54 protein-coding genes and 1 pseudogene (2 of these 55 running past the window's edge) are annotated in these 57188 nt (G+C 65.8%); 33 read left to right on the forward strand and 22 right to left on the reverse strand.

Translation table 11 applies throughout. The features are described from left to right. The 3 genes from AB0J47_RS10875 to AB0J47_RS10885 all read left to right on the forward strand — a co-directional run. A protein-coding gene (locus AB0J47_RS10875) for a tyrosine-protein phosphatase (protein ID WP_364343428.1) crosses the window boundary here: on the forward strand, positions 1-433 show its 3' portion. It extends 332 nt beyond the left edge of the window; only the last 433 of its 765 coding nucleotides appear in the window; its start codon lies beyond the left edge, outside the window; its stop codon occupies positions 431-433. Between the two features lie 60 nt (positions 434-493). Beyond that, positions 494-1297: a hypothetical protein gene (locus AB0J47_RS10880; RefSeq protein ID WP_364343431.1), complete on the forward strand. Its 804-nt coding sequence runs from the start codon at positions 494-496 to the stop codon at positions 1295-1297. A 500-nt stretch (positions 1298-1797) separates the two neighbouring features. Then, entirely contained in the window at positions 1798-2679 is an 882-nt protein-coding gene (locus tag AB0J47_RS10885; protein WP_364343434.1) for a glycosyl hydrolase family 32, read from the forward strand. On the opposite strand, the gene AB0J47_RS10890 is transcribed toward AB0J47_RS10885, so the two are convergent. Next, positions 2657-3247 carry a TetR family transcriptional regulator gene (locus tag AB0J47_RS10890; protein WP_364343437.1) on the reverse strand — a complete coding sequence of 197 codons (591 nt, stop codon included), beginning with the start codon at positions 3245-3247 and terminating at the stop codon, positions 2657-2659. The two genes, AB0J47_RS10885 and AB0J47_RS10890, sit on opposite strands and share 23 nt — an antisense overlap. 107 nt (positions 3248-3354) lie before the next feature. Here AB0J47_RS10890 and AB0J47_RS10895 point away from each other — a divergent pair, with 107 nt between their 5' ends. The 4 genes and pseudogenes from AB0J47_RS10895 (at position 3355) to AB0J47_RS10910 (ending at position 7270) form a co-directional block, all read left to right on the forward strand. Beyond that, complete coding sequence (locus AB0J47_RS10895) at positions 3355-4197, forward strand: SDR family NAD(P)-dependent oxidoreductase (protein WP_364343440.1); 843 nt, start codon at positions 3355-3357, stop codon at positions 4195-4197. Positions 4198-4290: 93 nt separating this feature from the next. Next, positions 4291-5703, forward strand: coding sequence for an L-fucose/L-arabinose isomerase family protein (locus AB0J47_RS10900; RefSeq protein ID WP_364343443.1), 1413 nt, complete (start codon positions 4291-4293; stop codon positions 5701-5703). A 206-nt stretch (positions 5704-5909) separates the two neighbouring features. Beyond that, positions 5910-6152: pseudogene (locus tag AB0J47_RS10905) on the forward strand (FGGY-family carbohydrate kinase); the annotation flags it as partial. An 86-nt stretch (positions 6153-6238) separates the two neighbouring features. Then, positions 6239-7270 carry a glycoside hydrolase family 172 protein gene (locus tag AB0J47_RS10910; RefSeq protein ID WP_364343446.1) on the forward strand — a complete coding sequence of 344 codons (1032 nt, stop codon included), beginning with the start codon at positions 6239-6241 and terminating at the stop codon, positions 7268-7270. Here the strand turns inward: AB0J47_RS10910 and AB0J47_RS10915 are convergent. Continuing rightward, complete coding sequence (locus AB0J47_RS10915; RefSeq protein ID WP_364343449.1) at positions 7256-7768, reverse strand: hypothetical protein; 513 nt, start codon at positions 7766-7768, stop codon at positions 7256-7258. The genes AB0J47_RS10910 and AB0J47_RS10915 overlap by 15 nt on opposite strands. Before the next feature lie 67 nt (positions 7769-7835). On the opposite strand from AB0J47_RS10915, the gene AB0J47_RS10920 reads away from it, so the two are divergent. Together AB0J47_RS10920 and xylB are read left to right on the forward strand one after the other, a co-directional pair. Beyond that, positions 7836-8834, forward strand: coding sequence for a zinc-dependent alcohol dehydrogenase family protein (locus AB0J47_RS10920; protein ID WP_364343452.1), 999 nt, complete (start codon positions 7836-7838; stop codon positions 8832-8834). After that, a complete protein-coding gene (gene xylB / locus AB0J47_RS10925) occupies positions 8834-10246 on the forward strand; it encodes a xylulokinase (RefSeq protein ID WP_364343455.1) in 1413 nt (470 codons plus the stop codon). The genes AB0J47_RS10920 and xylB overlap by 1 nt, the downstream gene beginning before the upstream one ends. 195 nt (positions 10247-10441) lie before the next feature. Here the strand turns inward: xylB and AB0J47_RS10930 are convergent, their stop codons facing one another. Both AB0J47_RS10930 and AB0J47_RS10935 read right to left on the reverse strand, forming a co-directional pair. Further along, positions 10442-11380, reverse strand: a complete 939-nt coding sequence (locus tag AB0J47_RS10930; protein WP_364343458.1) for a tyrosine-protein phosphatase — start codon at positions 11378-11380, stop codon at positions 10442-10444. Between the two features lie 59 nt (positions 11381-11439). After that, positions 11440-13854, reverse strand: a complete 2415-nt coding sequence (locus AB0J47_RS10935; RefSeq protein WP_364343461.1) for a PEP-utilizing enzyme — start codon at positions 13852-13854, stop codon at positions 11440-11442. A 170-nt stretch (positions 13855-14024) separates the two neighbouring features. Between AB0J47_RS10935 and AB0J47_RS10940 the strand changes: the two genes are divergently transcribed. The 5 genes from AB0J47_RS10940 to AB0J47_RS10960 all read left to right on the forward strand — a co-directional run bounded on the left by AB0J47_RS10940 (position 14025) and on the right by AB0J47_RS10960 (position 19211). Beyond that, positions 14025-15512: an FAD-dependent oxidoreductase gene (locus AB0J47_RS10940; protein ID WP_364343464.1), complete on the forward strand. Its 1488-nt coding sequence runs from the start codon at positions 14025-14027 to the stop codon at positions 15510-15512. A 242-nt stretch (positions 15513-15754) separates the two neighbouring features. Then, positions 15755-16459, forward strand: a complete 705-nt coding sequence (locus AB0J47_RS10945; RefSeq protein WP_364343467.1) for a response regulator transcription factor — start codon at positions 15755-15757, stop codon at positions 16457-16459. Between the two features lie 127 nt (positions 16460-16586). Then, a complete protein-coding gene (gene hsaA / locus AB0J47_RS10950; protein ID WP_364343470.1) occupies positions 16587-17753 on the forward strand; it encodes a 3-hydroxy-9,10-secoandrosta-1,3,5(10)-triene-9,17-dione monooxygenase oxygenase subunit in 1167 nt (388 codons plus the stop codon). Further along, positions 17753-18601: an alpha/beta fold hydrolase gene (locus AB0J47_RS10955; protein ID WP_364343473.1), complete on the forward strand. Its 849-nt coding sequence runs from the start codon at positions 17753-17755 to the stop codon at positions 18599-18601. The genes hsaA and AB0J47_RS10955 overlap by 1 nt, the downstream gene beginning before the upstream one ends. Before the next feature lie 94 nt (positions 18602-18695). Beyond that, complete coding sequence (locus AB0J47_RS10960) at positions 18696-19211, forward strand: DinB family protein (RefSeq protein WP_364343477.1); 516 nt, start codon at positions 18696-18698, stop codon at positions 19209-19211. Between the two features lie 4 nt (positions 19212-19215). Here the strand turns inward: AB0J47_RS10960 and AB0J47_RS10965 are convergent, their stop codons facing one another. Together AB0J47_RS10965 and AB0J47_RS10970 are read right to left on the reverse strand one after the other, a co-directional pair. Further along, positions 19216-21489: a LuxR C-terminal-related transcriptional regulator gene (locus AB0J47_RS10965; RefSeq protein ID WP_364343480.1), complete on the reverse strand. Its 2274-nt coding sequence runs from the start codon at positions 21487-21489 to the stop codon at positions 19216-19218. Positions 21490-21714: 225 nt separating this feature from the next. Then, entirely contained in the window at positions 21715-23319 is a 1605-nt protein-coding gene (locus AB0J47_RS10970; RefSeq protein ID WP_364343483.1) for a 2-isopropylmalate synthase, read from the reverse strand. Positions 23320-23488: 169 nt separating this feature from the next. Here AB0J47_RS10970 and AB0J47_RS10975 point away from each other — a divergent pair, with 169 nt between their 5' ends. The 4 genes from AB0J47_RS10975 to AB0J47_RS10990 all read left to right on the forward strand — a co-directional run bounded on the left by AB0J47_RS10975 (position 23489) and on the right by AB0J47_RS10990 (position 26706). Continuing rightward, entirely contained in the window at positions 23489-24160 is a 672-nt protein-coding gene (locus tag AB0J47_RS10975; RefSeq protein ID WP_364343486.1) for an FCD domain-containing protein, read from the forward strand. 20 nt (positions 24161-24180) lie between these two features. Continuing rightward, positions 24181-24984 (forward strand): ATP-binding cassette domain-containing protein, encoded by an 804-nt coding sequence (locus AB0J47_RS10980; RefSeq protein ID WP_364343489.1) that lies wholly within the window; start codon positions 24181-24183, stop codon positions 24982-24984. Positions 24985-25093: 109 nt separating this feature from the next. Then, on the forward strand, positions 25094-25441 hold the full coding sequence (locus AB0J47_RS10985) for a YciI family protein (RefSeq protein WP_364343498.1): 348 nt from the start codon (positions 25094-25096) through the stop codon (positions 25439-25441). Positions 25442-25449: 8 nt separating this feature from the next. Further along, the gene (locus tag AB0J47_RS10990; protein WP_364343501.1) at positions 25450-26706 is read left to right on the forward strand and encodes a sigma-70 family RNA polymerase sigma factor; all 1257 of its coding nucleotides are present in this window, start codon (positions 25450-25452) and stop codon (positions 26704-26706) included. 3 nt (positions 26707-26709) lie between these two features. On the opposite strand, the gene AB0J47_RS10995 is transcribed toward AB0J47_RS10990, so the two are convergent. Next, entirely contained in the window at positions 26710-27198 is a 489-nt protein-coding gene (locus tag AB0J47_RS10995) for a hypothetical protein (protein ID WP_364343504.1), read from the reverse strand. Next, positions 27195-27563 (reverse strand): hypothetical protein, encoded by a 369-nt coding sequence (locus AB0J47_RS11000; RefSeq protein ID WP_364343507.1) that lies wholly within the window; start codon positions 27561-27563, stop codon positions 27195-27197. Before AB0J47_RS11000 ends, AB0J47_RS10995 begins: the two co-directional genes overlap by 4 nt. A 21-nt stretch (positions 27564-27584) precedes the next feature. Here AB0J47_RS11000 and AB0J47_RS11005 point away from each other — a divergent pair, with 21 nt between their 5' ends. Beyond that, a complete protein-coding gene (locus AB0J47_RS11005) occupies positions 27585-28178 on the forward strand; it encodes a TetR/AcrR family transcriptional regulator (protein ID WP_364343510.1) in 594 nt (197 codons plus the stop codon). 237 nt (positions 28179-28415) lie between these two features. On the opposite strand, the gene AB0J47_RS11010 is transcribed toward AB0J47_RS11005, so the two are convergent. Then, positions 28416-29069 (reverse strand): HAD family phosphatase, encoded by a 654-nt coding sequence (locus AB0J47_RS11010; protein ID WP_364343513.1) that lies wholly within the window; start codon positions 29067-29069, stop codon positions 28416-28418. Between the two features lie 248 nt (positions 29070-29317). On the opposite strand from AB0J47_RS11010, the gene AB0J47_RS11015 reads away from it, so the two are divergent. After that, a complete protein-coding gene (locus AB0J47_RS11015) occupies positions 29318-29989 on the forward strand; it encodes a PaaI family thioesterase (RefSeq protein WP_364343516.1) in 672 nt (223 codons plus the stop codon). 47 nt (positions 29990-30036) lie between these two features. On the opposite strand, the gene AB0J47_RS11020 is transcribed toward AB0J47_RS11015, so the two are convergent. From AB0J47_RS11020 to AB0J47_RS11030, 3 genes are read right to left on the reverse strand one after another with little or no spacing between them, the layout of a single operon-like run. Continuing rightward, on the reverse strand, positions 30037-31200 hold the full coding sequence (locus tag AB0J47_RS11020) for a sulfotransferase (protein WP_364343519.1): 1164 nt from the start codon (positions 31198-31200) through the stop codon (positions 30037-30039). A 9-nt stretch (positions 31201-31209) separates the two neighbouring features. Beyond that, positions 31210-31986 carry an SDR family oxidoreductase gene (locus AB0J47_RS11025; protein WP_364343522.1) on the reverse strand — a complete coding sequence of 259 codons (777 nt, stop codon included), beginning with the start codon at positions 31984-31986 and terminating at the stop codon, positions 31210-31212. Further along, positions 31986-33149, reverse strand: coding sequence for a hypothetical protein (locus AB0J47_RS11030; RefSeq protein WP_364343525.1), 1164 nt, complete (start codon positions 33147-33149; stop codon positions 31986-31988). Before AB0J47_RS11030 ends, AB0J47_RS11025 begins: the two co-directional genes overlap by 1 nt. An 89-nt stretch (positions 33150-33238) precedes the next feature. Between AB0J47_RS11030 and AB0J47_RS11035 the strand changes: the two genes are divergently transcribed. The 3 genes from AB0J47_RS11035 to cysC are packed head-to-tail and all read left to right on the forward strand — an operon-like array spanning position 33239 to position 36929. Further along, positions 33239-34126, forward strand: coding sequence for a helix-turn-helix domain-containing protein (locus AB0J47_RS11035; protein ID WP_364343528.1), 888 nt, complete (start codon positions 33239-33241; stop codon positions 34124-34126). A gap of 32 nt (positions 34127-34158) precedes the next feature. Further along, positions 34159-35091, forward strand: a complete 933-nt coding sequence (gene cysD / locus AB0J47_RS11040; protein ID WP_364343531.1) for a sulfate adenylyltransferase subunit CysD — start codon at positions 34159-34161, stop codon at positions 35089-35091. Beyond that, positions 35091-36929 carry an adenylyl-sulfate kinase gene (gene cysC / locus AB0J47_RS11045; RefSeq protein WP_364343534.1) on the forward strand — a complete coding sequence of 613 codons (1839 nt, stop codon included), beginning with the start codon at positions 35091-35093 and terminating at the stop codon, positions 36927-36929. The genes cysD and cysC overlap by 1 nt, the downstream gene beginning before the upstream one ends. A 9-nt stretch (positions 36930-36938) precedes the next feature. Here cysC and AB0J47_RS11050 read toward each other — a convergent pair whose 3' ends face one another. Continuing rightward, positions 36939-37874, reverse strand: a complete 936-nt coding sequence (locus tag AB0J47_RS11050) for a MerR family transcriptional regulator (protein ID WP_364343537.1) — start codon at positions 37872-37874, stop codon at positions 36939-36941. Between the two features lie 55 nt (positions 37875-37929). Then, on the reverse strand, positions 37930-39087 hold the full coding sequence (locus AB0J47_RS11055) for an epoxide hydrolase family protein (protein ID WP_364343540.1): 1158 nt from the start codon (positions 39085-39087) through the stop codon (positions 37930-37932). 112 nt (positions 39088-39199) lie between these two features. Between AB0J47_RS11055 and AB0J47_RS11060 the strand changes: the two genes are divergently transcribed. Beyond that, positions 39200-42028 (forward strand): AAA family ATPase, encoded by a 2829-nt coding sequence (locus AB0J47_RS11060; protein ID WP_364343543.1) that lies wholly within the window; start codon positions 39200-39202, stop codon positions 42026-42028. A gap of 71 nt (positions 42029-42099) precedes the next feature. Here the strand turns inward: AB0J47_RS11060 and AB0J47_RS11065 are convergent, their stop codons facing one another. From AB0J47_RS11065 to AB0J47_RS11075, 3 genes are read right to left on the reverse strand one after another with little or no spacing between them, the layout of a single operon-like run. Further along, positions 42100-42498: a hypothetical protein gene (locus tag AB0J47_RS11065; protein WP_364343546.1), complete on the reverse strand. Its 399-nt coding sequence runs from the start codon at positions 42496-42498 to the stop codon at positions 42100-42102. Beyond that, the gene (locus AB0J47_RS11070) at positions 42495-42767 is read right to left on the reverse strand and encodes a hypothetical protein (RefSeq protein ID WP_364343549.1); all 273 of its coding nucleotides are present in this window, start codon (positions 42765-42767) and stop codon (positions 42495-42497) included. The genes AB0J47_RS11065 and AB0J47_RS11070 overlap by 4 nt, the downstream gene beginning before the upstream one ends. Continuing rightward, complete coding sequence (locus tag AB0J47_RS11075) at positions 42764-43090, reverse strand: hypothetical protein (RefSeq protein WP_364343552.1); 327 nt, start codon at positions 43088-43090, stop codon at positions 42764-42766. Before AB0J47_RS11075 ends, AB0J47_RS11070 begins: the two co-directional genes overlap by 4 nt. A gap of 244 nt (positions 43091-43334) precedes the next feature. On the opposite strand from AB0J47_RS11075, the gene AB0J47_RS11080 reads away from it, so the two are divergent. Together AB0J47_RS11080 and AB0J47_RS11085 are read left to right on the forward strand one after the other, a co-directional pair. Continuing rightward, entirely contained in the window at positions 43335-44507 is a 1173-nt protein-coding gene (locus AB0J47_RS11080; protein WP_364343555.1) for a helix-turn-helix transcriptional regulator, read from the forward strand. Positions 44508-44830: 323 nt separating this feature from the next. Further along, positions 44831-45823, forward strand: coding sequence for a pyridoxal-phosphate dependent enzyme (locus tag AB0J47_RS11085; protein WP_364343558.1), 993 nt, complete (start codon positions 44831-44833; stop codon positions 45821-45823). Here AB0J47_RS11085 and AB0J47_RS11090 read toward each other — a convergent pair. Beyond that, positions 45808-46416 (reverse strand): QsdR family transcriptional regulator, encoded by a 609-nt coding sequence (locus tag AB0J47_RS11090; RefSeq protein ID WP_364343561.1) that lies wholly within the window; start codon positions 46414-46416, stop codon positions 45808-45810. The genes AB0J47_RS11085 and AB0J47_RS11090 overlap by 16 nt on opposite strands. A gap of 110 nt (positions 46417-46526) precedes the next feature. Between AB0J47_RS11090 and AB0J47_RS11095 the strand changes: the two genes are divergently transcribed. After that, positions 46527-48323 (forward strand): acyl-CoA dehydrogenase, encoded by a 1797-nt coding sequence (locus AB0J47_RS11095; protein ID WP_364343564.1) that lies wholly within the window; start codon positions 46527-46529, stop codon positions 48321-48323. Between the two features lie 4 nt (positions 48324-48327). On the opposite strand, the gene AB0J47_RS11100 is transcribed toward AB0J47_RS11095, so the two are convergent. The 4 genes from AB0J47_RS11100 to AB0J47_RS11115 are packed head-to-tail and all read right to left on the reverse strand — an operon-like array spanning position 48328 to position 52166. Beyond that, positions 48328-48873 carry a hypothetical protein gene (locus AB0J47_RS11100; protein WP_364343567.1) on the reverse strand — a complete coding sequence of 182 codons (546 nt, stop codon included), beginning with the start codon at positions 48871-48873 and terminating at the stop codon, positions 48328-48330. Further along, a complete protein-coding gene (locus tag AB0J47_RS11105) occupies positions 48873-49991 on the reverse strand; it encodes a hypothetical protein (protein ID WP_364343570.1) in 1119 nt (372 codons plus the stop codon). The genes AB0J47_RS11100 and AB0J47_RS11105 overlap by 1 nt, the downstream gene beginning before the upstream one ends. 31 nt (positions 49992-50022) lie before the next feature. Continuing rightward, positions 50023-50460, reverse strand: a complete 438-nt coding sequence (locus AB0J47_RS11110; RefSeq protein WP_364343573.1) for a FixH family protein — start codon at positions 50458-50460, stop codon at positions 50023-50025. After that, complete coding sequence (locus tag AB0J47_RS11115; RefSeq protein WP_364343576.1) at positions 50457-52166, reverse strand: hypothetical protein; 1710 nt, start codon at positions 52164-52166, stop codon at positions 50457-50459. The genes AB0J47_RS11110 and AB0J47_RS11115 overlap by 4 nt, the downstream gene beginning before the upstream one ends. Before the next feature lie 469 nt (positions 52167-52635). Between AB0J47_RS11115 and AB0J47_RS11120 the strand changes: the two genes are divergently transcribed. The 6 genes in view from AB0J47_RS11120 to AB0J47_RS11145 are tightly spaced (at most 16 nt apart) and all read left to right on the forward strand, a layout consistent with a single transcriptional unit that may run on beyond the window. Continuing rightward, positions 52636-53421, forward strand: coding sequence for a GntR family transcriptional regulator (locus tag AB0J47_RS11120; protein ID WP_364343579.1), 786 nt, complete (start codon positions 52636-52638; stop codon positions 53419-53421). After that, positions 53421-53648 (forward strand): ferredoxin family protein, encoded by a 228-nt coding sequence (locus AB0J47_RS11125; RefSeq protein WP_040689749.1) that lies wholly within the window; start codon positions 53421-53423, stop codon positions 53646-53648. The genes AB0J47_RS11120 and AB0J47_RS11125 overlap by 1 nt, the downstream gene beginning before the upstream one ends. A gap of 16 nt (positions 53649-53664) precedes the next feature. Next, on the forward strand, positions 53665-55092 hold the full coding sequence (locus AB0J47_RS11130; protein WP_364343584.1) for an ABC transporter substrate-binding protein: 1428 nt from the start codon (positions 53665-53667) through the stop codon (positions 55090-55092). Continuing rightward, positions 55089-55982: an ABC transporter permease gene (locus AB0J47_RS11135; protein ID WP_364343587.1), complete on the forward strand. Its 894-nt coding sequence runs from the start codon at positions 55089-55091 to the stop codon at positions 55980-55982. Before AB0J47_RS11130 ends, AB0J47_RS11135 begins: the two co-directional genes overlap by 4 nt. After that, positions 55979-56725, forward strand: a complete 747-nt coding sequence (locus AB0J47_RS11140) for an ABC transporter ATP-binding protein (RefSeq protein ID WP_364343590.1) — start codon at positions 55979-55981, stop codon at positions 56723-56725. The genes AB0J47_RS11135 and AB0J47_RS11140 overlap by 4 nt, the downstream gene beginning before the upstream one ends. Beyond that, on the forward strand, positions 56722-57188 hold the 5' portion of the coding sequence (locus AB0J47_RS11145; RefSeq protein ID WP_364343593.1) for a fumarate reductase/succinate dehydrogenase flavoprotein subunit. Its footprint extends 2221 nt past the window's final position; 467 of the gene's 2688 nt are visible here — the first part of the coding sequence; the start codon lies at positions 56722-56724; its stop codon lies off the right edge, out of view. The genes AB0J47_RS11140 and AB0J47_RS11145 overlap by 4 nt, the downstream gene beginning before the upstream one ends.

Raw genomic sequence — 57188 nt, forward strand, 5'->3', positions numbered from 1 at the left:
CAGACAGTACGACCTTGTCGCGTTATATCGCGAACTCCTCACCGGCAGTAGCGAAGCCATTGTGACGGCGGCCCGCCTGATCGGCGATGCCTCGCGGCACTCGGTCGTCTTCCATTGCGCCGCTGGCAAAGACCGCACCGGCATCCTCGCGGCCATGGTGCTGGACGCGGTGGGTGTCCCCGCGGAGGCCATCGCCGCCGATTACGCGCTCACCGGCGAACGCTTGGAACGCATCCGCGAACGCCTGGACGCGCTGCCGTCGTATCACGGGCTGCCACCGGTCCGCACCGGCATCCTCGCGGTCGATCCGGATGTGATCATCCGGTTCCTCGACGAATTGCACACTACCCATGACGGAGCGGCAGAATGGCTGCGCACCAACGGACTATCCCGTGCGGAACTCGCGCAGCTGCGCGCGATGCTCGTCGACTAGTCCCCGCGGTGGCGACTGTTCACCCGGAATTACCGCCGAAAGTCCAGTAGGGTCACCAGCGTGCACGACGATGTCGACTACACGAAGCTGGCCACCCCCGCCGAGAAGAAGAAATACGCCAAGCAGAACAGCTTGATGTACGGCGGGCTGATCGCCATCGGCGTCGTCATCCTCCAGGGCTTCCTCACGGCCTCGCCGCTGGGCACATCCGGTCGGATCTCCATGATCGCCTTCGCGATCTCGCTGCCACTGCTCGCGGTGCTGCTGATGCTCGACGAATGGCAGTCGGGCGAACAAGCGCCCAGCCCGAGCATGACCGACGAGGCAGCCAAAGCCATCGCCCTGCTCAGCTCCCTCGTCGGCGTCGTCGCGGCCTTCTGGCATATCGACTGGAGCGCGGGCGTCGCGGTGATCGCGGCCGGAGTGGTCGCGCTCGGGGTCTACGGAACGCATTTCAGCAGTACGAGTTTCAGCCAGGCAGTGCTGCGCCGTAACCAGCAGCGGGCTGCCGCGGCCCAGGCGACAACACCCGCGACGGAAACGTCGCAGCCGACCGCACCCCAATCACCGGCGTCTCAGCCGCCAACGCCCCAACCATTGGCTCCGCAGCCGTCGGCTCCCCAGTCCCCAGCAGCTCAGACCACTACTCCTGGCCCGACTGCGGACCAGCTCGAGTCGCCCCGGACCGCAACACCCGAGCCGACGGCACCTGGACCAGCGAACCCCCACACAGCAGTTACCGAGCCAACAGCACCTGAGCCGACAGCCCCGGACGCGACGACAACCCCGTCCACAACGCACGAGGCGACAACGTCCGAGTCGACCACTCCCGAACCAACAACGGCCGAGCTAAAAAAGCCCTGACCAGCGCCGACTCAGTCGGCAGCACCGTACGAACGGCGCCCGACCCAACAACACCGGACGCGACGACAACCCGTCCACAACGCCCGAGGCGACGACACCCACGCCCACAACACACGAGTCGACGGCTCCCCAGCCAACGACGGCCGAGCCCACATCACCCGAGTCGCCGACCCGGACCAGAGCTGCCAAGCCGACAACGACACCCACGTCCAGGGCGGCCGAGCCGCCAGCGCTTCAGACCACAGCGCACGAGCAGACAACGACATCCGAGTCCGCAGCGCCTGCGGGCCACGACGCCCCAGACCACCGCTGCCGAACCGATTACCGCCGCGGCCACAAAACCCGCGTCCACGGCTCCCGAGCCAACTCGGAGCACCGACGACACCATCATCCGAATCCCCCGTAAAACACCCGGAAGCAGCCGCCAATCCCCTGACCCGCGACATCTCAATGTCTCAGACCTGACCTCAACGAGGTCAGCGCACGTCATGATGAGCCTTATGACGACGCGCGAGGTAGTGAGAGCAGGCGCGTTCACGAGGATCTACGACCCCGGCGACGAGGAAACACACCCCTGGTACATCAACGACCACACCGTCGTCCGCGATGAAGTCGGCCGCTGGCATCTGTTCGGCATCACCCATCCCGAACCGGCAGACCCGTTCCACGAAACGGAATTCGCGCACGCCACCGCACACCAACTCCAGGGACCGTGGACCAAGCGAGCTCCAGCCCTGACCGTCGATCCGGATTACGGCGAAACCCATCTCTGGGCACCGCATGTCATCGGCGTCGATGGTCGCTACTACATGTTCTACGCGGGCGGCGGCCCCGACCGCACCGCCGCCACCATCAACCTCGCCACCTCGACCGACCTGTTCGGCTGGACCCGCAGCCGAGCCGGACCGTTGTTCGGTGACGGCTACGACGCCAGGGATCCGATGGTCGTGCGCATCGGCGAGAAATGGGTCATGTACTACTGCGCTACCAGTACGCCGAGCGGTGGACACCACGTCGTCGCCTATCGCACCAGCGGCGATCTCCTGCACTGGGGCGACCGCCATATCGCATACACCGACCCCACCGTCGGCACCGAAGCGGGCAATACCGAATCACCGTTCGTGGCGCGCCACGGCGGCTGGTGGTACCTGTTCATCGGTCCGCGCCCGCGCTACGTCGGCACCGATGTATTCCGCAGCGACAACCCCTTCCGGTTCCGCATCGGCGACAAGGTCGGCCATATCGCTGCCCACGCCGCCGAACTCGTGCGGGACGACGACCGCTGGTGGATCACCAGCGCGGGCTGGGCCCAGGGCGGCGTCCACCTCGCACCACTCACCTTCCCCACCCCGCGTTCCGTCACCGCGGACGTTCCCCGCTGAGCGCTCGCACCATACCGGCCACCAGCACCCTGGTCTGCTCGAATGACGCTTCGGATACCGCCGGCGCGTTGACCACCGTGCGCATGACCCCCAGCCCGAGCAGCAGCGCACCGATCAGTTCCGCACGCAAGTCACCGTCCGCACCGCCCAGGCGCGTGGCCATCTCGCGCAGATAACCATCGCAGAGTTGCGCGCGCAACTGGTCGCGCACGACGTCATGACCGGCCGATCGCAGCCCCGCGACCAGTGGATGTTCACCGCCGAATTCGGGCCAGTCATCGAACACGACATCACGCAGAAGGGCATCCGCGATCGAGACAACGGGTCGATGCTGGTCGGCCGCAACGCCTTTCGGAATCTCGATATGCATCGCCTCGGCATAGAGCTTTTCTTTGGAACCGAAGTACCGGAACACCAGTGCAGGATCGACGCCCACATCACCGGCGATATCGCGGACTCCGGTGCGGTCGAATCCGGTCGTGGCGAACCGCATTCGGGCGGCATCCAAGAGTGCGGATCGGGTGGCGGCACGGTCGCGCCGACGGCCCGGCGCTGCGGTTTCGGTCATCTAGTCAGCATAAGTCACCAATTGTTGACTTGCGTCTCGCAGTCCTCTTAGCCTCGATGTCATCGGCCGATGACTCAACCGAAAGTGATTCGAGGAGAAGCGATTCGATGCGCACCTACGTGATAACCGGCGGTACCGACGGCATGGGCAAGGGGCTCGGCCTGCACTTCCTCAGCCGCGGCGACCGTGTGCTCGCGGTGGCCAGCGGCGCTGTGAAGGGCGCCCGATTCCTGCGCGAGGCCGCCGCCCTCGGCGCCGCCGACCAGGCCAGCTTCATCCAGGCCGACCTGAGCACGCTCGCGGGCATGCACAAGGTCATCGCGGAAGCCGCCGCGGTCACCGATACCGTCGATGGTGTCGTCTTCGGCGCGCAGAACTTCCGGTCCGAACGTCAGGAGACCGCCGATGGCTTCGAATACACCTTCGCCCTGACCTACCTGAGCCGCTATGTCATCGGACACGGACTCTTCGACGCACTGGAACGCGCCGAAGCCCCGGTCATCATGAATATCGCGGGTCCGGGCGGGCTGCCGGGCACCATCGAATGGGACGATCTGCAGCTACGAACCGGTTTTCGCGGCATGCGCGCGGCCATGCAGTCCTCGCGCTGCATCGACCTGCTCGGGGTGGCATTCGCGCAACGTCATCCGGGAGCCCGCACGCGATATGTCCTGTACAACCCGCTCATGGTGCGTACCGCCATGGCCGACCCGCTGCCGACGGCGCACCGCATCCTCACCAAGACGTGGCTCCTACTCGCCGGCCAACCGGTGCGCAAGGCCATCGTCCCCATCGCCGAACTGATCGACCATCCACCGACCGAACCGATCACCGCTTTCCGGCGCCGCACGCGACTCACCTTGGCGGGCAAGGACTTCGATCCCGAGCGTGCCCGGCGGCTCGACGCGATCACCGCCGAGTTGGTCGACAGCCGGGTCACCGGCGGATAACGACCTCGAACCCGCTCGCCCGAAGCCGACCACCGGCGGCCCCCTTCGGATAGATAATCCTGGAGGGGGCCTGCGCGTTGGGAGGCGGTCGGGATGGCGCGGATAGGGGTCATGAGCGTGTCCGATGGGCGTGATTATGTGCACGCCGGGATCACGGAGTTCATCGAGTCGGCCGAGGATCGGCTGGTCAGCGCGTTGCGGACGGCCGGCCACGAGGTTATCCGCGGCGCGACGCAGATCAGTACGAATGCGCTGGCTGGATCGGTGGCGCGCGAAGTGGCCGCCGCCGGTGTGGATCTCACGGTGCTGCACTACGCGGTCTGGGCGTTCCCGCACTTCACTATGTTGGCCGCGGGTGCGACGCCCGGTCCGCTGCTGTTGCTGTCCAACATTGATCCGGTGCAACCGGGCATGGTCGGCATGCTGGCCGCGGGTGGTGCGCTGGATCAGATCGGTCGCACGCACACCCGGTTGTGGGGCGATCCGGCCGATACCGAGCTCATCGAGGCGATCGGTACCCGGGCGACTGCGGCCGCCGCGGTATCGAGCTTGCGCGGCAGCACTTTCGGGCGCTTCGGCGGTCGGCCGATGGGGATGAATACGGCCGTCGCCAATACCGATCAGTGGCAGCGCCTGTTCGGCATCGACGTCGAGGAGATCGATCAGTGGGAGATCGTCCGCCGCGCCGAACAGGCCGATGCCGGTGAGGCGAAAGGTGCGCGAGAGTGGTTGGAACGCCATACCGCCGGTGTGCACTACGACGGCGTGAAACTCACTCCGGAATTGCTGGAACGCCAGCTTCGCTCGTATCTGGCCGTGCGTGAGTTGATCGAGGAATGGCGGCTGGACTTCTCGGGTATCAAGGGCCAGCCCGAGCTCACCCAGTACTTCGCCACCATGGATATCACCGAGGCGTTCCTCAATGATCCCTACGATTGGAACGGCCCCAAACAACCCCATGTGTGTGCGACCGAAGCGGATATGGACGGCGCACTCACCATGCGGCTGCTGCAGCAGATCGCCGACACTCCGGTGCTTTTCGCCGACGTCCGGCATTATCACGCGGACCGCGATATCTGGGATCTGTGCAATTCGGGCCAGCACGCCACCTGGTTCGCCGCACGCAGCGACGAGCCGACGGAGAATCTCGCCAACGTACATCTCTACCCCGAGGTGTTCTTCTTCCCGGCGGGCGGCGCGTCGGTGCACCATCTGGCCGCGCCCGGCCGCATGACGCTGGCGCGGCTCACCCGCAAGGACGGTAACTACCGAATGCAATTGATGCTGGGCGATTTCGAGACCTATGACCAGGCGACCAATGAATCGCTGATGAAACAGTCCACCTGGGAATGGCCGCATGCCTTCGCCCGGTTGGACGCACATGCCGACGATTTCCTGTCCCGCTTCGGCGCCAACCATATTCACGCCGTCCCCGGCGACCATCGAGCCACCGTCCGGGCCGCCTGTGAACTGCTCGATATCACCCTCGACGAGTTCACCCGATGACGAGCGCATTTCTCGGCGTCGATATCGGGACCTCCAGCTCCAAGGGCGTCCCGGTCCGGTCGCAAGGCACCGTTATCGCCAGATCCGAACGAACGCAAGGTGTTTCGACACCGCGATTGGGCGCACGACTGGGCCGCAGTTGTTGCTCCCGGTCTGAAGCTGCCCGAGTCGGCCTGGCCCACCGAAGTTGGCGGCAAGGTGAGTGCGACCTGATGGCCGAGGCTGCCGACGTCCCGGCGGGCAGTCGCGGCCTGCTCGCGCTGCCGTACTTCGCAGGCGAACGCACGCCGCTGTTCGACCTGGATGCCAGGGGCGTTATCGCGGGCCGCACCCTCGGCCACGGACGTGCGGAGCTGTACCGCGCGGTGCCGGAAGGCATCGCCTATGGGGTGCGGCACAACCTCGAAGCCATGGCAGGCGGTCAGACCCGGCGACTGGTCGCGGTCGGCGAACCCGAACAGCCGCCGACCACCACCTCCTACCAGAAACGCGCGGGCCACGCCGCCGTCACCGACCGATACGGCTGGCCCGGGCTGTGAACGTCGCGGGTTCGGCATCGGAACTCTGGCGGCTCGATGCCGCACGCACCCGCTCGATCAGCGCGGAGAATCCGACCGGCTCCCCCGGTGCCGGAGCTCGCGCCATCGAGGGCACCGGCGCGCATGCGGCGCGGCTGCTCGGACCCGGTTGGAAAATCTCCCCGTCCATTCACCTCGGTGCGGGCGAAACCGTGACGCTGGCAGATATTTCCGGCTCCGGTGTGCTGCGCCACTGCTGGCTCACTACCGACCGGACGGTGCTGCGGCAGCTCACGCTTCGCATGTACTGGGACGACGAACCCGAGCCGTCGATCGACCTGCCACTAGGCGATTTCTTCTGCAACGGCTGGGACGAACTGGCACTTGTACACTCCGAGATGGTCGTCGTCGCTCCCGCCGGTGGACTGAACAGCTTCTGGCCCATGCCTTTTCGCGCGCACGCCAGGATCACACTGCACAATGCCAGCGACCGTGCGGTGCCGGTCTACTACCAATTCACCTATACCGAGGAGGTCGTCCCCGACGCGGCCGGATATCTGCACGCACTGCGCCGCCACAGCACGCCCCTCAACGAGCCCGCTGTGCACACAATCCTCGACGCGGTACCGGGGCCCGGCCGATATGTCGGCACCTACCTGGCGATTCGGCCCGGCGCACCAGGCTGGTGGGGCGAGGGCGAGCTGAAGTTCTACCTCGATGGCGACACCACACATCCAACACTGTGTGGCACCGGCACCGAGGACTACTTCGGTGGCGCATGGAATTTCGATCTCGACGGTGCTTACCGGACATATTCGACGCCTTACCTCGGCCTGCACCAGGTACTGCCGCCCGATGAGATCTACCAGCCGCACCAGCGATTCGGGATGTACCGCTGGCATATTCGCGATCCGATCTGTTTCCAGCAGGAGTTGCGCGTAACGATCCAGGCGCTCGGCTGGCACGACGACGGCACCTATCTCCCGCTGACCGAAGCGGATATCGCGACAACGGCGCTGTGGTATCAGAGCCGCCTAATCGCGGCCTAGCTCGTCATCCGGAAGTTCCATGGCGAGTAGCTCGTCGGCGCGGTTCAGCGCGTCATCCATCGCCGACTCGATGCCGTCCATAACCGAAAGTCCGTCCAGCAGACCGGACAACTCGCGCCGGGCGGCTTCCAATTCCGCGACCGCCGGATCGACGCGATACCACCCGACACTCTCACGCCACCAAACATTTTCGTCGATCCACGCCCACATGACATCGCGCACCAGCTTGGCATCGGGAGTGTACATCTGGAAGCACTCGCCCGATCCGGCCGCGCGGTGCTCGAGTTCGTACACGCCGTCGGGAAGCAGGCGAGCCTGGATGTAGGCGTGCTCGCCGCGTTCGACCACAATCGCCGGAAATTCCGGGTCTGGTGGTTCGCGCAGCAGATCGTCCAGCAGCGGATCCGTCAGGGCGGGCAGTGTGGTTCCGTCGCCCGTGCGGACGTGCACGTCGGCATGCCGGTCCGGGTCGTCGTTCACCGCGACAGTCTGCCTCATCCAGAAATCCGCGATGCGGCGGGGCGAAATGCGACGGCGCGGCGGGGTTCGGGTGCAAGGTAGTGCTATGCGCGCGGTCGTGATCGAGACCCCTGGGAAATTCGCCGTACAGAACGAGCCGGATCCGACGCCCGGGCCCGGTGAGGTCGTGGTGCGGGTGGATGCGGTCGGGATATGCGGCACCGATGTGCATATTGCCGATGGCGAATTCCCACCTACGCCGTATCCGATCGCGCCCGGTCACGAGTTCGCCGGTTCGGTGGTGGCGCTGGGCACCGGGGTCGATGGTGTGCGGGTCGGCGATGCCGTCGCGGTAGACCCGTCGTTGTTCTGTGGGGCGTGTCATTACTGCGCGATCGGGCGTGGGAATCTGTGCGAACGGTGGGGCGCGATCGGCGATACCGTCGACGGCGCGATGGCCGAATACGTCGCGGTGCCTGCCGCGAATTGCTATCGGCTGCCCGAGACGCTGTCGACCACACACGGGGCGCTGGTCGAGCCATTGTCGTGTGCGGTACATGCGTTCGATGTATTGCCGCGTGCGCTCGGCGCGCACTATCTGCTGTACGGCGCGGGCACCATGGGTCTGCTGATATTGCAGCTGGCGCGAGTGGCCGGGGCCGCGTCGGTGTCGGTGGTCGATACCAATACCGCACGACTCGGGGTTGCCGTCGAGCTCGGCGCGGATGCCGCCGCGACCACTGCCGACGAATTCGACCGCCCGCAGGGTTGGGAGGTGGTCATCGACTGTACGGGCGCGGTCGCCGCCATCGAGGACGGACTCGGCCGGGTGCGCAAGGGCGGGGTGTTTCAGCAGTTCGGGGTGGCGCCGGGCGCGGCGACCGCGTCGATCTCACCGTTCCGTATCTACAACGACGAGATCACCATCGTGGGTTCGATGGCGGTACTGCACAGCTTCGGCCGGGCGGTCGAGCTCATGGGCAAGGGCGTGATAGATGCGAACACCATGATCACCCACAACTTCGGATTGGACGAATTCGCGGACGCGCTACAGACTTTCCGCGCTGGCACCGGCCGCAAGATCCAGCTCAGGCCGGAAGCCTGATGGCCACCGTCGCAGGAGTGGACAGCTCCACCCAGTCGTGCAAGGTCGTCCTGTGCGATGCGGACACCGGCGAGATTCTGGACGAAAGGCGCGCCCCGCATCCCGAGGGCACCGCGGTGCCCGCCGAATCCTGGTGGCAGGCACTGTGTTCGGCCGGCGACGGGTTGTTGGATCGCGCCGATGCGGTGGCGGTCGCAGGTCAGCAGCACGGGTTGGTAGCACTCGATGTCGATGGTCGGCCGGTCCGGGATGCGTTGCTGTGGAACGATATTCGATCCGCCCACGCGGCCGAGGAGTTGATCGCCGAACTAGGCGGCCCGCAGGTGTGGGCAGATGCCGTCGGCAGTGTGCCGCTGGCCGCATTCACCGTCGCCAAGCTGCGGTGGCTGGCCGATCACGAACCCGAGCATGCCGACCGCACACACCGGGTGCTGCTTCCGCACGACTATCTGACCTGGCGGTTACGCGGTGGGCCATCCGATCCCACCGTCGAACCGACCACTGATCGCGGCGACGCCTCTGGTACTGGCTATTGGTCGCCCGCGACCGGTATGTACCGCAGAGACATACTCACCCGTGCCTTCCGGGGGCGAACACCCGAACTTCCCCGCGTCGTCGGACCCGCCGAAGTGGTCGGACGCACTCCTGCGGGCGCAATCGTCGCGGCTGGTACCGGCGATAACGCCGGTGCCGCACTGGGTTTGGGGATCGCGGACGGTGACGTGGTCCTCTCACTCGGCACCAGCGGCACCGTCTACACCCGCGCCGCCGCACCCAGCGCAGATGCCACCGGAGCCATTGCGGGATTCGCAGACGCGACCGGCGCATTCCTGCCACTGGCCTGCACACTCAACGCCGCCCGCGTACTGGGCGCCACCGCCGAACTGATCGGAGTCGATATCGCCGGCTTGGAAACCATTGCGCGCCAGGCACCGCCGGGATCAGAAGGTGTCGTCATGCTTCCCTACCTCTGCGGTGAACGCACCCCGAACCTGCCGCATGCCACCGGCAGTCTGCATGGTCTGCGACCGGAAACCTTGCGCCCCAGCCATATTGCGCGCGCAGCCGTCGAGGGCATGCTCTGCAACTTGGCCGACGCGCTCGACCATCTGCGCACCGCTGGAATCCCGATGCAGCGTGTCCTGCTGATCGGCGGCGCGGCCCGCTCCGCCTTGGTCGCCGAAGTCGCCGCCCAGATCTTCGGGCTCACGGTCACGGTCCCGGAGCCGAACGAATACGTCGCGCTCGGCGCCGCCCGGCAGGCGGCCTGGGCTCTGAGTGGCACCGCACAGCCACCGAGTTGGCCCGCGCGCACCGTCGCCGAGGTCCGCGCTCCCAGCGACGGTGGGGCGATCGGCAAGCGGATCCGGGCCACGTACGCGAGCACCCGGCAAGCCCTCTACGCTCGATGAATACGTTGCTGCGGGAATGTTGGCGGGTGGGGCGCTGATCGGCCTCGGCCGGCTCTCGGTAGCTGCTCGCGGGCTCGGCCCAGGATCTGCTGCTGGTGTTGTGCGGCCGGACGCTGCCCGCGGGGAGTTTGCGGGGCGAGGCCGCAGAGAGATTCACCGACCCGGTGCCACCGTCACGGTGACACCGGCACAAGCTCAGTGCTTGGTCAGCAACTTCGCCCGCAGCGCGTCGAGTGTCGCGCCGTCGATCCCGAGCCCATCGCTGAGGAAGCGGTCGAACGAGCCGAACGATGCCTGGACCTGGTCGAATGCCGCGTCCAGGAATTCGCGCTGCACACCGAGGATCGGCTCCCACAGCGCACGATCGGTCACCAAACCCTGGGCAACGAGCCCGTCCAGCAGCGCCTTGTTTCCGGCCGCCAAGTTGTCGTTGGAATCCAGGAAGTCGTTGTAGATCTGCCCCTTCGGCACCTCCAGCGCGCTCATCAGCATCGCGGTCATCCAGCCGGTGCGGTCCTTACCCGCCGTGCAGTGGTACAGCACCGCACCCTGCGCGCTCGCGATGGCGGTGAAGGCCTGGGCGAACTGGGCGCGAGCGGTGGGATTCGAAACGAACCAGGCGTAGTAGTCGCGCATGATCTTGGCGGCCTTGCCGTCGCCGAGCGCCTCCTGCTGGGCGGCCGGTCCGGCCTGGATCAGGCGCGCCACCATGAGGTAGAAGTCATTGGCCGGATCGTAGACCGGCTGTTCGATGCGGCGAATCGATGCCGGAAGTCGATCGGGATCGCGTCCGGTTTCGGTGGGGCTGCGGAAGTCGATGACCTGAGTGATATTGAGCGACACCAGCTTCTGCTGTTCGCTCGCGTCGAGTTTGGCCAGCGCGTCGGCCCGGTACACAACACCGGTCGCGACCGACCTGGCGCCCTTGCCCGGATAGCCGCCGATATCGCGGGCATTCGGCGCATGCGTCAGACCCAGCGGCCGATCGGCCTGGCCCGGAGACCGCAGCGCCGGCACGGCCGGACCCGAGAGCGCCGGACCCGCCGACGCCGGTCCGGTCAGCGCCGGGAGAACGCCGACCAGCACTACGGCCGCGGCCGTGATCGTGCCGCGGAAAGCGCGCGAATTCTTCACGAGGGGTGTTCCTTTCATCAAGGGCCGCATATGGTCGGCGACCCAAGTTCGGGCCGCGCTCAGTCGGCCAGCAGCGTGACCGTCCCGGCCGCGCCGTCCACGCGCACGCGCTGGCCGTCGGCGAGACTGGTGGTCGCGGTCTTGGTATCGACGACACAGGGAATGCCGAATTCGCGGGCGACGATCGCGGCATGGGATGCGGAGCCGCCGATATCGGTGATCACAGCGGCGGCGTAGGCGAACATGGCGGTGTGGCCGGTGTCTGTCACCGCGGCGACCAGGATGTCGCCGGGCTCGATATCGTCATCCAGCGACAGCACCAGCTTGACCCGGCCCTCCACAACGCCGGCGCAGACGCCGATGCCGGTCAGGCTCTCGTCGGCGGTGAGGGCCGCCGCATCGGGGACCGGTTCCCATTGTCCGGCAATGACATCGGGCATTCTGATGGTCTGCAACCGAGTGCGTTCCGCGCGCCTGCGGGCCACCTTGGCGGCCACGTCCGCTGGAGGGCAAAAGATTTCGTCCAGCGTCAGATAGCAGGCGTCGTCGATCTCGCGCAATCGACCGGCGCGCACGAGCCGATCGGCCCGCTCGCGCACGGCAAGTCGCAGGCAGTGGGTGATCCGGACGACGCCGTCGCGTGCGCGTTCCCGGGCCACCGTGGCTCCTGCGGCCATTCGCGCGGTACGGCTCGGCGACGGATCCACGGATTCGCGCTTGGGCGCAGGCATTTGCGCGGCGCGGGCGGCGGCGCTCACCAACAGCGCGGGCCGATCACCGAATGTGGGGTTGATCAGCTCGCATTCGCCGGGACCTCGATGCCCGACCTTCGCCAGCTCCTCGTCGAGTGCGGCGGCGAATGCGGGGGATATCGTCCGGGCCGCATCTATGTCACCGGCGCGTGCAAGCTCGGCGAGATCGGCGTCGGCGCGGCAGAATTCGGCCAGGCGTTCCACCGCGAGCATGGGTTTCGCCGATTCCAACCGATTCAGGTCGATCGCAACCTCGCCCGCATCCTTGCCGCGTGCGTGGATGGCGGTGGCGGCACCTGTCATCATCACACCGATCGCCGCGGCCTGCCACGCCTGGTGCAGGCGGTCGCGCCAGAGCAAGGCGCGAACGTGCAGCCGCTCATCGGACAGTTCGCGAATCTCGTTCGCGCTCAACGCTTCCGCATGAGATGCGGCATTGATCAGTTCGGCCGTCTTAGCGAAGCGGCGGGCGGTTGCGATGACGCGGGACGTCGCGCGCGCCGTTGCCAGCGTGCTCGCCAGTCCCGTCGGCATCGGCGGCTTGCCGTGCGGCTGCAAGGCGATTTCGGCCGGAATATTGCCGTAGGCATCGCGGCGGATGCTCTCCTCATCCCAGCCCGGCATATTCTCCGCGGCGAGCACGCCGATCGAGGCATTGATGTAGATGTGGTGGCCGAGCACGGTGGTGACCCGACTCGTCCAGTGCTCCAAGGCGATTCCGTCGAGTGCGATCATCTCGCCCATGGCCTCGTTGCTGAGGCGGATGGCACCGGCCTGCAGATCGATGGTCAGGGGCGTCATCGGGCCGGGAAGCGCTTCGGAAGTGTTGGTGGCGGTGTGGACCGGGTAGCGCTCGTCGACTCGATCATCGAACTCACCCTCGAGACCGTCGGGGGCGATATCGGTGAGCAGATGGTTGTCCGAGGTGGCGGCACGAGAGGGAATCACGTGTGACGGCAGCGGAATTGCGCCCCGGCGGGTGCGGAATCCGCCGCCGTCGGGCTTGCGGCCGATCATGCCACGCACCAGATCGGCAATGACCTCGCTTGCCGTCCAGCCACAGTGGAAGCCCCACTTCTCCTGTGCGACAGTGGGATCCAGGAGCGGTTGGCGACCGGACCACCCGGGCACCCAGGCCGAGTAGCGTACGCCCGCTTCGCGCATCATGCGGCGTACCTCGTCGGTGGTGACCACGCCGGGAGCCGCGAGCTCGACGATCTCGAGCCCATCTTCGCTATGCCCCGACGGTAGTGCGGTGGCGGCCGATACCAGGAAGCGGTCCAGGTCGTCGCTGTGCAGCAGTTGAAATCCGTCGTCGGACTTCGAACCGAGAATCGGCTCCAGTGCCCGGCGGGTTTCGGGTCCGCCCCGGCGACCGGCGGTCGGCGCGGTGCGCACCAGCACGCTGTCCGCACGCGAGGCTCGCAGCACCGCCACGGCCTTGCCGTCCGCATGCGCCGAGCGTGGATCGATCGGAACCACCAGGCGCGCACCGGTTTTGCGCGCTGCGGCGGCGATTTCGGCGAGTCCGCTTGCGGCCAGATGCACGATGCTCGCGCAGCCGTCGACAGCTGCGGTGTGGTCGGTCGTGAACCGCACCCGCGGATCGATATAACGATGCCACCGCTGGTCCAGCCCGGCCACTTCGTGCCCGGCGGCCAACAACATGCGCGCCACCGCGCGACCGCTCGGCTCGGTGATTCCGGTGACCAGGACCCGCATCGATTTCCTCTCCTCACTGGCGCCGGGATATGCAAACGTGACGCCGTTCACACACCATCGCGAGTGCGGGACGCGGCGATCGGCGCCAGTCCCACTGAACGGGAGCAACCGGCCCGACCACCGAGATGATCGATTCCGTCATCCGATGGACCGGCTGCAGTCTCGACACCATGACGGTCCGCAAATCGGTCGCGCCGCGTGCCGCCGCCGAGGTGAAGTCCTATGACATCGAGACCGACGTGCTGGTCGTCGGGTACGGCAGCGCGGGGGCCTGCGCCGCATTCGAGGCCGCGAGGGCCGGTGCCGAGGTTCTGGTACTGGATCGGGCCGGTGGTGCGGGTGGCGCGTCGGCGTTGTCAGGTGGCGAGATCTATCTCGGCGGTGGGACGCCGATCCAACGGGGGTGCGGGTTCGACGACAGTCCTGAGCAGATGGCGGCATTTCTGGTGGCGGCGCTCGGGCCGGGCGCGGATGTGGCGAAGATCGTGCACTACAGCGAGCACAGCGTGGCGCATTTCCACTGGCTCGTCGACCGCGGTGTGCCGTTCAAACCCAGCCTCTGGGATGCTCCCACCTGGGTGCCGCCGACCGATGACGGGCTCATGTGGCTGGGCGAAAACAGTTGGCCGTTTACCGAAATCGCGATCCCGGCGCCGCGCGGGCACCGGCCCACCTCGAACGACTTCGGCGGTAGGTTGCTGCTGGATTGTTTGCTATCGGCGGCCGAATCTGCGGGTGTGACAGCACAATACGACACCTATGCCACGAATCTGATCTTGGGCGAGGATGGTTCGGTGGTCGGAGTAGTGGCACGACGCTACGGCACGGAGCTCGCCATTCGGGCACGCCGTGGATGTGTACTCACCACCGGCGGTTTCGTCGACAACGACGATATGCTCGCCGCCCACGCGCCGCGACTGCTCGGCCACACCAAGGTGAGCGCGGGCACCGACGACGGCAGCGGTATCCGCATCGCTCAGGCCGCCGGGGCCGCCGTACGGCATATGTCGGCCGGTCAGGTCGGTGCTTCCCTGATTCCGGGTTTCGCCGCGCGCGGCATAGTCGTCAACCATCGGGGCCAACGGTTCGTCAACGAGGACACCTATCCCGGCCGCATCGGCCAGGCCGCGCTGTTCGGTCAGGGTATGAACGTGTGGGTGGTGCTCGACGAACAGGGCTACGACGAGGTGCCCGAACGCGAACGCTGGGGTGTGCGCCCGACCCACGTCGCCGAATCCATCGAAGAACTCGACGAACTACTCGCCCTGCCGCCCGGCGCACTCACCGCTAGCATCACCCGCTATAACGAATTCGCCTCGCGCGGAACCGATCCCGACTTCCACAAGGCACCGCGCTGGCTGCGCCCACTGACACCCCCGCTGGCCGCCATCGATGTGAAAGCGGGCGTCCGCCCGCCCGCCGAATCCGGCGACCGCCGCGGCACCGGCGCCTCGGTCTTCACTCTCGGCGGCCTCCACACCACCCTCGACGGCGAAGTCCTCGATCTCGACGGTCTTCCCATCCCCGGCCTCTTCGCAGCGGGCCGAGCTGCCTCCGGCCTGCACGGCGAGGGCTACATCAGCGGCACCTCCCTAGGCGACGCTACCTTCTTCGGCCGCAAAGCCGGAACCACCGCCGCGCAGTCACCTGGGCACTAACGCAATCAAGCAGCCACCCGCCACTGCTGCCGATCGAGGTCGAGGCGCGCGACGAACTCGCCGTAGTGATCGGACGGCACGAATTCCGCTGGACGGCCGACAATGTCCGCCTCCGGCGATCTCCGCGGGCGCGGAACGCTGTTTCCCAAGGGTGGCAAGGGAATAACTTTGCGTGCTGGGGCAGAGGCGGCAACCATGCAAGTTCGCTGCTCTTCGGCGGATCGTGCGGGAAGGTGAGACGGATGCGGCTGATCATGATCGATGATGACGCCGACGGCGGCGACGCCCTGGCGCAGGGACTCGAATTACACGGTCATCAGGTGGAGCGTAAGCATCGTGGGACCGATCTACTCTTGGCGCATCATGGCTATCACGCCGTTATCCTCGACATGGGCCTGCCGGATATGGACGGGTTGCAGGTTTTGCGCAAATTGCGCGAGGTGAGCTCGGTGCCGGTGGTTATTCTCGGTGAGCACGCCGATGAGCGTTCGATTGTGCTGGGGCTGCACAGCGGCGCCGACGACTATCTCGTCAAACCCGCGCGTATCGGTGAGTTGGCAGCGCGGCTGGAGGCGGTGACGCGCCGGGTCGGCGTTGCCAGTATCGCCCGGGGTAAGACGGTGACCAGTGAGGACGTTCGCGTGGATCTCGCGGCACGGCGGGTGGAGGTAGCCGGGGAACTGGTTCCGCTCACCCGGCTGGAGTTCGAGTTGCTGCGGGTATTGGTCGAGCGGCCCGGAATCGCGGTCAGCCGTGAGCAATTGATGGACTGCGTCTGGGGCGACTCGATGCTGGCGGTCTCGCGGAAACTGTATGTGCATATGGCCTCGCTGCGCGCGAAGTTGGACCGTCCCGGGCTGATCACGAATATCCGCGGCTACGGCTACCGGTGGGGTCCGGACCCGTACGAAACCAACGCCGATTCGAATTTGCTGCACGCGGTATAGACGCCCCTCCGAGCGTTCCGATCACCGGGACTTGTTCCCGACGCGCGGTCACGGCCGCCATAGCGTCACAACTATGGCGTCGTCCGGCACACCGGTCGCGGAATCAGAACATAGGAGGACACCCGTCATGGCCAATAAGGTGCTCGATCGGGTTCGCGATCTGCTCCCGGCAATCCGGGAGCGAGCCGCGGAGACCGATCTGCAGCGGCGGGTTCCGGTGGCCAGCATCCGGGAACTGACCGCGGCCGGGGTGTTCCGCATGCTGCAGCCGTCGCGTTTCGGCGGCGACGAAGCCTCCCCCGTGGCGTTCTACGAGGTCATTCGTACGATCGCTTCGGCCTGCCCGTCCACCGGCTGGGTTTCCTCGGTGCTCGGCGTGCACCCCTGGCAGCTGGCGCTTTTCCCATTGCAGGCGCAGGAACAGGTGTGGGGGGAGGATGCCGACACGCTCATCTCCTCGTCGTACGCTCCGACCGGGCGACTCACGCCGGTCGAAGGCGGGTACGAGGTCAGTGGACGATGGAGTTTCTCCTCCGGCTGCGACCACGCCCAGTGGGCATTCCTTGGCGCACTGGCCCCGGACGAACACGGCAATCCCAAGGATTATCTTACAATCCTGGTGCCGCGCAACGACTATCGCATCGATGACGTCTGGCACGTGGTCGGCCTGTCCGGTACCGGCAGCAACGATATCGTCATCGAGAAGGCCTTCGTTCCGCACCACCGCGCCTACAGCGCCACCGAACAATCACAGCTGCGCGGTCCCGGCCAGGAGGCCAATCCCGCTGCGCTGTACAAGATTCCGTTTGCCGGCGTGTTCTCCAACACCATTACCGCACCCATCATCGGTGCCGCACAGGGCGCGTACGAGGCGCATATCGAGCGCATGCGCGAGCGAGTCCGGCTGTCCTACGGCGGCCAGAAGGTGGCCGAGGACGCATTCGCACATGTGCGGGTCGCTCGCGCGGGCTCCGAAATCGACGCGGCCATCCTGCAAATGGAACACAACATCTCCGAGCAACTGCGTTATGCCGAAGCGGGCGAGGAGATTCCGTACGAAATCCGGCTGCGCACCCGCCGCGACCAGGTGCGCGGCACCGAGCGCGCGATCCAGGCGATCGAGCTGCTGTTCGACAATTCCGGTGGCCACTCGATCCGCAAACCCAATCCGATCGAACGGCATTGGCGCGACGCACACGCGGGCAGTGTGCACGTCATCAACGATGTCGAGCGCGCCCTGGCGATGTTCGGCCGCGGCGAATTCGGGCTGCCGGTCGAAGATCGGATGGTCTGATGGACGCGGCGGACACCAGTCGCCACATCACCGTCGACGGCCTGAAACTGCGCTACCACGAGGCGGGTTCGGGTCCACCTCTGGTGCTGCTGCACGGCTCGGGCCCGGGAGTATCGGGCTGGGCCAACTTCGGCGCGAATCTGCCGATACTCGCCGAACACTTCCGCTGCCTCATCCTGGATCAGCCGGGCTTCGGCGCGAGCGAGCGACCCGAGGTGTACCAGCGCAACTATCTGCGCATCGCCGCCGACGCGGTGCTCGGATTGCTGGATCAACTCGAACTACCGACGGTGCACCTGCTCGGCAACTCCATGGGTGGCGCGGTGGCGACGCTCGTGGCGCTGGAACACGGCCAGCGCATCGATCGACTGGTGCTCATGGCCCCGGGCGGTGTCGGCGTCAACGTACTGGGACCCGAACCGTCCGAAGGGATTCGACGACTACTCGACTTCACCGGCAATCCGACTCGTGACGGCGTACTAGCCTGGCTGCGGACCATGGTCTTCGACGAGGCGGTACTCACCGACGAACTCATCGAGAACCGATGGGCCGCGGCAGCGGATCCGGCCGCCATCGCGGCGATCCGCGATGCCTACGCGACCTTCGCGAATCCCGCCTTCGCGGAACCGATTCCGCTGTGGGCGCGGCTGCGCGCGTTGCGCAATGAGGTGCTGCTGCTGTGGGGTCGCGATGATCGGGTCACCCCGGCCGAGGGTGCGCTGCTGCCGTCACGTCAGCTGCCGAATGCCGATCTGCGGCTGTTCGGGCGATGCGGACACTGGGTGCAGATCGAGCGCAAGGACGCCTTCGAGCGCGCGGTCATCGACTTCCTGAACTCCGGGCTGTAGCGCCGATGCCGAGGCGACATAGGCATCACTATGTCCGGACGATGTCGCATTAATTCGCGAGATTCGGTCGCGGTTCGCCAGTTACAGTCGGCCGGTGACGTGGACCGCACCCGAGATCACCAGAACCAAGCCGCCGCTGGTCGCCGACGAGCGGACCATGCTGCAGACCTGGCTGGACCTGCACCGCCGCACTTTACTGTGGAAATGCGCCGGCCTCGAGGCCGAACAGCTGAAACGGCGCTGCGTCGCACCTTCGACGCTGTCGCTGCTGGGGCTGGTCCGCCATCTCGCCGAATGCGAACGCGGCTGGTTCCGCATCGCCACCCGCGGCGAACCGCTGGATTACCTGTACTGCAGCGAAGACAACCCGAACGGCGATTTCGACGATATAGCCAATGCCGATGCCGCCGCGGATCTGGCGACGCTGCACGCGGAGATCAAGTCGGCCGACGCCGCCGTCGCGGGCCTTCCCCTGGACCACGTCTTCACTCGTCGCGGCACCGAATTCAGCCTGCGCTGGGTCTATGTGCACATGATCGAGGAATACGCGCGACACAACGGTCATGCCGACTTCCTGCGCGAACGCATCGACGGCGCGACCGGCGACTGACGCGTCAGATCTGATTCCGGCTGACCCACGCGGCGATCTGTGTCCGCGAGGTGAAGCCCAATTTGGTGAGAATGTGGTCGACGTGGCTCTCGACGGTCCGAATCGAAATCACCAACTCACTCGCGATGCTCTTATTGCTGTAACCTGCCCCGATCAACCGCGCGACTTCACGTTCGCGTCGAGTAAGCACATCCGCCGCAACAGTTTTCACCGGCGCGGCAGGCCGCGCGGTGCCGAGCGCAAAGGCCACCGCCGACTCCAACCCCAAGGCCGCACCCGCATCGAAGGCGGCCTGAAACTCCTTCTCGCCCATCGCATCGCGCACCTGTAGGCGCACCTTGTCCCCCACGAATTCGGTCATCTCATGGGCGAGCCGCTGGGTACTGCCGCGCCGCACCGTCGACGCCGCCCCCATCAGCCGCGCCGCGCGCTGCAGATCCCCGTCGGCCGTCGCCACCCACGCGAGTCCGTCGAACCCGGACGCCGTCCATACACATCGGTCGAACAGGCTGAACAGCTCGACCGCCTTGCGCAGTTCCGCAATCGCCGCGTCCTGCGCGCCTTTACGCCAGCGATCGGTGCCCACCGCCCAATGCCCCAGCCCGCCCAACAGGTGCGAGCCGTAGTCGTTGGTCTTGGCGAGGAAGCGATCGGCGATCGCGCCAGCCCGTTCGTCGTCCAGCACCAGCGCACACACATACGCGAAGGCCAGACTCTCCATCTCGACGCCGTGGTGGGCGCAGGCACGCGCACGGTCGGAGACGGACTCGGCGATATCGAGTGCCTGTCTCGGTTCGTCGTTGGCGAATGCCAGTAGCGCGGCGAGCAGGGCGTGTTCGACGAGCACGTCTTCGGCATCGAGTTCCGTTGCGATATCCAGACATTCGTCAGCGAATCGCGTCGCGGTCGCCGGATCCGACAGCATGGCGGCGATCACCGAGGCCGCCGCGAGTGCGCGTGCCCGATCCTTCGTATGGTCGCGATCCTTCTCCAGTGCTTCCAGGAGCCAGCGGTAGCCTTCCAGCAGGAAGCGGTAATGCTCCCAGAACGGGCGCAGTTCCGTCGCGATCTCCAGTGCGCGATGGGCGCTTTCCGCATCGGCCAGCGAGAACTGCAGCGCCGCACGTAGATTCGGATGTTCGCGGGTGACGTCACGGAACCAGGTGACATCCTCGCTCCCCCAGTACGCGGTGCGTCCCTGCGCGGCGATCCCGTGGTAGTAGTCGCGATGACGCAGCCGCACCGCACGCTCACCACCGCGGGCGACCAATCGCGCCAAGGCGAACTGACGCAACGGTTCGAGCATCGTGTAGCGCCCGGTACCGTCGCTGTTCTGCCGGTGGCCGAGCACCGACTTGTCGACCAGTCCGGTCAACGCGTCCAACAGCGCGTCCGGGACCGCGCAGACCGCCTCCGCGGCCTCCAGATCGAAACCACCCGCGAAGACCGACAGCTGCTCCCACAGCCGCTGTTCGTCGGGCGTGCACAGGTCATAGCTCCACCGGATCGCGGCCTCCAGGGTCTGCTGCCGCTCCGGCGCGGTACGCAACCCGGCGGTGAGCAGCCGCATTGCATCGTCCAGACGCGCGAGCACTTGATCCGGTGTGAACATCCGCAGCCGCAATGCCGCCAGTTCGAGTGCCAGCGGTATGCCGTCCAGGCGACGACAGATCGCCGCGAGCGTCCCGCGATTGGCATCGGTGACGTGGAAGTCAGGGTTCGCGGCGACGGCCCGATCGATCAGCAGCCGCAACGCATCGCTGTCGACGTGCGCCGGGCGTGTCTCGTCCTCATCCACCTCCGGCACCGCGAGCGGCAATACCGGCATCACCTGTTCCCCGGAGACCCCGAGCGACTCGCGGCTGGTCGCGAGAATCCGCACATCGGTGGTCGCCGGAATCAGCCGGTCGACGAGTTCGGCACACGCGCCGATCAAGTGCTCGCAGTTGTCCAGGATCAACAGCAGGCTCTTGTCGGCCAGGAATTCGGTCAGGCCGATGACGGGGGAAGTGGTGTCGTCGCGCAGGCCGAGCGCCTGCGCGACGCTCAACGCCACCAAGTCCCCGTCGTGCACATGCGCCACCTCGACCAGCCACACACCGTCGGGAAAGGCGCGACGCACCGTCTCCCCCACCCGTCGGCTGAGCCGGGTCTTCCCGACGCCGCCCGGCCCGGTCAGGGTGAGCAGCCGCGTGCTGGACAGCAGCTTGCGCGCCGTGGCGACCTCGGCGTCACGACCGACGAAGCTCGTCACCTCAGCGGGGAGGTTCCCTGTCACGTGCCGCACCACGCTGCATACCTTTTCATGCGCGGCCGTCGTCCCGGGCATTTTGACCGAGATATCGTATTGGTACCCGTTAGGAGACTATCGCGTTCGCGGCTCGGATGACGGCGGCCAGCGATGCTGTGAGGACGGAATCGCTGCTTCCGCAGGCCCATCCGGTCTGCGCACCGACGCGGTACTCGAGGTAGGTGATCGCGGTCCCGGCGTTGCCCGCCCCGATCACTGCTGGGTCAAGCCGAGCACCTCGACCGGGTACCCCACCCGGGCCAATGCCGCGGTGAGCGCCTCGATCGGACCGACACCGCGATGTTCGCTACGCTCAGTGACACCGCCAACGCTCAGCGTGACCTCGGTGTACGCGTCGGTCGTCCGCCATTGCGTCAACTCGACCGACTCCGCCGAGGTATGCAGATAGGTCGCCTCGAACAGCTCGTACAGTTCGGCGGCGGTGATCTCGAGACCGGTGTCATCGGTACGCGCCTGCACGTTCCGCGCGAAAGCGATCTGCAGTCGACGCGGCAGTTCCAGGCCGTATTCGGACTCCAGCAGATATGCGATGCCGCCCTTGCCGGACTGGGAATTCACCCGGATCACCGCGTCATAGCCACGCCCGATATCGGCCGGATCGATCGGCAGATACGGGACATGCCAATCGAGTTCACGTTCGTCGATACCGGTCGCGGCCGCCCGTTCGCGATGTTCGGCCATACCCTTCTTGATCGCGTCCTGATGGGTGCCGGAGAACGCGGTGTGCACGAGATCGCCAACGTAGGGATGCCTTTCGTGGATCGGCATACGCGTGCAGTACTCGACGGTCCTGCGGATCTCGTCGATATCGGAGAAGTCGATCATCGGATCGATGCCCTGCGCGTGCAGATTCAGCGCCAGGGTCGCGATATCGACATTGCCGGTGCGTTCGCCATTGCCGAAAACGCAGCCTTCCACGCGCTGGGCTCCGGCGAGTACGGCCAACTCCGCGCACGCGATACCGGTACCCCGGTCATTGTGCGGGTGCACCGACAGGATGACGCTGTCGCGACGCGCCAGATTCTTGTGCATGTACTCGATCTGGTCGGCGTACACATTCGGTGTCGCAACCTCCACCGTGGCAGGCAGATTCAGGATCACCGGCCGCTGCGCAGTGGCGCCCCACAGGGTCGTCATGCGGTCGCATATGTCGAGTACGAAATCCGGTTCGGTCAGGTTGAATACCTCGGGGGAGAATTCGAACCGCACATTCGGCAGATCACCGGCGAATTCGAGCACGTCGCGGCCACCGGAGACGATCAACTCGCGCAGTTCGCCGATATCCTTGCCCAGCACGACATTTCGCCATACCGGCGCTGTCGCGGTGTACATATGGATGACGACCTCGTTGCGGATGCCGCGCACCGATTCCACCGTGCGCTCGATGAGATCGCGTCGGGCCGGTGTGAATACCACGATCGTGACGTCCTCCGGCGCGATATCGGTGCGCGCGATCAGGCGGACGAAATCGAAATCGGTCTGCGATGCGGATGGGTAGCCGACCTCGATCTCCTTGTAGCCCATGGCAACCAGCAGTTCGAAGAATCGCTGCTTGCGCACCGGATCCATGGGTTCGGCCAACGCCTGATTGCCGTCGCGCAGATCGACCGGCACCCACAGCGGCGCGTGGGTGAGCCGGACATTCGGCCAATCACGTTCGGCGAGTGGCACTTCCACCCGATCGTAGACGTTGCGGTAGCGGTGCGACGGCATTTGCGAATGCCGCTGTCTGTTCCACGCCGGAGCGACATGCGGAACGGCACCCGCTGGCGTGGCAATGGTGCGGAACATGGTCATGATTGCTGCTTCCTGGCCTTCGGGGCCGTCACAGAGAACGGGGACCGGCCACGACGAAGCCCCACGGCGGGCGGCCGGTCGTTAGGCCCCGCCGTGGCGGCTGAGCAGAAGCATGGTGCGCATGATTGCTAGACTATACACAACTCCTCAGACAAGTAGAGAGGTTCGGATGGTCTCGCAGGTACGGCGGCATCCGCTCGCGGCACAGGCGGCGGAACTGCTGCTGACCCGCATCCGGAGCGGGGAATGGCCACTGGGACATCGCCTTCCGGGTGAAACGACCCTCGCCGCGCAGCTCGGCGTCGGCCGCTCGACCCTGCGCGAGGCGATCCGCGAATTGGCGGGTAAGGGCGTGCTCGACAGTCGTCAGGGGGCGGGGGTTTTCGTGACCGCGCTGGATGTCACCGAGGACTGGGATGTGGTGCTGCGCCGTGCCACCATCGCGGCGGTCATCGAAGCCCGCATCGCGATCGAGGCCGAGGCCGCGGCGTTGGCCGCGCAGCGCCGCACCCCGGCCGACCTGCGCGCCATCCGCCGGGCCCTGGCCGCGCGCGAGGCGCACGGCGAACCGATCGCCGACCATGTCGATGCCGATATGGCATTCCATCGTGCTGTCATCGTCGCCGCCCACAACGATGTGCTCACCCAACTCTTCGACAGCTTCCTCCCCCGACTCCGGGTGGCGATGATCGATATGCTCAAGATCCGCCCGGTCCCCTCGGAGCCCACCGACCACGACGCGCACATTCGGCTCACGGATGCGATCGCACATCGAAACCCCAGTGCCGCAGCCGAATTCAGCCGAAGGCACTTGAGCGCTTTGAAAGACGCGTTCACCTGATGACCGAACGGAGATCTCTCATGCCCGAAACCCCAGTGCTGCAACTGACCGAGGTCACCTTCCGCCGCGAAGGCAAACAGATCATCGACGGCATCTCGCTGACCGTCCACGCGGGCGAACACTGGGCACTGCTCGGACCCAATGGCGCGGGCAAGAGCACCCTGCTCGGCTTCTGCGCCGCGGTCACCTTCCCGACCTCGGGCACCGTCGATATCCTCGGCCAGCGGATGGGCCGAGTCGATCTGGCCCCACTGCGCCACTCGATCGGCCATGTGAATCCGCGCCATCCACTGCGGTATCCGCTGACCGTCCGCGAGGTCGTGCTCACCGGCATCACCGCAACCATCGACACCCCGATGCGCTGGACGCCGACACTGGAGGATCTGCGCCGCGCCGACGCCATGATCGACACCGTCGGTCTCAAAGGTAAGGCCGAGGAGATCTGGCCGACGCTGTCCCAGGGCGAACGCGGCCGAACCCTGATCGCGCGCGCCCTGATCGCCGAGCCGCGCCTGCTGCTGTTCGACGAGCCGTCCACCGGACTCGATGTGGCGGCTCGTGAACAACTCCTGGAGACCATCGACGCGCTCGGCGAAACCCATCCCGAGGTCGCCTCGATCCTGGTCACCCACCATCTGGAGGAGCTGCCGAGCACCACGACCCACGCACTGCTGATCGCCGACGGCCGGACAGTTGCCGCCGGTCCCGCCGCCGAGACGGTCACGACGGACACTGTGAGCGCGGCCTTCGACCACCCGGTGGCAGTCCGCTACGACGACGGCCGCTGGACCGCGCGGGCCGCTGTGCGGGCCTGGCCCGCGTGACAAATGTGCCTTTTGGAAGAATTTTCGAGAGAATGTCGATTCGAGCCGATGCCGTTCGATGCGTTGAGTGAGGGTCGGACAAGCCGACCACCGAACCAAGGATGGCCAGATGCGACACATGATGCTGATCCGAGTCGATCCGACGGATGCGCCGGTTCCCGACGAGGCGCTGATCGAGCAGGTCAACAAGGTGATCGAGGAGATGACCAAGGCCGGGGTGCTGTTGGATACCGCCGGTCTGCATCCGATCACCGAAGCCACCAAGATCACCCAGGTCGGCGGTAAGCAGACCGTGCTCGATGGACCGTTCACCGAGTCGAAGGAAGTCGTCGGCGGGTACTGCCTGCTGCAGACGAAGACGAAGCAGGAGGCGGTGGAATGGACCTCGCGCTTCCTGAGCGTGCACGGGCCGGAGTGGAATATCGAGGTCGAGATTCGACAGGTCGTCGAGGGCTGATCCGATAGATGAGCCGGCCGCCCGAGCAGATCCGCGATGCCGTCGAAACCGTGTGGCGGATGGAATGGCCGCGCCTCGTAGCCGGGCTGACCCGGACAGTCGGCGATATCGACGCCGCCGAGGAACTGGCCCAAGACGCGCTGGTCGCCGCCCTGGAACAGTGGCCGCGCGAAGGCGTGCCGCCGAATCCGGGCGGCTGGCTCATGCTCACCGCGAAACATCGAGCGATCGATCGGGTGCGGCGCAATCAGAACCTCGCCCGGAAGCTGACGCTGGTCGGCCATGAACTGCGGACCGCTCCCGAGCCCGAGTCGGCGGAGGATATCGAGGACGATCTGCTGCGCATGATCTTCACGGCTTGCCATCCGGTGCTGTCACAACCGGCCCGGGTGGCATTGACGCTGCGGTTGCTCGGCGGATTGACCACCGACGAGATCGCTCGCGCCTTCGTCGTACCCGAATCGACTGTCGCCCAACGCATTGTGCGGGCCAAACGCACCATCGCCGCCAGGCGCGTGCCATATGCGGTGCCGCAGGGTGACGAGCTGGCCAGGCGTTTGGATTCGGTGTTGGAGGTCGTGTACCTGATCTTCAACGAAGGCTATTCCGCGACGACGGGCGATGATTGGATCCGCGTCGAATTGTGTGAGGACGCCTTGCGATTGGCGCGGATGCTGGCGAATCTGCTGCCCGACGAACCGGAAACACACGGCCTCGCCGCGCTGCTGGAATTACAGGCCTCGCGCTCGGCCGCACGGATGAGTCCCACGAAAACCGTTGTCCTGCTGGCGGATCAGGAGCGTTCCCGATGGGATCAGCTGCTGATCCGACGTGGTTTCGCAGCGCTGGGCCGGGCCCATGCGGCCAGCCGTAATCGCGGGCTGCGGCCGGGCCGCTATGCGCTGCAAGCCGCGATCGCCACATTGCATGCCATGGCGCCGAGTGCCGAGGAGACCGACTGGCGGCGCATCGCAGGCCTGTACGCGGTTCTCGCCGAACGCTTTCCGTCCCCGATCGTCGAATTGAATCGAGCCGTCGCGGTCAGCATGGTGCACGGACCCGCCGCGGGTCTCGAACTCGTCGACGCGCTCGTCGCCACCGGCACATTGGACAACTATCACCTGCTCCCCGCTGTCCGCGGCGACCTGCTCGACCGGCTCGGTCGACCAGCCGAAGCGCGGGCCGAATTCGCCCGCGCGGCGGAGCTGACCGGGAACAATGCCGAACAGGCGCTGCTGCTGGACCGCATGGCCGGATGTGAGTAACCGCTATTGCGATACCTCGGCCTCGGCCAACTCCTTCAACGTCAGCAACTGTTTGCGCATCATGACCACATCGCCGAGGGCCAGCACGCGGGCGACAATCCACGGTGCGCCGCAATGCATTCGGACCATCAGTCGGGTGCCGTGCGCTTCGGGTCGCACCGCGTAGGTGACGCAGACGTTGCCGGAGACCAGGGTGATATGGCGGCACAGCGCGAAGGAGACGAGGGTGAACGTGGACATGAACCGCTGTCCCACCTCGAGTTCGGTCAGCGCCGGATCACGGTGGCGTGGGCTGCGCCTGCCGAAGTTGTCGAGCAGGTCGTAACTGTAAGGGGCGACCCGCAATTGGCACAGCCAGCCATATACCACGCTGGGTGGCGCATCAATGCTGATGGCCCGATCCGCCTGCACCTCACCAGGTTGCACCTCGTCACATGGCAGGGGGAGTTCGCATTCGGCCTCGGTGGCACCCCAGACCAACCCCGGGATCATGCCGCGGCCGCGATTCGGCGCAGCATATCGCGCACCACAATCTTGTGGCCGCCGGTGCCGATGACCAACGCGCGGTAAATTTTTCCGTGCAGACCTGGGAATTCGGCCCAGCTGCGCGCTCGCAGCAACGTCCGGCTCGGCCCCTGCTCGTCCAGTTCGAAGACCAGCGCATAGCGCGAGAACCAGTGCCGCCCACGCAGTGCCAGCCGAGCGGGCTCCTCGGCCGCGTCGAGCACGAAGCCGACCGGCGTCTTCGAGGGATCGCTCGGATCCTTGCAGACAACCTTCAGCAAGGCTTTCCACGCCCGATCGCGATTCGCTTCCACCGATCTGGCATGCTCATCTATGTAGGACAATCGCTCCATATAGAAGGAACGTACTAGTACATGGCGCCTCCCCGCAAGCACGACACCGACGTGATCCTCGACGCAGCGCGCACCCTCGTACTCACCGATGGCCCCCGCGCCGCCAGCGTCGCGGCGATCGCCGCGGCCAGTGGTGCACCCGTCGGTACGCTCTATCACCGCTTCGGCAACCGCAACGGCGTGCTGACCGCGGCCTGGCTGCGCGCGCTCGAACGCTTCCAGGACCGCGTCAAGTCCGCCGCCACCGATCCGGATCCGGTCGAGGCCGGTGTCGCAATGGCCGTGGCGAGCATTCGCTTCGGTCGCGAATTACCCGACGACGCGAGGCTTTTGCTGAACCTGCGCCCCAGTGATCTGCTCGACGGCGGACCGGACGCGGAGTTCCGTGCCCGGCTCGACGAAATGAACGCACCGCTCATCGAGCACCTGCGCCGCATCGCCGCCGCCCGCTTCGGCCGCGACGGCGAGCGCGAAATCGACGCCGTCAGCCGCGCCGTGGTGGACCTGCCCTACGCCGCCCTGCGCCGCCACGCCCAGGCCCCCGCCCTCCCCACTTGGCTCGAAGCCGACCTCACCGCCGCCGCCCGCGCCCTGCTCGAGTCCTACCAGCCCTGACCCCTGTCCCGGGATCCGCGCGTCTTACGGCCCCACATGAAAGGGGTTCAGAGCGCAGACCGCGAGGTCGCGTCTACCGGCGGGTGTCGATGAACTCGATAACCAAGCGGTTCTGCGGGCGCTGTGGCGATGGTTTTCGGCTCCGAATCGCACCGGAATCGAACCCGATCGCCGACACGGGGGCGCATGCGTCCGCACTGGAAGACCTCGGTGGTCTGGATGATCGGCGAGTCGGTCTCACCCTCCGGCGACGATTTCGGGGGTGAGTTTGTCGAGGGTGTCGATCACCTCGGCGGCCAGGGCAAGGGCGTCCGGCGCAGGCGGATATTCCGGGCGCGGCACGGCGATAACACGCATCCCCGCGGCATGTGCCGAGCGCAGTCCATTGCTCGAATCCTCGACGGCGGCACATTCGGTGGATTTGTGCCGCATGAAGGCGGCCGTCGCCACGTACACATCCGGTGCGGGCTTACCTCGATCGACCTCTTCGGTCGAGAAGGTGACGCCGAAGAATTCGATCAGCCCGGTGCGGCCGAGCACCGTGTCGATCAAACTGCGCGGCGACGAACTGGCCACCGCGAGTGGCCAGTGTTCGCTGATGCGCTGCACCGCCTCAACTGCCCCCGGCAGCAGCGGCACCGACTTCTCGTAGTGCTCGGCCATCCGATCGATCACGTCATTGGCCACGATATCCGGCGTCGCACCGACACCGAGTTCACCGCTGAGATAGTCCGACCACTCCCCCGTACTCATCCCCATCAAGCGCTGCTGGGTATCGGGTAGCCAGCGCCCGCCCTTCTCCGCCACGTACGCGCGGCGCACCTGCTCCCACACTGGCTCGGAGTCGATCAGAACGCCGTCCATATCAAAAACAACAGCCGCAATGTGCATACGGGACAAAGCCTTTCGCCAGCGACACCGTTCGGCGACGACCCGATGGTCGACCCATCGACCCGCCCCGCGGTGGGGGTTTTCGGAAGACCTGATGAACAACGAGTACCCACACTAGGCCAGCCCACCCCGCCCCCGCATTCGGCCATCGTGTCGACGCGCGCAACCAGCCATGGCGTACGGCCGATGCGACGCTGCTCCAGCCCCACCGAACGAGCATTCGACCGGCAACCGATAACGTGTTCTACATGAACGAAGAGCAGGTCGGTAACTCGCTGCCGAGCAAAGAACACCATGAGGGCGGGTTCCGGCCGATGTCGGAGCTGATCAATGCACAGCTGGACGAGCTCGATATTTCGCGCGGCGGGCCGCACTATGGTGCGTTCGTCGAGCAAGTGCGCAGTCTGATGGATCGGGCCAGGCTGGCCTGCCCGACCGATGAGCTCGCGCTGGAGACGATCGGCATCCTCAAACAGCTCAACGACAAGTTGGATACGGCAATCGTCGACGAATGGTCCGCGCCGACCTGGACCAGGGTCGACCTGCCCTCCCGCGGCAACATCACGCTGCCGCCGTTCGTCGTCGACAAGGCGGGCAAGGACGGCATCGAAGCCCGCATCACCTTTCGCACCTTCCACCTGGGCGGCAATAATGCCGCCCACGGCGGACAGGTCGCGGTCGGCTTCGACGATCTGCTCGGTATGGCCGCCGCGGTGCACGCGGGCCAGGTGACCCGCACCGCGTCGCTCACCGTCGACTACCGCTCCATCACTCCCCTCGACACCGAACTGCGGGTGCACGCTTGGACCGAACGGCAGGAGGGCCGAAAGGTCTATGTCCGGGCCACCCTGCACGACGGCGAACGCCTCTGCGCCGAGGCGAAAGGGCTGTTCATCGTGCTCAAACCAGGTCAGCAGTGAGAACCGAGATCAGGTGAAATCGCAAATTCCACCTGATCTCGCATGTCCTAGCTCGTCGGGAAATGTTTGTTGCGGTATTCGGCGAAGCGCGCGTCGACCTGATCGGCGGTGAGGCCGAAATCCTCCAGCGTGTAGCGGTGCACGGGACGGGCCGCCCCGGTGGTGCTTTCCGCATGTAATGCCGTCATCGCGGCTTCGGCCGCTGAGCTCAGATCGATATCGAAGTGCCGGTAGATCGATCCGACGGTGCCGATCGGGTCCGCGATGAAATCGTCGTAGTACACATCGCAGAATTGAGCGGGATTGTGCCGCTTGCGGTCCGCGAGGAACTTATCCGCGCCCCTGGCCCACAGATCCAACTGCGCCGCACCGACGACCGGACCGCGGAACTTCTCCGACCACCCGGCCGAGGCCTGCTCGTTCAGACTGCATACCGAGGCGATGATGGTGCGTGGATCCCGGTGCATCTGGATCACCAGCGCATCCGGATATACCTCGAAGATCGCGTCCAGCGCGAACAAATGACTCGGGTTCTTCAAAACCCAGCGCCGGTCGGCATCGGGCATCCCGATCAACTGCAGGTTGCGCCGATGCCTGCGATAGGCATCGGTCCAATCCTGTTCGCGCAACCATTCGGAATATCCGGGCACATAGCCGAGGCATTCGTAGGATACCGACATCAACGACTGTCGCAGCAGCTGCCAGCACTCCTCCACCTGGTCCGCCGAAATATGGTGCACGCCCATGAATTCCGGATGTTCCACATGGTGCTGTTCGAATGCCGCCTCGATCCGCTGATACACCGGATTGTCCGCCCAGGTCTCGCGCGGCGGCCGCGGTTGCGGCATCTCGGTCAGCCACATTTCCAGGCCCTGATGCGCCGGATCCGCGTTGAGCAGCCGATGCACCGCCGTGGTACCCGAACGCGGCAGTCCGGTCACGAAGATCGGGCGCTCGATCGCGACCTCGGCATGTTCCGGAAAGCGTTGCCACGCCGCCTCACTCAGCAGCCGAGCGATCAGCGCACCTCGCAGGAAGGCCCGATTGACCTTATTCCCGAAGGGCGTCAGCTCAGCCTCCTTGGCATAGGACTCGAGCAGCACTGCCAGCCCCTCGCGGTAGCCGTCGTCGCCGAAATCGCTCAATCCGACGACCTTGGTCGCCGAGGCGTGCAGATCGTCGATGGTGCCGACGTCGTCTCTGCCGATCACAGTCATCTCCTAGTGGTGGTATTCGCCGCCATTGACATCCAGGCAGGCGCCGGTGATCGCCCGCGCCAGCGACGAGGCGAAAAAGACGACGGCGTCAGCGATCTCATCGGGCTCGGGCAGCTTGCGCAGATCGATCGTCTCGGCCGTTTCGGCATACACCTCTTCGGGGGTGATCCCGCGCTGCTTGGCCTGATAGTTGAAGTACCACTTCAAGTTGTCGGCCCAGATGTAGCCGGGCGCAATGGTATTCACCCGAATGCCCTTCGGCCCGAGCTCGGTGGCCAGGCTCTGAGCCAGCGCGAGCAGACTCGCCTTGGCCATCTTGTACGGCCCGAAGGTGCGCCGCGAATGCCGCAGCACCGCCGAATTGATCATGATCACCGAACCCTTCGACTCGGTGAGCGCGGGCACGAACAGACGCGTCAAGCGCAGTGCGGCAAGCACATTCGTCTCGAAACCGGCGCGCACATCATCGAGATCGACATCGGCCAGATCGGTGATCGGCGGAATCGCGAAGGCATTGTTCACCAGGGTGTCGACATGGCCGAAGGCACTTTGTGCCGTCTCGACCAGATTCGTCACGGCCGCTTCATCATTGATATCGGTCGGCACCACCACCGCGCGCCTACCGAGTTCGGTGATCTCCTTGGCCACCTCGGTCAGCCGCGATTCGGTCCGCGAGGCCAGCACTACATCCGCTCCAGCGCGCGCACTCTGCACCGCGATGGCCCGGCCGAGCCCCGGGCCGACGCCGGAGACGACAACTACCTTGTCCTGCAACAACATCAGCCGAGCATCCTTTCCGCCACGGCAACCTGACGCGCCGCGATCCGCGCCTTCCAATCCTCGGGTGCGATCCGAGCTTCCTGGTAGTACGGCAGCCGCTCGGGCAATTCGGCGACTGATACCACCTCCACCGTCGGCCCGTCCTCGGGCTTCAGATCCCGCGACAGCTGTTGCCAGCGGAACTGCAGGTACCCGCGCGCATGGCCGGTGCGCTCGATCCAGTTGGTCAGTCCCGGATCTCGCTCGCTGATCACGAGCCGGATCATCCCGTCCGGATCCACGCGCGCCTGGTCGGCGGTGAGACTGGTCTGGTGGTTGATGTAGTCGAGCGACAGGTACCACATGCTGCCGAGTTGGAAACCCTGGTAAGGCGCATCCGATTTCGGCACCGTGAGGATCATCGCTTGATCGTCGTCGAGTTCGTAATGGCCGACGGAGGAGAACTGGGTGGTGAGCCCGCCCGGGGTGGAGCGCGGTTCGGTCATCGTGTTGACCGGCAGGTTGAGATAGAACCACTTCGGGAACGCCAGGAAGGTATTGAGCCGCGAGACCAGCATTTTCCCCGCGATGTCATAGCGCTTGCTCATCAGATCCCTGGTCAGCGGCGGCGGTGCGTCGCCGATTGTGTCCACCCGCTGAATGCGAATCGTGCCCGCCTGCTCGATGGCCCAGTCGCTGTATACCTCGCGAACCACGAGCATGGCGGAGTCGGGCGCGAGATGGACGTAGCCGCGGCGCGCCTCGCCTGGCCCGAGACGGAGCTGATAGGAGCCGTCGGCCGCGATATCGAGGGCGCGAGCATCGAAGGCGGTCTCGCTGTCGGGGACGTCCACCGGCGAGTAGTTGCCGTTGAGCACCTGGAAGCTGAGGTCGCGGGTGGTGCCGCGCGTCCCGGTCACCACATACTCGGCGTCGGGACGCAGATATGAATGGAAGTAGAGGGTGTCCGGGTTGTCCAGACCCATCTTCGTATACGGCCCGGTGGACATGACGAAGAACGGAAAGTCCCGCTCGAAGGCCCACGCCATCTGGATGGAGGCGCGAATACTGCCCGCGAGGTAGTCGTAGCCCTCGACGAGGTCCTGTTCGGTCCGAATATGCGGTGCGCCGGTGATGATTTCCTCGGCGGCGGCGATGGCTTCCGCGAACGGCTGTGTCAGCAAGAGGCTTCTCCGAAGTAGCTGTTCCAAATATGTACCACTCTGGTACATTTCGATATGAGCAAGATTAGAACCTGTTCTAGGAGTTGTCCATGGTTGCCCGCCGATCCGCCCCGACCGCACGGGTGGTTCAAGTGCTGGATTTCTTCGTGGAGCGGCGCGGCAAACGCTTCGGACTCTCCGAACTGGCCCGCGAACTCGACCTGGCCAAACCGACCTGCCTGGGCATCCTCACCGAACTGACCGCGGGCGGCTATCTCATGCGCGACCCGAGCACCCGCACCTACGGCCTCGGACCTGCGCTTATCGCCGCGGGCCGAGTCGCACAGGACAGCTTCGCCATCGCCTCCATCGCGCGCGGCGAACTGGAGAAACTCACCGCGCTCTACCGCACCACCTGTACCGCATCGGCCGTGGTCGGCGAGCAGATCATGGTGCTGGAGAGCACCGGTCCGGGCCTGGTCAAGGTGGGTGCGGCCTACCATTTCGCACCGCCGGTCGGTCTGATGTACGTGCTCTGGGATACCGACGCGGCATTCGATGCCTGGTTGCACAAGCCGCCGACGGTGCCGCTACGCCAGGACGAGGCCCGGCTACGCCGGATCGTGGCGGAGTGCCGCGAGCGCGGCTACCTGGTCGAAAGCCTGACCGCGGCGGGTCGGCGACTGTACGCTTTGCTGGCCGGGGTCGCGGCCAGCGATCTGCCCAATGAGGTGCGCGAACTCGTCGGCGAATTGGTGACCAGCCTCGGGGAGCGGGTCTATCTCGGCACTGATCTGCGCCCGCGCAAGGAACATCCGGTCAGCCTCCTCGCGGCACCCACCTACGGCGGCGACGGCAGGCAGAACATGGTGCTGACGATGTATGTCGGAGCTTCCATCACCGGCGCCGAGATCGATCGTCGCGGAACGGCGCTCGTGGCCGCCGCGGATCGGGTGACCGCCGAATCCGGGGGTCACAAGCCGGATTCCAACCATTGACCAATGACCGAAACGTGTTCTAGTTTTGGGGCGTGAGCCAGTACGCGAAGTCGACGGCGAACACCTACGAGCTGCCTCATCTGGATGCGCTCGAGGCCGAGTCGGCACATATATTCCGGGAAGTCGCCGCGACCTTCGAACGGCCGGTGCTGCTGTTCTCCGGCGGTAAGGATTCGGTGGTCATGCTGCACCTGGCGGCGAAGGCCTTCTGGCCGGCGCCGCTGCCGTTCCCGGTGCTGCATATCGATACCGGACACAATTTCGACGAGGTCATCGAATACCGCGACCGCACCGTCGAGCGGCTCGGTCTGCGACTCGTGGTCGCGAGTGTGCAGGACGATATAGACGCGGGCCGGGTAAAGGAGGAGACCGGACCGCGCGCCTCCCGAAACCGTTTGCAGACAGCCACGTTGCTGCGCTCGATCCGCGAGGGCGGATATGACGCGGTATTCGGCGGCGCGCGCCGCGACGAGGAGAAGGCGCGCGCCAAGGAGCGCGTATTCAGCTTCCGCGACGAATACGGGCAGTGGGATCCGCGCAATCAGCGACCGGAACTGTGGAATCTCTACAACGGTCGCCACAGCAAGGGCGAACACATCCGGGTGTTCCCGCTGTCCAATTGGACCGAACTCGATATCTGGCATTACATCGCCGCCGAAGCCATCGAGCTGCCGCCGCTCTACTACGCGCACCGCCGAAAGGTCGTCCAACGCGACGGAATGTTATTGGCGCACACGCGATTTCTCACCTTGCTCGACGGTGAGCAGCCGTATGAGAGCACGGTGCGATTCCGGACGGTCGGCGATGCGACCTGCACCGGATGTGTCGAATCGACCGCGGCGAACCCCGCGGATGTGGTCACCGAAGTCGCCGCCACCCGAGTCACCGAGCGCGGCGCCACCCGCGCCGATGACCGTATTTCCGAGGCAGGCATGGAAGACCGCAAACGGGAAGGGTATTTCTGATGACGACCACCACCCTGCTGCGCCTGGCCACCGCGGGCAGCGTCGATGACGGTAAGTCGACGCTGATCGGCCGTCTGCTGTTCGACTCCAAGACGATCTTCACCGATCAGCTCGCCGCGGTGGAGCGGACCAGTAAGGCGCGCGGTGACGACTATCCGGATCTGGCGTTGCTCACCGATGGCCTGCGCGCCGAACGCGAACAGGGCATCACCATCGACGTTGCGCACCGCTACTTCGCCACGCCCCGGCGCAAATTCATCATCGCCGACACACCCGGCCACATCCAGTACACCCGCAATATGGTCACCGGCGCCTCCACCGCCGATCTCGCGCTGATCCTGGTGGACGCGCGCAAGGGCATTGTGGAACAGACTCGGCGGCATGCCTTCCTGGCCAGTCTGCTCGGCATCCCGCACCTGGTGGTGTGCGTGAACAAAATGGATCTGGCCGGCTGGTCGCAGGACCGGTTCGAGGAAATCCGCGAGGAATTCGCCAGCTTCGCGACGAAACTCGAGGTCGCCGATCTGAGCTTCATCCCGATGTCGGCACTGCACGGGGACAATATCGTGCATCGCGGTGCGAGCATGCCCTGGTACGAGGGCTCGCCGCTACTGCACCACCTCGAGGAGGTGCATATCGCCTCCGACCGTAATCTCATCGACGCGCGGTTCCCGGTGCAGTATGTAACCCGCAGGCACGCAGAGGATTTCCGGGGGTATGCGGGCACTGTGTCGGGTGGTGTCTTCAAGCCGGGTGACGAAGTCGCGGTGCTGCCTTCCGGATTCACCACAACGGTCGAGGCGATCTGGGGTCCAGGCGGAACACCGATCACCGAAGCCTTTCCGCCGCAGGCCGTTACCATCCAACTCACCGACCAACTCGACGTCTCCCGTGGCGATCTGATCTGCCGCCCCGCGAACCGGCCCCATGTCGGACGCGATCTGGACGCGATGGTGTGCTGGTTCGCCGAGGACTCCGATCTCACCCCCGGTGCCACCTACACCATCCGGCACACCACCCGCACCGCGACCGCCGAGGTGCGCAGCCTGGACTACCGGCTCGACGTCAATACCCTGCATCGCGATGAGAGCGCGAATTCGTTGTCGCTCAACGAAATCGGACGCATTCAGCTGCGCACACGCCAGCCGCTGCTGTTCGATCCGTACCGCCGCAACCGCATCACTGGCAGCTTCATCCTCGTCGACGACACCACCAACAACACCGTCGCCGCGGGCATGATCACCGGGCCGACCTTGCCCTCCTCTCGTGTCGTCTGGCATGCCACCGCTGTCGGCCGCGACGAGCGCCCGACAGCAGGGCTGACGGTCTGGTTGACCGGCCTGTCCGGCTCCGGAAAGTCCTCCGTCGCAGTGGAACTGGAACGTCGCCTGGTCGCGGCGGGCCGTCCGGCCTTCCTGCTCGACGGTGACAATCTGCGGCACGGCCTCAATGCCGACCTCGGCTTCGGCGCGGCTGATCGCGTCGAGAACATCCGCCGCGTGGGCGAAGTGGCGCGACTGTTCGCCGAAGCCGGTGTGGTCGCGGTGGTTTCCCTGATCAGTCCCTACGCCGCCGATCGCAATAAGGTACGGGCCGTGCACGATACCGCGGGCATCCCGTTCGTCGAAATCTTCGTGGATACACCACTGGAGATCTGCGAGGCCCGCGACCCCAAGGGCATGTACGCCAAGGCCCGGGCCGGTGAGATCCGCGGCTTCACCGGCATCGACGATCCCTACGAGGCACCCACTCGAGCCGAACTGGTGCTGCGTCCCGAGGACGGCGATCCGGCGGCCATGGCCGCGGCCATCCTCGCCAAGCTGGCGGATCTCGAATGATGCACCCGGTCAGGGATTCGCCCGCAGCGCGGCACCGAACCATTCGAACACCGGACCAAGTGTCGGCGGGACGGGCCAGCCATTGATGATCGAGAGGAGTTGCCAGTAGCGTTCGGCGCGTGGGTCTCCCGCGACGTCGAGGCGTAGCAGCAGCCAGTTCCGTAGCTCGGCGTCATCGGGGCGGCGGCCGAATGTCGTCGCATATGCGGCGGTCAGCTCATCGACAATGAGCTGGGCCGCAACCGACGACGGCGCTGTGCCCGCCGCGAGCGCCTGACCGACTCGTTCGCGCACGAGTTCGGTCAGCTCGTGGTGCAGGCCGGTGGTGTCGCCTTCGGCGCGCTGTGCGGCCTGATATTCAGCCATGCGGCGCACCGATGCGCGGAAATCCGGATCTCGGGTGAGTTCGGCGAGTTCCACCCAGGCCCGCACCTGGGCGGGTGCCGGGTCGTCGGGCAGTTCCGGCATTGTCGAGCGGATGAGGTCGACGAATTCCGGGTTCGCATCGGTACCACCGAAGGTGTCTTCGACGAATTCGGTAATGAGGCGGCGCTTTTCGGCGTCGGAGAGTTCGACGAGCTTGTGCATGAGTTCCATCTCCTCAGGGGTCGAGCCCCGCTCGGCTATCGCTCGTAACACCGTGCGTCGCACTCGGAGTGTGCTGATCTGGAATTCCAGCGCGTCGGCATGGGCGGCCGCGACCTCGGGCACCGTCAGTTTGCGGTCGAGCACCTGTCGGATGGCGTGCAGATCGATCCCGAGTTCACGCAGGGTGCGCACCAGTTGCAGGCGGGCGAGCGCATCGTCGTCGTAGAGCCGGTAACCGGCGGGGCTGTGGGTGGTCGGCGGCACGACACCGGTGTCGGCGTAGAACCGAATGGTCTTGACCGAGAGACCGGTCCGTTCGGCCATCGTGCCGATCGGATAAAGCGTGTCGCCGTCCATACCTCTGCCCTCTTGTCTCCCCTTGGTGGAGACGCAAATCCCCCGGTCGGTGGCCTCAGCCGATGGTGCGGAAGAACTCGCGGATATCGCCGATCAGCAGGTCGGGAACCTCGAGTGCCGGGAAATGGCCACCGGAGTAGAACTCCGACCAGTGGGTGATGTTGTGCGCCTTCTCCGCGAAGCGGCGGATCGCGTAGTCGCCGTCCTTGAAGACCGCGACACCGGTGGGCACCGTGCCCTTCGGCGTGGGCGCGAACATCGCGGCATCGTGGAACCGCTCGTAGTAGAAGTTGGCCACGCTGCGCGCGGTATCAGTGAACCAGTAGATGCTCACATTCGCCAGCATTCGATCCCGGTCGATGCCCTGTTCGGGCAGATCGTGCGACTGGTCGATCCACTCCTTGTACTTCTCGACGATCCAGCCGAGCTGCCCGGCCGGGGAATCGGCCAGCAACTGCGCGATGGTGTTCGGGCGCGAACCATTGAGATTCATATAGGCCGAGCCGTCCTTCTGGAAGCTCTGCATGCGCGCCAGCCGCTGCTGCTCGGCCTCGGTGAGCGCGGCCATATCGGCCGGATCGCCGGTCGGGAAGGTGACCAGCGCATTGACGTGCACGCCGAGCGCATGCGCGCCATCGAGGCGGGCCAGCCGCGGGGCCAGGAACGCGCCGTGGTCGCCACCGTGCACCCCGTACCGGTCGTAGCCGAGGCGAGCCATCAGCTCCGCCAGGGCCGCCGCGACCCGGCCGTCATGCCAGCCCGCCTCGGTGATCGGACCGGAGAAGCCATGGCCCGGCAGCGACGGAATGACCAAGTGGAAGGCGGGCACGTCGGCGTGACCGTGCGCCTTCGGATCGGTCAGCGGGCCGATCAGATCCAGAAAATCGATCACCGAGCTGGGCCAGCCGTGCAGCAACAGCAGCGGGGTGGCATCGGCTTCGGCGGACCGCACGTGCAGGAAGTGCACATCCTGCCCGTCAATAGTGGTGCTGAACTGCGGGTATTCGTTGAGCTCCGCCTCGGTCGCGCGCCAGTCGAACTTCTCGGCCCAGTAACCGGCGAGCTCGCGCAGATAGGCGGTGGGCACGCCGCGCTCCCAGCCGGTGCCGGGCAGGTCGTCGATCCAGCGGGTGCGGGTCAGCCGCTCGCGCAGATCGTCGATATCGGTCTGGGGGATCTCGATGCGGAAGGGGCGGATTTCGTTGTTCGTCATGTGATCGACTCTGCTGGTAACGGGGGTGCCGACGGATCACGAGAATTCGTTATCTTCGGGTCCACGGCTCTTTACATTGGCACCGAGCTCTTGATCCGGGCATGATCGCGTGGTGTTGAGCGTTCCCGACCGCGGTGCCTTCGTCGGGCGAGCAGCAGAGGTCTCCGCGCTCCAGAGTGCGTACCAGGACGAGTCGGTGCATACCGTGCTGATCGCCGGTGAGCCCGGTCTCGGCAAGTCGCGGCTGGTCAGCGAATTCACCTCGCGGCTCGGCTCGGATGTGCTGGTACTGACCGGCCGGTGTCCGGAGTTCGGCGCGAGCGGAGTGCCGTTCGCGCCGTTCGTCACGATCATGCGCGCTCTGGTGCGGCGGATCGGCGTCGACGAGCTGACCGCACTACTTCCAGTCGCTCGCCCCGCGCTCTCACGCTGGCTGCCCGAGCTTGCGATGCGCACCGGCGCGGCCGAGCCCGAATCGGATCGGATCCGGTTGTTCGGCGAGATCCTCACGGTATTCGAGCAACTGGCGATCTCGCAGCCGGTGGTGCTCGTCCTGGAGGATCTGCACTGGGCCGATGATTCGAGCCGCGAACTGCTGGCGTTCCTCATCGCGAATCTCACCCAGCGCGATCTGCTCCTGATCGGCACCTACCGGCCTACCGATTCGGAGCCGCTGCGTCGACTCGTCACCGGGCTGCGCCGTGATCCCGGTGTGCGCGTACTGAATCCGGAGCCGCTGACCAAACACGAGGTCGGGCGTCAACTCGCCGCGGTGCTCAACCGCGAACCCGAACCCGGGGTTGTCACCCGAGTCTTCCAGCGCAGCAAGGGAATTCCGCTTTTCGTCGAGGCGCTGGGGCGAGCGCTGCAGGAGGATCCCGACCGCGTACCGACGGACCTGTCCGACCTGCTGCTGGGCTATCAGGCCGGGCTGCCCGAGGATGCCAAGGCGCTCCTGCGACTCGCCGCCACCGCGGGTTCGCCGGTGCGGGCCGGGCTACTGGAATCCGCGACAGACCTGTCCGAAGACGCGCTGCATCTAGCACTGCGCCAGCTCACCGACCACCGGTTGCTGCTCGCCACTGATAGCGGCTACGAGTTCCGGCACAGTCTGATTCGCGATGCCGTCTATGACGATATGCTGCCGGTCGAGCGAAAGCGCTTGCACACCAGGCTTTCTCAGGTACTGCTCGCAGAAGAGGCGCTGCAGGCCGGTGACCAGCGGCAGGGTGAGCTGGCCTATCACGCGTACGCTGCGGGCGATCTGCCACACGCACTCGTGGCATCCTGGTGTGCCGCAACAGAATCCGAAGGGGCACAAAGCGAACGCGTGCGCCAGCTGGACCGCGTAGTGGAGCTGTGGGACCGCGTGCCCGATGCGGCGACGCTGGTCGGGGCCGATCGGCTCATCGTGTTGGAACGCATTGTCGAGGCATGCTTTCACGGTGGCATCGTCGAACGCGGCGTGGCGGCTGCCGATGAGGCGCTGAAACTGCTGGATGTCTCGGAAGCACCGGAGCGGGCCGCGCGCCTGTACTACTACCGTGCGGGCCTGGAGAATCAGAGCAGCGGCGGTTCCGTCGATGATCTCACCCGGGCATTGGAGTTATTGCCCGCGCATCCGCCGAGTGTGCTGCGTGGTGAGGTGCTCGCAACGCTCGCCGCATCTCGTGTCTTCAACGGTGACGCCGTCGGGGCCGCGCGCGATGCCCGCGCCGCGGTGGAGGTCGCCGAGCAGACCGGCACGCCGGCGCTCGCCGCACGCGGCTATGCCTACCAGGGGCTCGCGGCGGCCGCCGGAAATGGCTCCGCCGTCGCGTATTTCGAGCAGGCGCATGCTGCGGCGAACGATTCGCAGACATTGTTGACTGTGGTGCTGTGGGAGTCGGCGGCGCTGGTCGCGGCGGGCGAATACCAGGCAGCCATCGAGGCAATCGAACAGGGTTTGCGGGCCGCCCATGAAACCTTTCGTTTCGCCGATGCCGCACCCATCCTGCTGGTGAAATGGGCTCAGGCGTTGGCCGGACTCGGACGCTGGCCGGAGGCGCTGGGCCTCATCGACGAATCGCTAACCGAGCAGCTACCGCCACTCAGCACGGCCGCGCTGCTGCTCTGTCACGCGAGAATCGTGCTGGCGCAGGGCTCTTCGGCCGCGGCAATCAGCAGTGCCGACACCGCAGCGACACTCTTGAGCGACGGACCGTGGGCGCGCCAGTACCAGCTCCAATTGCGCACGGTGCGAACCGAAATCGCGATCGCGGAAGGACAATTCCCACATGCCGGTGAGATCGTCGCCGAGACGCTGGCGGCCGATGACCTCGCCACCCACCACCACGAGGTGTGGCCATTGCTCGCAACCGCGGCCCGGATCACGAACGCGCCAACGGAACTCGCGTCCACCGCCGACCGGTTGCCGGTGACCACCGCGGTCGATACGGCCTACCATGCCGTCGTCACCGCCAGCAGAAACAGCGATCCGGCCGCCTGGCACCAGGCGGTATCCGCATGGCGCGCCATCGATCAACGCTACGACCTGGCTCGCAGCCTGCTCAGCGCCGCCGAAGCCGAACTGGCGGTCGGCAATCGCGCCGCCGCCCGAGAACCCCTGCGCGAAGCCGCCGAACTCGCGGCGGATTTGGGGGCGACACGATTGGCCAACGCGGCCCAGCAGGTGGCCGAGCGTGCCAGGGTGGTACTCCAGGTAGCCCGGCCGGAACCGGCGACTGGGCTGCCACGCACCTTCGGTCTGACACCACGCGAGATCGACGTATTACGTTTGGTCGCACAAGGGTTGAGCAATCGCCAGATCGCAGCCGAGCTGTTCATCAGCGGCAATACCGCGGGCGTGCACGTATCGCGCATCCTCACCAAACTCGGTGCCGCGACGCGAACCGAAGCTGCCGCCGTTGCCCGCAAACACGGTCTCATCGTGGCTGACTGAAGCAGCACGGGAGAGATCAGAACCGTCCCCGGCCACGCACGGCCGGGGACGGGAGTTGTGACGGGCACGCGTCACAACAGCCAGCCCGGTCGGTTGTCGACCCACACGACCGGCCGGGGGATAGTGCCGTCGCCGATGCACGCCCACAACGTGGAGGCGGGCATCCCGTGGTAGCGGGCTCTGATGGCGGCGGTGTCTGCGAATTGCACAACTGGCGGCCGCAGGAACGGGTCGCCGCCGGGAACCCATGCGTCGATGCAGGCCATCGACCAACCGGGATGGTCGCCGACTTGAATGTCGGGTGAGGGCACCCAGATGTGGGTGCCGTGCCGCCAAGAGCACAGCCTCGACGCGGGCACGCCAACGATCAACGCGAACTGGACCAGACCGAAGTAGCGACGGATCCCGGCGTCGCGTGAGTCCGGCCGGTACGCGGCGGCCGTCGGCATCCGGTTGGCGGGAATCCTCACTGATCGGCCCACTCCCGGACAGCGTCTGCGATGCGCTCGAGTAGTTCGACCGGCAGATCCACCGGAGCTGGCGGCCCAACGAACGGGACCCGCTGCGGCAGTTCGGTATCGACGACAGAGGTGGCGTCGACGTCCATGAACGCCGCTTCTAAAGCGGGAGTGGTTTCCAATCCGGAGGCAGGCATCTCGATGGCGTCGAATTCCTCGACCCATCCATCGTCACCGACGAAACCGAATGTGCCGTCACTGAATTCGATCAGGCCGCTCATCGGACGGCTTCCCGGGTTGGCTGGAGCTTCCCCGCTTCAGCGCGGATCCAGAAGGCGGTGTTCTTGGCGTCGCAGATGTCGCGGCTGCACTCGAGGTGGTCTTGCAGGACGTAACCAGCTTCTTCGACGGTGTATCCGCTGGGTGGTGCGGGGTGAATACGCGCGGTTTCACCGGTGACGCGCTCGAGGATGTCAGTGGCCGGGATCGCCTCATCCGGAGTGGCACCGGAGCCGAGCAGGTAGGGCAGGCCATAGAAGACTAGCCACAGGAAGAACACGACCGTGGCGGCGACAACCATGACTGTGACGAGTTCAGCGGGCATCGAGTGGTCCCCTCGGGTGCATTGTGCGGTTTAGTGCGCACGCATCGCGGATCTCGAATCGCTGTGGTCTCGGGGCCGCAGCGTCGACGTCGTGCGCTGACTGGAACGGTCGCACCCCTCGACGCCGTCGAAGTATCACCAAAGTGCCACCGCATGACACTGAAGTGTCAATGGTGTTGACACCGCGATGCCGCTACCCTGATGGAGGCATGGGGGCAACCTTCAACTTCAAGGAACTCGAGCCATGGCAATGGGTCTCGGCATAGGCAAGCGAATCGCCCGCGAACGTCGCGTTGCTGGAATGACACAGCTACAGCTGGCTCGGGCTATTGACTACAGCCCCTCTATGGTGCGCAAAGTCGAGCAGGATCTGAAGATCCCGACGCCGGGATTCATTGCTGCCGTCGCTCGCGTGTGCGACATCGACCAGGAGGTACTGCGAGGCACGCCATTCCGGGACACCCTCGAAGAAGATGGCCCGCTCGAGGGCATCGCCGAATTGCGCGCGATCCTCTGCGAAGGCGAATATGTTCGCGCCGTAGAGCCGCCGCCGCTCGCAGAGTTGCAGGCAGCGATGAAGGTGATCAACGACGACGACCGCAAGGGCAAGAGCCGTCGCGCGCTGGCGAATCTGCCAGCGTTGATCCGACAGACGTATGGCACTTTACGTGACAACCCAAGCCCCGAGGTGTACGACCTGCTGTGCAACGCATTCAATGCGGCCGACCGGATGTGTCGTCGCTTCGGCTTCATGTCGTTGACTATTCCCGCGGTCGACCGCTATGACTGGGCGGCAGCACATTCTGGCGACCGCCTCGCGGTCGCCGTCGGCAAGGTGATGCGTACCCGGCTGCTTGTCTATCAAGACAGCACCGACCTGGCGTTGATGCTCGTTGACAAAGCGCTGGTAGAGGCGCAAGGCGACAGTGACGATGCGCTTTCGGTTATGGGGGCGGCGCACCTCGCGGGTGCCGTTGCCGCCGCTCGCGGGCTGCGGCTGGATACGGCGCGTGATCATATCGCCGAGGCGCGACTGATCGGTTCACGGTTGGGGTTCGAGACCCGCGCGTACGAGACGCTGTTCGGCCCGGCGAATACCGAGATCCATTCGGTCGGTGTCGAACTCGAAGCGGGCGACCCGGGACGCGCGGCACGTGAGGGTTCTGCCCTTCTCCTTCCGCCGTCAATCGCGAGGACCCGCGCGGGCCATTTGTGGCAGGACATCGCCCGCGCCTGGGTGATGACAGGACAGCCGGATAAGGCGATCAAAGCACTCAACGTCGCGCGTAAGGTGGCTCCCCAGCAGACGAAGCTGCATCCGAGCGTGCGAGAGACACTCGGTGGAATCGCCGCCGCAGAGCGCCGCAGCACAGGAAGCACGGCAGAGTTCGCGCGCTGGCTGGGCGTCTCTGTTTGAGGATCTGGAATTCGTTTGTCGCTCTCCTGGATACCCGCGATGGGTACCAGCAAGCTTTCGGCTAGAAACTCCCAATAAACTGCCGCGGCAAGCACTGCTGCCCGGTACACCGATGCGCGAGGAAACGATCGCCGACTACGAAGCCCGCACTGCTGTCCGGTCCGCAACCCGCGCTTCAACGAAATCCCCTGCGCGGTCCTGCTTTACGTTCCGCTGCTGCGTATGTCCAGCCACCTCGGCACGGGCGATCCGCCCCAGGCCTGCACGGCCCGCCTGGACCAACTGCTCACCAAAGAAAGCTGAACCCCGATAATGGTCGGACTATGACCGAATCCCTACTCCACCAGCGCTTCCCCGAACTGGCCAGCACACTGCCCTTCGCCCGGCTCGGTATCGCGCCGACGCCGGTCCGTCCGCTGGACCTCGGCACCAACAGCACTGTGTGGTGCAAGGACGAAAGCGGGTATGGGTCCGGCGGCTGGGGTGGCAATAAGATCCGCAAGCTGGAGTGGCTATTGCCCGAGGCCCGACGGCGCGGTGCCCGCACCATTCTCACCTTCGGCGGCACCGGAACCAACTGGGGTCTGGCGACGGCGCTCTACGCGCGGGAGTTCGGCATCGACACCGCGCTGGCGCTGGTCGACCAACCCGTGGACGACCACGTCCGCGCGCAGCTGCGACGACTGGAAAACTCCGGCGCCACCCTATATTTCACGCACAGCAAGTTGCGCACCGTCCTGGCCGCACCGTGGCTGCTGCTGCGGCATATGCACGGGCGCACCCCACCGTATCTGCTGCCAGTAGGCGGATCGTCGCCGATCGGCGCACTCGGCTATGTCGAGGTCGCATTGGAACTGGCGGCGCAGATCGCCGCGGGCGAACTACTGCAACCGACACATCTGGTGACCGCCGTCGGATCCGGTGGCACGGCAGCGGGTTTGGCCCTCGGCCTACGGCTTGCCGGGCTACGTACGCGAGTCGTCGGTGTCGTCGTAAACGACTCGCTTCCCCTCGACGATCGACACATTATCGAGCTGGCGAACCGCGCCGCGAGGGTGCTGCGCGCACGCGGCACGGAATTCACCGCGCCCGAGCTGCGCCCGGACGACGTGACGATGGTGCGTGACTGGCTCGGTCCCGGCTACGGCCATGAAACCCCGGTCGCCATTGCCGCGAAGAAGCTCGCCGCGACCAACGGGCTGGAATTGGAAACCGTCTACACTGCAAAGGCTTTGGCCGGACTCCTGGCGATGGATACCCGTGGCGACTTCGGCAACGGACCCGTTCTGTTCCTCGATACCTACGGGCCGCGCTGATCCGGGTCCAGTCCCAGAATGACGGCCAGCACCGCGCGCAACCGCTCCACATCGCCGCGAAGGCCGGTCACCGCATCCTGATACAGGAAGGCCTCGATGAGCCGGACCAGCGCATAGGCGAAGGTCTGGGTATCGACCCGGTTCTGGTAGCCCTCCACCATCGCGGTATCCAGAATTTCGGCGACCACCCCGACCACCTTCGGCTGGACCGGCCCATCGCTGGTGGTGATTATGCGGCCCGCGGTGGCCTGTTCGGTCGCGATGAAATACCGGTATGCCTCGCTGCGCGTCATCCACTGCGCCGCCCGGTCCAACAGAGCGAGTACCCGCCGCGCGCCGGTGCCGTCGACGCGTGTCTGCGCCGCGACGACCATCCGCTCGAATTCCGACACCATGACCGCGCCGAGCAGTCCGTCTCGCGAACCGAACCAGCGGTAGATGGTCGCGCGCGACAATCCGAGTTCGGCCGCGATCGCCTGCACATCGACCCGCTCACAGGCCAGGAACTGGGCGCTGGCCGCGGCGAGCACCTGAGCCTGGGAGGCGGCGGCGGGACGACCGACGGGTCGGGCGGCACCGGTGGTTGTGGTCATCCCAGCCCTGGGATCGATTCGCGACACATGCGTAGTAATGTACCAAACCGACCCGAGCGAGTACCGCGCCCGTCTGGGCCAGTGCTCCGCCACTGCGAGAGGATGTGCCCGTGCGCTCGACCCTGATCTCCCGTAGGGACCTGGACTTCCTGCTCTACGAATGGCTGCGGGTCGAGGAGCTCACGGCGCTGCCCCGGTTCACCGAACACTCCAGAGAGACCTTCGACGGCTTTCTCGACCTCTGCGAGGATCTGGCCACCCAGCACTTCGCCACTCACAACAAGCGCAACGACAGCAATGAGCCGACCTTCGACGGCGAGAAGGTCACTATCATCCCGGAGGTGAAGGCCGCGATCGAGACCTTCGCCAAGGCCAATCTCATCGGCGCCGCGATGGATGAGGAGATCGGCGGGCTGCAGCTGCCCGCCACCGTGGAGGCCGCCGGATTCTGCTGGTTCCAGGCCGCCAATGTCGGCACCGCCGGCTATCTGTTCCTGACCGTCGGCAATGCCAATCTCCTTGCCGCGCATGGGACTCCGGAGCAGATCGACCGCTTCGTCAAGCCCATGGTCGAGGGCAGGTTCACCGGGACGATGTGTCTGTCCGAACCGCAGGCGGGCTCGTCGCTGGCCGATATCGTCACCCGCGCCGAACCCCAGGCCGATGGCACCTACCGCCTGTTCGGCTCGAAAATGTGGATCTCCGGCGGCGATCACGAGCTGACCGACAATATCGTGCACCTCGTCCTGGCCAAGATTCCGGGCGGACCTGCCGGAACCAAGGGCATCTCGCTGTTCATCGTGCCGAAATACCTGGTGGCCGACGACGGTTCGCTCGGCGCGCGCAACGACGTGGTGCTGGCCGGTTTGAACCACAAGATGGGATATCGAGGCACCACCAATACGGTGCTGAATTTCGGTGAGGGCAAGCACAATCCGGATGGCGCGCCCGGCGCGGTGGGTTACCTCGTCGGCGAACCGCATCGCGGCCTGTCCTACATGTTCCACATGATGAACGAGGCACGCCTCGGCGTCGGTCTGGGCGCAACAGCGTTGGGCTACACCGGATATTTGAAATCGCTCGATTACGCCCGGGAACGCCGGCAGGGCCGCGCCGTCACCGCCAAGGATCCGTCCGCACCGCAGACGCCGATCATCGAACACGCCGATGTACGGCGAATGCTATTGGCGCAGAAGGCTTATGTCGAGGGCGCGCTCGCTCTGCTGCTCTACTGCAACCGCCTCGTCGACCTGGAACGCACCGCCACAGATCCGGCGGCCGAACGCGAGCACACGCTGCTGCTGGAAATTCTCACCGGCGTGGCGAAGAGCTGGCCGTCGCAATGGTGTCTGGAGGCAAATAGCCTCGCCATCCAGGTGCACGGCGGCTACGGCTACACCCGCGAATACGATGTCGAGCAGCATTACCGGGATAACCGGCTCAATCCCATCCACGAAGGCACGCACGGCATCCAGGGCCTGGATCTGTTGGGCCGCAAGGTGATCCAGCACGACGGCGCGAGCCTGCGGCTGCTGGCCGCACAGATCGAGCGGACCGTACTGGCGGCCACCGACGCCGGCGGCGAGTGGACCGAATTCGGCGGACAGCTCGATGCGGTCTGGCAGCGGCTGCTCACCGTCACCGGCTGGATGTTCGCCTCCGGCGATATCGCCGCCGCCATGGCCAATTCCAGCACCTACCTGGAGGCCTTCGGACACGTCGTGGTCGCCTGGATCTGGCTGGAGCAGGCACTGGCCGCGCACGGCAAACAAGGCGACTTCTACGACGGCAAGCGCGCCGCCGCCCGCTACTTCTTCCGCTACGAATTGCCCAAGACCACACCGCAATTGGATCTGCTGGAGCTGATGGACCGCACCACACTGGAGATGCGCGACGCCTGGTTCTGACCCGTCAGACGACCAGCGGTTGCCGTCCCGGGCGGGTGCGACGCCAGGCCACCACGAAGAAGACCAGCAGGCCGACCAGCGGTAGGGTGCCGATCGTCCAGCTCAGCGGCAGCGGCGGTCCGGGCTGGTCGAGCACGGTGACATCGCCGATGGTCCCTTCGCCGTGTCCGAGCGGGCCATCGATCGCGAAGGTGAAGGTGTAGGTGCCGGGCGCGTCGAAGGCCTTGACGTCCAAGCCCCAAGACTCGCGTTTGCGGGGATGGCGGACAAGGGGCGTGGCGCGGCGACCGGGCCTGATCGCTGGTCCGGTCAAGCGCAGCGTCCCGGATTTGTCGGCGATGCCGCCATCGGGCATGAAGGTGAAGTCCAGCGATTTCATCGCGCGGATCGGCCAGGTGGAGAAGCCGACGGTCACGCCGTACGGCCCCACCTGGACACGCTCGGTGTGCACAATCTCGACCGGCGCATAGGCGGAGGCGGGGGCGACGGCGATCAGCGACAGGGTGAGCACGGCCAGTACGGTGACGGTGAGCCTGCGGGGTACGGTCATCACGCTTCCTTCGTCGCGGGCAGCATGGTGGTGAACCGGCCGCCGAGGAATCCGGCGAGCAGGCCGAGCGGAATGCCGAGCAGCGTGATCGTCACGATGTCACCGAGGGCGATATGCGAGGTAGCGCGGACCAGATTCAACTGCAGCGGGAACGTCGCGCCGATGATGACGCCGGTCACGGCACCGGCCACCAAGACGATTTTGCGCGCATCGAAACCACGGGTACGGGCCAGCCAGAACAGTCCCTCGACCGCGACCGCCGCGACGATCAGGAACATCGGCATCATGACGGGCAGATCCGGCGGTCGTCCTGTGAGACCGTCCCGCAGCGGCAGTCCGATCGCCGACGCGTAGGTTTCCGCGGCCCAGGGCGAGAACCACCAGAGCAACGCCTGCATCGCACCGAGCGAAACGGCGATGGCAATGGCCGCGCCCGCACGAGCCAACAGTGCCGCGCCGAGGATGAGCAGCATCGGCCCGAACGCGACGATGCCCAGGATGGTCGGATCGACGGGCAGGTGCAGGTTGTTCAATGCATTGGTGGGAATCGGGGCGAAGGTGATCAGGATCGGAATCGCGACGACGATGCCGCCGCGGCCCCAGCGGTGATCACGGTGGGCGGCGAAAACGATGATGCTGCCGATCATGGTGAGCGCATTGGACAGGAACAGCGCTACATGCGACGGGGTATTGAGCACCGCGTCGAAGCCGTAGATCGAATGCCACTCCAGATCGAGCAGTCCGTAGAGGAGGAATAGTGCCGCACCGGCTCCGGCGATCATATAGCCGAGCGGTGCGGTCAGGTTGCTGCCGAAGACACGGATAGGGGTGCCACCGAGACGAGGCACGGGCCGACCGGCACGTTGAGCCGAGGTCGCGATGAGAACCATGGCCAGGCTGACGAATCCGGATATCGCACTGCCGGAGTACAGGAACAGATGCGGCAGGGTGAAGAAGGTATCGGGGCCGACTTCGTTGTGCCACTCGATATCCCAGCTGAGTCCGATCAATGTGACTGCGGTTCCCAGTAGTACGCCCCAGGCGCCGATGCGTGCTGCGGTGGTGTCATCCGAGATCTCCGGTCCAGTGTCGGCTTCGACCGGTGCTGCGGTGCTCATGGTGCTCATTCCTCCTGATGTGTGCATGGTTTCAGCCGCCGACCCAGATCGGCACCGCGAGTTCGTCGACGCTGTCGTGTTCGTCGATCGATAGTCGAAGCTCCCACGGGCCGGTCATCATCAGTGGTACCGCTGCGGCGTGGAAATGTCCCGGACCGGTGGCCATCGCCGCGACGGGCTCTCCGGCGTGGCCCGTGAGTGGCTGGTTCGCCTGAATACTCACTGCGGCATGGTGTTTCGTAGCGCCGGTGCGGTCGGTGACGCTGATATCGATTGCGGTGCTGCCGATTCGGACGCTGTCGATGGAAATGGTGACGAGATGTTGCGGGGAACCGGCTTTCAACACGAGCGGACCGGCCGGGCGCGGCCAGACGAACCAGGCGATGGCGGCCAGCACGATGACGACCGCTCCCCCCGCGAGAAGTACACCCTTCCGGGGTGCCGCTGTGTTCTCCGCTTGCTCGCTCATGGCCGTGCTCCCGCCGCGACATCGAGTACGACGGGGACGGTGAGCACGGTGTAGCGCCGTTCGACCTGGATCCAGAGGCGATAGCGTCCCGCGAGGGGAAAGGTGTACGTGAACGGCACATCGGGACCGTATGCGGCGACCGTCTCGTCGGGAGCGCTTTCGCCGTTGGCCGGTGGCATGAGCATGGTGCCGTGGCTCGCGGCGGGCTCGGTCATATCCATTCCCGCCATGTCCATCCCCAGCATTTCGGACTTACCCCGCATCGACATCACGCCCATCGAGTGGCCGTGCCCCCAGATGGGTGAAGTCTGCACGGCCGCACCGATATTCGGATCGTCGGGCAGCGGACCCGCCATTATCAGATGGCCGACCATGCCGAGCCACGGTTGCAGATCGGCGGCGTCGCCGAATTCGGCGGTAATGGTGGTCGGCACCCCCGCGACCGGTGTGGTCGTCCCGACAGTGACCTGGTTACCGTCGACAACGGCTGACGCGGCCTTGTCACCGCCACCGAGATGCATTGTGGCACTGGCAGATTCCGGTGCCACAGCACCAGGCAAGACCGTGAATCCGCTTGCCGAGCGCACCATTTGCACACCACCGCCGCGCCGCGCCAACTCCGCGGACAGCGCGTATCGCCCGGCCTCGGGCGCTGCGAGATGAACTTGATACCGACCTGGTCCGGTCCGGATCGGGTGCAGATGCGACAGACGACCGGTCGGGCCTACCAGCAGCAGATGCATGAGCGCACTGTCGTGCACGACCAGATCGTCGACGAGCGCACCGGTGGCGGCATCGATCAGACCGAGCTCGAGATCGCCCGGCTGTCCGGCGGTCACGGTCCCACCGGCGACCGTGAGCAGTACCGGCGGCCGCGAAAAGTCCGAAATCAACGGCTGATTCACGGCATAGGGATCGGTGACATTGTCGAGCGAGGGATCGAGCTGAGCGCCGGGTTGCGGCGGCAACGGTAGCGATGCCGAAAGCAGTGCGGCCGTCACCGAAACCGCCACCCCGGCCACCATTCCGGCGGCCGGAACCAGCGCCCACACGCTGCGCCGAGCACGCATCGCGATCACCACAGCGACCGGCAGCAGTACGCCCGCCACCAGAAACCCGCCATACACCAAGCGCTCGGGCGGCGAGGTCACCTGCGCGGGCACGATGAATGGAATCCGCGCCACCCGCATACCGTCGCCGACGGCCAGTTCCCACGGCCCGGCGCGGTCCATTCGGACGGTCGCCGAATACATCCCCGGAGTGCCGCCCAGTTCGACAACCGCCTCGGCGGTGGGCGCTCCCGGTGCGGGCCGCGTCGATCGCGTCGAGACCCCGGTCGGAGTCGCCGCCAGCGTGAGTTGCCCGGGCGCGGTACCGGCATGGGTGACCACATCCACCCGCAACGGCCCCGGCACGCTGGTCACCCGGCGCAAGATGATCGTGAGCTCCCGATCACCGAGCGACTGCGCGACCGAAATATCCGAACCGGAGGCGGCCGAATCCGCCGATACCGAACCCACCCCCATCGACACCAACAACGCGCACACCCCTGCGACCAGCAGAGTACGACCAACACCGCCGACAACAGCCACGCCCGTCATGGTAGGGATGCGCGCCCGCCAGAACATCACCCCCAGTGGGGATTTCGCCTCCCCCACCGGAGTGATGCCGCCCTGGACCAGCATCCGGATAATCCCCCAACTCACCGCCGAAACCACCGCTGGGTCACCTGCTGATTCAATAACCAGAATCGGGGTGCGCCCGCGCGGCGCAAGCCCAAGCGCTGACCGCTGCCCATGGACGACGGTGCTGTCGACCCGACAACGAATGGGGTGTCGCGGGCAGTGATCCCCCTCGGCGGACCGCCACGGGGGAACCCAGCCAGAAGTGGCTGCTCTGGCAGCGTGTTGGTCAGAGCAATCATGGGGCTTTGTGCGCTGCGGAACCGACGCCCCGGGCTCACCCGCGCACGGTTGTTCCGTATCACCCAGATCGCCCGGCATTCGAATCTGTGTGATCGAAACTCGTCGGCCGCGAGCAGGGTGGCGCAATGGCCACTCCGAGACCTATCCGCCCAGGTCAGAGGCAGCAGGGAGCGGCGCAATAACATCCGCTGATTTATGGCGCTCGCTAGCGCGCATTTGGGCGTCCGAGCGGCAGCTATCGTCGCTATCCATGCAGGTCAGCGAGAGAAAGGTGGCGGAGGTGGGAGCCGAGGCGACGCCCGTGCGACGGTTGCGGGCCGACCAGGCGCGCCGGATAGCCGACGTGCTGCGTCATCAGATACATGCGGGGGCGTTCGATGACGTGCTGCCGAGTGAACAGCAGTTGGTCGCGGAATACGACGCGTCGCGCAACACTGTCCGCGACGCGCTCGCGCTGCTCAAGGACGAAGGGTTGATCGATCGGGTGCCGAAGGTCGGCACCCGGGTCGCCCGGCGCAAATACGATCACGGGCTGGACGCACTGCTCGGGCTGCAGGAAACTCTCAAGGGCCACGGCACGGTGCGCAACGAGGTGCGCGCCGCCATGCATATCACCGCACCACCCGCCGTCGCGCGCAAACTCGGCCTCAATCCCGGTGAGCGCGTGGTCTATATCGAACGACTGCGTTATCTCGCCGACCTGCCGCTGAGCCTGGATCTGACCTACCTGGCACCCGATATCGGCACCGAGATCCTCGGCCACGATCTCGAGACCAACGACATCTTCGTACTCATCGAACAGATCAGCGGCGGACCGCTCGGCTCGGCCGACCTGGCGCTGGAAGCGATTACCGCCGACGCGCACACCGCCGCCACCCTGGAAGCACCCGAGGGCGCCGCGCTGCTGATGCTCGAACGGCTGACCCGGCTCGATGACGGCAGACCGGTGGATCTGGAGTACATCCGCATGCGCGGGGACCGAATCACCATGCGCGGCAGCCTGATCCGCAGCACATCCGAATGGAAGGTCATCTGATGGCACTGGCGAACCAACGCACCGACATTCCCGTGACCATCGACGAATCACTATGCATCCAAGGTTGCACGCTGTGCGTGGAGATCTGCCCGCTCGACTCGCTGGCCATCAATCCGGAAAACGGTAAGGCCTTCATGCACGTGGACGAGTGCTGGTACTGCGGCCCATGCGCCGCCCGGTGTCCCACGGGCGCCGTCACCGTCAATATGCCCTACCTGTTGCGCTGAACGATCCGGAAGTCCCATGAAGAAACGCCTCGCTCCCCTGCTGCTCGCCGTCGCACTCGCCGTGGTGGGCTGCTCCCTGCAGAGTTCCGACAGCACCCCCGCCGGAACCGTCAAGGTCGTCGTCGGCTACCAGTCCAAGACCATCAATACCGTCACCGCGGGGACTCTGCTGCGCGCCCAGGGTTATCTGGAACAGCGGCTACAGAAGATCACCGACAGCGGCGGCGCCAAGTACCAGGTGGAGTGGCAGGACTACGACACCGGTGCGCCCATCACCGCGCAGATGCTGGCCGAGAAGATCGATATCGGATCGATGGGCGATTATCCGCTGTTGATCAACGGATCTCGCACCCAGTCCAATGAGCGCGCGAAGACAGCGTTCGTGTCAGTGACCGGCTACAACCCCAAGGGTGCGCTCAATATGGTTGTGGTCCCGCAAGATTCGGCGGCGACCAGGGTCGACGACTTGGCCGGGCAGAAGATTTCGGCCAGCGTCGGCTCGGCCGGACACGGCACCCTGGTGCAGGCGCTCTCGCGGGCGGGCGTCGATCCGACCAAGGGCGTCGAGGTGCTCAACCAGCAGCCGCAGATCGGGGCGACCGCACTGGAATCGCACCAGGTCGGCGCGCTGGCACAGTTCGTGGCCTGGCCCGGGCTGCTGGTCTTCCAGAACAAGGCGAAATTGCTCTACGACGGTGCGGAACTGGGCGTGCCCACCTTCCACGGCGTGGTCGCGCGGCGCTCCTACACCGCCGATCACCCCGAGGTGCTGCAAGCCTTCCTCGCCGCCCAACTCGATGCCACGAAGTTCCTGAACGAGAAGCCGTTCGAAGCCGCCAAGATCGTCGCGGACGGTTCCGGATTGCCGCAGGAGGTCGTGTACCTCTACAACGGGCCCGGCGGAACGTCTTTCGATACCACCCTCAAGCCCAGTCTGATCGACGCGTTCAAAGGCGATGTGCAGTATCTGAAGTCGATCGGCGACTTCGCCGAACTCGATATCGATAAGTTCGTCGATCCCACGCCGCTGCGCAAAGCATTCGCCGACAACGGCGCGGGCGATTACGACCAAGCGGTGGCCTCCACTGTCAACCCGAGCCGTATAGCCGGCACCGACCTGGTTTGCGCGCGTCCGGTGAGCAACGCCGCGCAGGCCGGTGAGCTGTGGCTCGACGGCGCGGATCAACCGCAGCCAGCCGCCGATCCGACCTGCCTGCTGCGCGCGGTCCAGGCGGCCAAGGCACAGGGCAAGGCCATCCGCGCCGCCTATGTGCCCGATGCCGAACTCGGCACGCGCTGGTTCGCCGATAAGGCGGTGTGGCTGCGCGATGGTGCCAGTTTCCTGCCGTTCACGACACCGGCGGCCGCGCAGCGCTATCGGCAGGCGCACCCGGGCGCGACGGCGATCTCCTACGACCAGGCCGTCACGGAAGTGCGACCATGACCGCATCGCGCAGCGCCTCGATATTGACCGATGGCCGGGCAACGAGCGGGCGCACCGCGGACCCGGTCGGCCCAACCGCGACCGATGGTGATCAAACCGCCGAAGTACGTGGAAGTTCCGCATGGCGTACCCGGGCGCTCCAGGTGGCGTCGGTCGCGGCAGCGATCGGACTGTGGCAGCTGCTCACCGCCAATAATGTGCGGTGGTGGCTGCGCTTCGACACGCTGCCGACGGTCAACGAGATCATCCGCGAATTCGGCAAGCAGCTGCAGTCGGACCAGTTCTATGTCGATGTCGCGCAATCGCTGATCCGCATTCTCACCGGATTCGGCCTTGCGGCCGTGGTCGGTGTGGTCGCGGGCATCGGTCTCGGCCGCTCCGGGCTCTTCGCCGCGGTGTTCGGACCACTCACCGAATTGGCCCGGCCGATTCCGGCCATCGCGTTGGTGCCGGTGGCGATCCTGCTGTTCCCGAGCGACGAATCCGGCATCGTCTTCATCACCTTCATGGCATCGCTGTTCCCGGTGCTGGTCAGCACCCGGCACGCGGTGCGCGCACTGCCGACCATCTGGGAGGACGCACTGCGCACACTGGGCGCATCGCGCACCGATGTCCTTGTGCGAGTGGTATTCCCGGGCATCCTGCCCGGCGTCTTCAGCGGTCTGTCGGTGGGCATGGGCGTGGCATGGATCTGCCTCATCTCGGCCGAGATGATCTCCGGGCGACTCGGCATCGGCTACCGGACCTGGCAGGCCTACACCATCGTCGATTATCCGGCGGTATTCGTCGGCATGATCACCATCGGCATCCTCGGCTTCGGCACCTCCGGAATCGTGGAATTGGCCGGACGTCGAATCACCCGCTGGCTGCCGAGGGAGGTCGCCGAATGACCACGACAACCGCACCCGCTACCCCGACGACGACCGGGATGCGGTTGAGCCTGGACGGAATTCGCATCGCCTACGGCGGCAAAACGGTGCTCGAAAACCTCGAGCTGGCCATCACGCCCGGCGAAATCCTGGTCGTGGTCGGCAAATCCGGCTGCGGTAAGTCGACGCTGCTGCGGGCCATCGCCGGACTGCGCAAGCCGGACCAGGGCGTGATCCGCGCCGACAGCATCGCGGTGACCGGACCGTCCGCCGATCGGGCCCTGGTCTTCCAGGATGATGCGCTGCTGCCGTGGCGCACCGTGCGCCAGAACATCGAGCTCGCACTGCAGTTGCGCAAGGTACCGCGCACCGAACGCAAGGCGAGTACCCGGCATTGGGTGGAGGAGGTCGGGCTCACCGGCTACGGCGACTATCTTCCGCGCGACCTCTCCGGCGGCATGCGTCAGCGAGTTCAACTGGCACGTAGTCTCGCCGGATCGCCGCGCGCGGTGCTGATGGACGAACCGTTCGGCGCACTCGACACCCAAACCCGAACAACCATGCAGCGCCTGCTGATCGATACCTGGCGCGCTCACCCCACCACCGTCGTATTCGTCACCCATGACCTGGACGAGGCGCTACTGCTCGGCGACCGCATCGCGGTACTCGGCGGCGGCGTACTGCACACCGTGGTCGATGTGCCCGAACCGCGCACACCCGCGGACCGCCGGTCGGTGAAGGCCGAAATCCTGGAGAAGTTGTGAATATTCCCGAGCTATCCGACCGGATCCGGCTCGACTGCGATGTGCTCGTCATCGGCGGCGGCACCGCCGGGACCATGGCCGCACTGACCGCCGCCGAAGCAGGCGCCGATGTGCTGCTGCTGGAGAAGGCGCATGTGCGGCACTCCGGTGCGTTGGCCATGGGCATGGACGGGGTCAACAATGCGGTGATTCCGGGCAAGGCCGAGCCCGAGGACTACGTCGCCGAAATCACCAGAGCCAACGACGGAATCGTCAACCAACGCACCGTCTATCAGACCGCCACCCGCGGCTTCGCCATGGTGCAGCGACTGGAACGCTACGGCGTGAAGTTCGAGAAGGACGAGTACGGCGAGTACGCGGTGCGCCGGGTGCACCGCTCCGGGTCGTATGTGCTGCCCATGCCCGAGGGCAAGGATGTCAAGAAAGCACTGTATCGCGTACTGCGCCAACGCAAGATGCGCGA

The organism is Nocardia sp. NPDC049737 (assembly GCF_040674755.1).
GTDB lineage: Bacteria > Actinomycetota > Actinomycetes > Mycobacteriales > Mycobacteriaceae > Nocardia.

What these genes read in the sequence shown, in the direction of transcription:
- AB0J47_RS10970 (WP_364343483.1), bottom strand. Translation starts at nt 23,319, where the DNA reads ATGACCATGTTCCGCACCATTGCCACGCCAGCGGGTGCCGTTCCGCAT.
- AB0J47_RS11130 (WP_364343584.1), top strand. Translation starts at nt 53,665, where the DNA reads ATGAAGAAACGCCTCGCTCCCCTGCTGCTCGCCGTCGCACTCGCCGTG.
- AB0J47_RS10895 (WP_364343440.1), top strand. Translation starts at nt 3,355, where the DNA reads ATGCGCACCTACGTGATAACCGGCGGTACCGACGGCATGGGCAAGGGG.
- AB0J47_RS10935 (WP_364343461.1), bottom strand. Translation starts at nt 13,854, where the DNA reads ATGCGGGTCCTGGTCACCGGAATCACCGAGCCGAGCGGTCGCGCGGTG.
- AB0J47_RS11070 (WP_364343549.1), bottom strand. Translation starts at nt 42,767, where the DNA reads ATGAGCGGCCTGATCGAATTCAGTGACGGCACATTCGGTTTCGTCGGT.
- AB0J47_RS10920 (WP_364343452.1), top strand. Translation starts at nt 7,836, where the DNA reads ATGCGCGCGGTCGTGATCGAGACCCCTGGGAAATTCGCCGTACAGAAC.
- AB0J47_RS11085 (WP_364343558.1), top strand. Translation starts at nt 44,831, where the DNA reads ATGACCGAATCCCTACTCCACCAGCGCTTCCCCGAACTGGCCAGCACA.
- AB0J47_RS11050 (WP_364343537.1), bottom strand. Translation starts at nt 37,874, where the DNA reads ATGGACGGCGACACGCTTTATCCGATCGGCACGATGGCCGAACGGACC.
- AB0J47_RS11035 (WP_364343528.1), top strand. Translation starts at nt 33,239, where the DNA reads ATGGTTGCCCGCCGATCCGCCCCGACCGCACGGGTGGTTCAAGTGCTG.
- AB0J47_RS11100 (WP_364343567.1), bottom strand. Translation starts at nt 48,873, where the DNA reads ATGACCGTACCCCGCAGGCTCACCGTCACCGTACTGGCCGTGCTCACC.
- AB0J47_RS10885 (WP_364343434.1), top strand. Translation starts at nt 1,798, where the DNA reads ATGACGACGCGCGAGGTAGTGAGAGCAGGCGCGTTCACGAGGATCTAC.
- AB0J47_RS11010 (WP_364343513.1), bottom strand. Translation starts at nt 29,069, where the DNA reads ATGCACATTGCGGCTGTTGTTTTTGATATGGACGGCGTTCTGATCGAC.
- cysC (WP_364343534.1), top strand. Translation starts at nt 35,091, where the DNA reads ATGACGACCACCACCCTGCTGCGCCTGGCCACCGCGGGCAGCGTCGAT.
- AB0J47_RS10980 (WP_364343489.1), top strand. Translation starts at nt 24,181, where the DNA reads ATGCCCGAAACCCCAGTGCTGCAACTGACCGAGGTCACCTTCCGCCGC.
- AB0J47_RS10890 (WP_364343437.1), bottom strand. Translation starts at nt 3,247, where the DNA reads ATGACCGAAACCGCAGCGCCGGGCCGTCGGCGCGACCGTGCCGCCACC.
- AB0J47_RS11105 (WP_364343570.1), bottom strand. Translation starts at nt 49,991, where the DNA reads ATGAGCACCGCAGCACCGGTCGAAGCCGACACTGGACCGGAGATCTCG.
- AB0J47_RS10985 (WP_364343498.1), top strand. Translation starts at nt 25,094, where the DNA reads ATGCGACACATGATGCTGATCCGAGTCGATCCGACGGATGCGCCGGTT.
- AB0J47_RS10900 (WP_364343443.1), top strand. Translation starts at nt 4,291, where the DNA reads ATGGCGCGGATAGGGGTCATGAGCGTGTCCGATGGGCGTGATTATGTG.
- AB0J47_RS11125 (WP_040689749.1), top strand. Translation starts at nt 53,421, where the DNA reads ATGGCACTGGCGAACCAACGCACCGACATTCCCGTGACCATCGACGAA.
- AB0J47_RS10940 (WP_364343464.1), top strand. Translation starts at nt 14,025, where the DNA reads ATGACGGTCCGCAAATCGGTCGCGCCGCGTGCCGCCGCCGAGGTGAAG.
- AB0J47_RS11055 (WP_364343540.1), bottom strand. Translation starts at nt 39,087, where the DNA reads ATGACGAACAACGAAATCCGCCCCTTCCGCATCGAGATCCCCCAGACC.
- AB0J47_RS11005 (WP_364343510.1), top strand. Translation starts at nt 27,585, where the DNA reads ATGGCGCCTCCCCGCAAGCACGACACCGACGTGATCCTCGACGCAGCG.
- AB0J47_RS11140 (WP_364343590.1), top strand. Translation starts at nt 55,979, where the DNA reads ATGACCACGACAACCGCACCCGCTACCCCGACGACGACCGGGATGCGG.
- AB0J47_RS10955 (WP_364343473.1), top strand. Translation starts at nt 17,753, where the DNA reads ATGGACGCGGCGGACACCAGTCGCCACATCACCGTCGACGGCCTGAAA.
- AB0J47_RS10945 (WP_364343467.1), top strand. Translation starts at nt 15,755, where the DNA reads ATGCGGCTGATCATGATCGATGATGACGCCGACGGCGGCGACGCCCTG.
- xylB (WP_364343455.1), top strand. Translation starts at nt 8,834, where the DNA reads ATGGCCACCGTCGCAGGAGTGGACAGCTCCACCCAGTCGTGCAAGGTC.
- AB0J47_RS10995 (WP_364343504.1), bottom strand. Translation starts at nt 27,198, where the DNA reads ATGATCCCGGGGTTGGTCTGGGGTGCCACCGAGGCCGAATGCGAACTC.
- AB0J47_RS10990 (WP_364343501.1), top strand. Translation starts at nt 25,450, where the DNA reads ATGAGCCGGCCGCCCGAGCAGATCCGCGATGCCGTCGAAACCGTGTGG.
- AB0J47_RS11015 (WP_364343516.1), top strand. Translation starts at nt 29,318, where the DNA reads ATGAACGAAGAGCAGGTCGGTAACTCGCTGCCGAGCAAAGAACACCAT.
- AB0J47_RS11025 (WP_364343522.1), bottom strand. Translation starts at nt 31,986, where the DNA reads ATGTTGTTGCAGGACAAGGTAGTTGTCGTCTCCGGCGTCGGCCCGGGG.
- AB0J47_RS11135 (WP_364343587.1), top strand. Translation starts at nt 55,089, where the DNA reads ATGACCGCATCGCGCAGCGCCTCGATATTGACCGATGGCCGGGCAACG.
- AB0J47_RS10975 (WP_364343486.1), top strand. Translation starts at nt 23,489, where the DNA reads ATGGTCTCGCAGGTACGGCGGCATCCGCTCGCGGCACAGGCGGCGGAA.
- AB0J47_RS11110 (WP_364343573.1), bottom strand. Translation starts at nt 50,460, where the DNA reads ATGAGCGAGCAAGCGGAGAACACAGCGGCACCCCGGAAGGGTGTACTT.
- AB0J47_RS11090 (WP_364343561.1), bottom strand. Translation starts at nt 46,416, where the DNA reads ATGACCACAACCACCGGTGCCGCCCGACCCGTCGGTCGTCCCGCCGCC.
- hsaA (WP_364343470.1), top strand. Translation starts at nt 16,587, where the DNA reads ATGGCCAATAAGGTGCTCGATCGGGTTCGCGATCTGCTCCCGGCAATC.
- AB0J47_RS11080 (WP_364343555.1), top strand. Translation starts at nt 43,335, where the DNA reads ATGGCAATGGGTCTCGGCATAGGCAAGCGAATCGCCCGCGAACGTCGC.
- AB0J47_RS10915 (WP_364343449.1), bottom strand. Translation starts at nt 7,768, where the DNA reads ATGAGGCAGACTGTCGCGGTGAACGACGACCCGGACCGGCATGCCGAC.
- AB0J47_RS11000 (WP_364343507.1), bottom strand. Translation starts at nt 27,563, where the DNA reads ATGGAGCGATTGTCCTACATAGATGAGCATGCCAGATCGGTGGAAGCG.
- AB0J47_RS11120 (WP_364343579.1), top strand. Translation starts at nt 52,636, where the DNA reads ATGCAGGTCAGCGAGAGAAAGGTGGCGGAGGTGGGAGCCGAGGCGACG.
- AB0J47_RS11075 (WP_364343552.1), bottom strand. Translation starts at nt 43,090, where the DNA reads ATGCCCGCTGAACTCGTCACAGTCATGGTTGTCGCCGCCACGGTCGTG.